This window comes from Streptomyces sp. NPDC028419, from assembly GCF_055565515.1.
In genome coordinates this window covers 1-55,250 of the sequence record NZ_JBVHUE010000021.1, presented here as the reverse complement: position 1 = coordinate 55,250, position 55,250 = coordinate 1, and the positions used below count along the sequence as shown (strand labels likewise).

General features: G+C 72.8%; 55 protein-coding genes (1 of these 55 running past the window's edge). 34 read left to right on the top strand and 21 right to left on the bottom strand.

Annotated elements, in window-relative coordinates; genetic code table 11:
• Positions 1 to 424: the end of a hypothetical protein gene (locus ACZ4UB_RS23970; protein ID WP_468072964.1), read on the top strand. 434 nt of this gene lie to the left of the window's left edge; only the last 424 of its 858 coding nucleotides appear in the window; its start codon lies off the left edge, out of view; its stop codon occupies positions 422 to 424.
• On the top strand, positions 417 to 1,790 hold the full coding sequence (gene glmM, locus ACZ4UB_RS23965; RefSeq protein WP_468072962.1) for a phosphoglucosamine mutase: 1,374 nt from the start codon (positions 417 to 419) through the stop codon (positions 1,788 to 1,790). The genes ACZ4UB_RS23970 and glmM overlap by 8 nt, the downstream gene beginning before the upstream one ends.
• On the opposite strand, the gene ACZ4UB_RS23960 is transcribed toward glmM, so the two are convergent.
• The 3 genes from ACZ4UB_RS23960 to ACZ4UB_RS23950 form a co-directional block, all read right to left on the bottom strand.
• Complete coding sequence (locus ACZ4UB_RS23960) at positions 1,787 to 2,263, bottom strand: hypothetical protein (RefSeq protein WP_468072960.1); 477 nt, start codon at positions 2,261 to 2,263, stop codon at positions 1,787 to 1,789. The genes glmM and ACZ4UB_RS23960 overlap by 4 nt on opposite strands.
• The gene (locus ACZ4UB_RS23955) at positions 2,260 to 2,565 is read right to left on the bottom strand and encodes a hypothetical protein (protein WP_468072958.1); all 306 of its coding nucleotides are present in this window, start codon (positions 2,563 to 2,565) and stop codon (positions 2,260 to 2,262) included. The genes ACZ4UB_RS23960 and ACZ4UB_RS23955 overlap by 4 nt, the downstream gene beginning before the upstream one ends.
• Positions 2,566 to 2,653: 88 nt before the next feature.
• Positions 2,654 to 3,910 carry a helix-turn-helix domain-containing protein gene (locus tag ACZ4UB_RS23950; RefSeq protein ID WP_468072955.1) on the bottom strand — a complete coding sequence of 419 codons (1,257 nt, stop codon included), beginning with the start codon at positions 3,908 to 3,910 and terminating at the stop codon, positions 2,654 to 2,656.
• Positions 3,911 to 4,087: 177 nt separating this feature from the next.
• Between ACZ4UB_RS23950 and ACZ4UB_RS23945 the strand changes: the two genes are divergently transcribed.
• The 3 genes from ACZ4UB_RS23945 to ACZ4UB_RS23935 all read left to right on the top strand — a co-directional run bounded on the left by ACZ4UB_RS23945 (position 4,088) and on the right by ACZ4UB_RS23935 (position 8,834).
• A complete protein-coding gene (locus ACZ4UB_RS23945; protein WP_468072953.1) occupies positions 4,088 to 5,665 on the top strand; it encodes an acyl-CoA carboxylase subunit beta in 1,578 nt (525 codons plus the stop codon).
• Positions 5,666 to 5,981: 316 nt separating this feature from the next.
• Positions 5,982 to 7,340 carry an NADP-specific glutamate dehydrogenase gene (gdhA, locus tag ACZ4UB_RS23940; RefSeq protein WP_468073146.1) on the top strand — a complete coding sequence of 453 codons (1,359 nt, stop codon included), beginning with the start codon at positions 5,982 to 5,984 and terminating at the stop codon, positions 7,338 to 7,340.
• A 144-nt stretch (positions 7,341 to 7,484) separates the two neighbouring features.
• Positions 7,485 to 8,834 carry an AMP-binding protein gene (locus ACZ4UB_RS23935; RefSeq protein WP_468073144.1) on the top strand — a complete coding sequence of 450 codons (1,350 nt, stop codon included), beginning with the start codon at positions 7,485 to 7,487 and terminating at the stop codon, positions 8,832 to 8,834.
• Positions 8,835 to 8,924: 90 nt separating this feature from the next.
• On the opposite strand, the gene ACZ4UB_RS23930 is transcribed toward ACZ4UB_RS23935, so the two are convergent.
• Entirely contained in the window at positions 8,925 to 9,686 is a 762-nt protein-coding gene (locus ACZ4UB_RS23930; protein ID WP_468072951.1) for an SDR family NAD(P)-dependent oxidoreductase, read from the bottom strand.
• Position 9,687: 1 nt separating this feature from the next.
• Positions 9,688 to 10,395: a DUF4386 domain-containing protein gene (locus ACZ4UB_RS23925; protein WP_468072949.1), complete on the bottom strand. Its 708-nt coding sequence runs from the start codon at positions 10,393 to 10,395 to the stop codon at positions 9,688 to 9,690.
• A gap of 97 nt (positions 10,396 to 10,492) precedes the next feature.
• Here ACZ4UB_RS23925 and ACZ4UB_RS23920 point away from each other — a divergent pair, with 97 nt between their 5' ends.
• On the top strand, positions 10,493 to 10,996 hold the full coding sequence (locus ACZ4UB_RS23920; protein ID WP_468072947.1) for a MarR family winged helix-turn-helix transcriptional regulator: 504 nt from the start codon (positions 10,493 to 10,495) through the stop codon (positions 10,994 to 10,996).
• 34 nt (positions 10,997 to 11,030) lie between these two features.
• On the opposite strand, the gene ACZ4UB_RS23915 is transcribed toward ACZ4UB_RS23920, so the two are convergent.
• Complete coding sequence (locus ACZ4UB_RS23915) at positions 11,031 to 12,257, bottom strand: hypothetical protein (RefSeq protein WP_468072945.1); 1,227 nt, start codon at positions 12,255 to 12,257, stop codon at positions 11,031 to 11,033.
• A 170-nt stretch (positions 12,258 to 12,427) separates the two neighbouring features.
• On the opposite strand from ACZ4UB_RS23915, the gene ACZ4UB_RS23910 reads away from it, so the two are divergent.
• Together ACZ4UB_RS23910 and ACZ4UB_RS23905 are read left to right on the top strand one after the other, a co-directional pair.
• The gene (locus ACZ4UB_RS23910) at positions 12,428 to 13,240 is read left to right on the top strand and encodes an SDR family NAD(P)-dependent oxidoreductase (RefSeq protein WP_468072943.1); all 813 of its coding nucleotides are present in this window, start codon (positions 12,428 to 12,430) and stop codon (positions 13,238 to 13,240) included.
• Positions 13,241 to 13,358: 118 nt separating this feature from the next.
• Positions 13,359 to 14,003 carry a GNAT family N-acetyltransferase gene (locus ACZ4UB_RS23905; protein WP_468072941.1) on the top strand — a complete coding sequence of 215 codons (645 nt, stop codon included), beginning with the start codon at positions 13,359 to 13,361 and terminating at the stop codon, positions 14,001 to 14,003.
• Positions 14,004 to 14,015: 12 nt separating this feature from the next.
• Here the strand turns inward: ACZ4UB_RS23905 and ACZ4UB_RS23900 are convergent, their stop codons facing one another.
• Positions 14,016 to 15,017 carry an AMP-binding protein gene (locus ACZ4UB_RS23900; RefSeq protein WP_468072939.1) on the bottom strand — a complete coding sequence of 334 codons (1,002 nt, stop codon included), beginning with the start codon at positions 15,015 to 15,017 and terminating at the stop codon, positions 14,016 to 14,018.
• A gap of 401 nt (positions 15,018 to 15,418) precedes the next feature.
• Here ACZ4UB_RS23900 and ACZ4UB_RS23895 point away from each other — a divergent pair, with 401 nt between their 5' ends.
• From ACZ4UB_RS23895 to ACZ4UB_RS23880, 4 genes are all read left to right on the top strand, one after another.
• Entirely contained in the window at positions 15,419 to 16,255 is an 837-nt protein-coding gene (locus tag ACZ4UB_RS23895) for an NmrA family NAD(P)-binding protein (protein WP_468072937.1), read from the top strand.
• A 94-nt stretch (positions 16,256 to 16,349) separates the two neighbouring features.
• Positions 16,350 to 16,991: a hemerythrin domain-containing protein gene (locus tag ACZ4UB_RS23890; protein WP_468072935.1), complete on the top strand. Its 642-nt coding sequence runs from the start codon at positions 16,350 to 16,352 to the stop codon at positions 16,989 to 16,991.
• Entirely contained in the window at positions 16,988 to 17,482 is a 495-nt protein-coding gene (locus ACZ4UB_RS23885) for an anthrone oxygenase family protein (RefSeq protein ID WP_467962948.1), read from the top strand. The genes ACZ4UB_RS23890 and ACZ4UB_RS23885 overlap by 4 nt, the downstream gene beginning before the upstream one ends.
• Positions 17,483 to 17,590: 108 nt before the next feature.
• The gene (locus ACZ4UB_RS23880) at positions 17,591 to 18,586 is read left to right on the top strand and encodes an AraC family transcriptional regulator (protein ID WP_468072933.1); all 996 of its coding nucleotides are present in this window, start codon (positions 17,591 to 17,593) and stop codon (positions 18,584 to 18,586) included.
• A gap of 22 nt (positions 18,587 to 18,608) precedes the next feature.
• On the opposite strand, the gene ACZ4UB_RS23875 is transcribed toward ACZ4UB_RS23880, so the two are convergent.
• From ACZ4UB_RS23875 to ACZ4UB_RS23845, 7 genes are all read right to left on the bottom strand, one after another.
• On the bottom strand, positions 18,609 to 20,279 hold the full coding sequence (locus tag ACZ4UB_RS23875; protein ID WP_468072931.1) for a hypothetical protein: 1,671 nt from the start codon (positions 20,277 to 20,279) through the stop codon (positions 18,609 to 18,611).
• A 161-nt stretch (positions 20,280 to 20,440) separates the two neighbouring features.
• Entirely contained in the window at positions 20,441 to 21,088 is a 648-nt protein-coding gene (locus ACZ4UB_RS23870) for a 4'-phosphopantetheinyl transferase family protein (RefSeq protein WP_468072929.1), read from the bottom strand.
• On the bottom strand, positions 21,085 to 21,942 hold the full coding sequence (locus ACZ4UB_RS23865) for an alpha/beta fold hydrolase (protein ID WP_468072927.1): 858 nt from the start codon (positions 21,940 to 21,942) through the stop codon (positions 21,085 to 21,087). The genes ACZ4UB_RS23870 and ACZ4UB_RS23865 overlap by 4 nt, the downstream gene beginning before the upstream one ends.
• Entirely contained in the window at positions 21,939 to 22,427 is a 489-nt protein-coding gene (locus ACZ4UB_RS23860) for an SRPBCC family protein (protein ID WP_468072925.1), read from the bottom strand. The genes ACZ4UB_RS23865 and ACZ4UB_RS23860 overlap by 4 nt, the downstream gene beginning before the upstream one ends.
• 161 nt (positions 22,428 to 22,588) lie before the next feature.
• Positions 22,589 to 24,115, bottom strand: a complete 1,527-nt coding sequence (locus tag ACZ4UB_RS23855) for an FAD-binding protein (protein ID WP_468072923.1) — start codon at positions 24,113 to 24,115, stop codon at positions 22,589 to 22,591.
• A 13-nt stretch (positions 24,116 to 24,128) separates the two neighbouring features.
• Complete coding sequence (locus tag ACZ4UB_RS23850; RefSeq protein WP_468072921.1) at positions 24,129 to 25,691, bottom strand: flavin-containing monooxygenase; 1,563 nt, start codon at positions 25,689 to 25,691, stop codon at positions 24,129 to 24,131.
• Positions 25,692 to 25,700: 9 nt separating this feature from the next.
• Complete coding sequence (locus tag ACZ4UB_RS23845) at positions 25,701 to 26,597, bottom strand: class I SAM-dependent methyltransferase (protein WP_385776400.1); 897 nt, start codon at positions 26,595 to 26,597, stop codon at positions 25,701 to 25,703.
• A gap of 259 nt (positions 26,598 to 26,856) precedes the next feature.
• Between ACZ4UB_RS23845 and ACZ4UB_RS23840 the strand changes: the two genes are divergently transcribed.
• The 3 genes from ACZ4UB_RS23840 to ACZ4UB_RS23830 are packed head-to-tail and all read left to right on the top strand — an operon-like array spanning position 26,857 to position 28,867.
• Positions 26,857 to 27,111, top strand: coding sequence for a hypothetical protein (locus tag ACZ4UB_RS23840; RefSeq protein ID WP_330335474.1), 255 nt, complete (start codon positions 26,857 to 26,859; stop codon positions 27,109 to 27,111).
• 20 nt (positions 27,112 to 27,131) lie between these two features.
• Positions 27,132 to 28,118, top strand: coding sequence for a 3-oxoacyl-ACP synthase III family protein (locus ACZ4UB_RS23835; RefSeq protein ID WP_467962963.1), 987 nt, complete (start codon positions 27,132 to 27,134; stop codon positions 28,116 to 28,118).
• Positions 28,115 to 28,867 (top strand): SDR family NAD(P)-dependent oxidoreductase, encoded by a 753-nt coding sequence (locus ACZ4UB_RS23830; protein WP_468072919.1) that lies wholly within the window; start codon positions 28,115 to 28,117, stop codon positions 28,865 to 28,867. Before ACZ4UB_RS23835 ends, ACZ4UB_RS23830 begins: the two co-directional genes overlap by 4 nt.
• Before the next feature lie 154 nt (positions 28,868 to 29,021).
• Here ACZ4UB_RS23830 and ACZ4UB_RS23825 read toward each other — a convergent pair whose 3' ends face one another.
• The gene (locus ACZ4UB_RS23825; RefSeq protein WP_468072917.1) at positions 29,022 to 29,921 is read right to left on the bottom strand and encodes an AfsR/SARP family transcriptional regulator; all 900 of its coding nucleotides are present in this window, start codon (positions 29,919 to 29,921) and stop codon (positions 29,022 to 29,024) included.
• A 371-nt stretch (positions 29,922 to 30,292) separates the two neighbouring features.
• Between ACZ4UB_RS23825 and ACZ4UB_RS23820 the strand changes: the two genes are divergently transcribed.
• From ACZ4UB_RS23820 to ACZ4UB_RS23765, 12 genes are all read left to right on the top strand, one after another.
• Positions 30,293 to 31,504, top strand: coding sequence for an aminotransferase class I/II-fold pyridoxal phosphate-dependent enzyme (locus tag ACZ4UB_RS23820; protein ID WP_468072915.1), 1,212 nt, complete (start codon positions 30,293 to 30,295; stop codon positions 31,502 to 31,504).
• A gap of 56 nt (positions 31,505 to 31,560) precedes the next feature.
• On the top strand, positions 31,561 to 32,814 hold the full coding sequence (locus ACZ4UB_RS23815) for a beta-ketoacyl-[acyl-carrier-protein] synthase family protein (protein ID WP_467962968.1): 1,254 nt from the start codon (positions 31,561 to 31,563) through the stop codon (positions 32,812 to 32,814).
• Entirely contained in the window at positions 32,811 to 33,695 is an 885-nt protein-coding gene (locus tag ACZ4UB_RS23810; RefSeq protein ID WP_468072913.1) for a MaoC/PaaZ C-terminal domain-containing protein, read from the top strand. Before ACZ4UB_RS23815 ends, ACZ4UB_RS23810 begins: the two co-directional genes overlap by 4 nt.
• Positions 33,692 to 35,251, top strand: a complete 1,560-nt coding sequence (locus ACZ4UB_RS23805) for an AMP-binding protein (RefSeq protein ID WP_468072911.1) — start codon at positions 33,692 to 33,694, stop codon at positions 35,249 to 35,251. The genes ACZ4UB_RS23810 and ACZ4UB_RS23805 overlap by 4 nt, the downstream gene beginning before the upstream one ends.
• Entirely contained in the window at positions 35,248 to 35,499 is a 252-nt protein-coding gene (locus tag ACZ4UB_RS23800; protein WP_330335466.1) for a phosphopantetheine-binding protein, read from the top strand. Before ACZ4UB_RS23805 ends, ACZ4UB_RS23800 begins: the two co-directional genes overlap by 4 nt.
• A 37-nt stretch (positions 35,500 to 35,536) precedes the next feature.
• Positions 35,537 to 36,592, top strand: a complete 1,056-nt coding sequence (locus ACZ4UB_RS23795) for a hypothetical protein (protein WP_468072909.1) — start codon at positions 35,537 to 35,539, stop codon at positions 36,590 to 36,592.
• A complete protein-coding gene (gene trpA, locus ACZ4UB_RS23790) occupies positions 36,585 to 37,436 on the top strand; it encodes a tryptophan synthase subunit alpha (RefSeq protein ID WP_468072907.1) in 852 nt (283 codons plus the stop codon). The genes ACZ4UB_RS23795 and trpA overlap by 8 nt, the downstream gene beginning before the upstream one ends.
• A gap of 99 nt (positions 37,437 to 37,535) precedes the next feature.
• On the top strand, positions 37,536 to 37,910 hold the full coding sequence (locus ACZ4UB_RS23785) for an ectoine synthase (RefSeq protein ID WP_330335463.1): 375 nt from the start codon (positions 37,536 to 37,538) through the stop codon (positions 37,908 to 37,910).
• Between the two features lie 91 nt (positions 37,911 to 38,001).
• Positions 38,002 to 39,147: an acyl-CoA dehydrogenase family protein gene (locus ACZ4UB_RS23780; RefSeq protein WP_468072905.1), complete on the top strand. Its 1,146-nt coding sequence runs from the start codon at positions 38,002 to 38,004 to the stop codon at positions 39,145 to 39,147.
• Positions 39,144 to 39,896, top strand: a complete 753-nt coding sequence (gene trpF / locus ACZ4UB_RS23775; protein ID WP_468072904.1) for a phosphoribosylanthranilate isomerase — start codon at positions 39,144 to 39,146, stop codon at positions 39,894 to 39,896. The genes ACZ4UB_RS23780 and trpF overlap by 4 nt, the downstream gene beginning before the upstream one ends.
• 15 nt (positions 39,897 to 39,911) lie before the next feature.
• Positions 39,912 to 40,634 carry a beta/alpha barrel domain-containing protein gene (locus ACZ4UB_RS23770; protein WP_468072903.1) on the top strand — a complete coding sequence of 241 codons (723 nt, stop codon included), beginning with the start codon at positions 39,912 to 39,914 and terminating at the stop codon, positions 40,632 to 40,634.
• Positions 40,631 to 41,515, top strand: coding sequence for an alpha/beta hydrolase (locus ACZ4UB_RS23765; RefSeq protein ID WP_468072902.1), 885 nt, complete (start codon positions 40,631 to 40,633; stop codon positions 41,513 to 41,515). The genes ACZ4UB_RS23770 and ACZ4UB_RS23765 overlap by 4 nt, the downstream gene beginning before the upstream one ends.
• 88 nt (positions 41,516 to 41,603) lie before the next feature.
• Here ACZ4UB_RS23765 and ACZ4UB_RS23760 read toward each other — a convergent pair whose 3' ends face one another.
• Complete coding sequence (locus ACZ4UB_RS23760; RefSeq protein WP_468072901.1) at positions 41,604 to 43,292, bottom strand: serine/threonine-protein kinase; 1,689 nt, start codon at positions 43,290 to 43,292, stop codon at positions 41,604 to 41,606.
• A gap of 127 nt (positions 43,293 to 43,419) precedes the next feature.
• Positions 43,420 to 43,848: a VOC family protein gene (locus ACZ4UB_RS23755; RefSeq protein WP_468072899.1), complete on the bottom strand. Its 429-nt coding sequence runs from the start codon at positions 43,846 to 43,848 to the stop codon at positions 43,420 to 43,422.
• 243 nt (positions 43,849 to 44,091) lie between these two features.
• Here ACZ4UB_RS23755 and ACZ4UB_RS23750 point away from each other — a divergent pair, with 243 nt between their 5' ends.
• The gene (locus tag ACZ4UB_RS23750; RefSeq protein ID WP_468072897.1) at positions 44,092 to 44,502 is read left to right on the top strand and encodes a RidA family protein; all 411 of its coding nucleotides are present in this window, start codon (positions 44,092 to 44,094) and stop codon (positions 44,500 to 44,502) included.
• Positions 44,503 to 44,517: 15 nt separating this feature from the next.
• Here ACZ4UB_RS23750 and ACZ4UB_RS23745 read toward each other — a convergent pair whose 3' ends face one another.
• The 4 genes from ACZ4UB_RS23745 to ACZ4UB_RS23730 all read right to left on the bottom strand — a co-directional run bounded on the left by ACZ4UB_RS23745 (position 44,518) and on the right by ACZ4UB_RS23730 (position 47,958).
• Positions 44,518 to 45,093, bottom strand: coding sequence for a Uma2 family endonuclease (locus ACZ4UB_RS23745; protein ID WP_468072895.1), 576 nt, complete (start codon positions 45,091 to 45,093; stop codon positions 44,518 to 44,520).
• 193 nt (positions 45,094 to 45,286) lie between these two features.
• Positions 45,287 to 45,922 (bottom strand): DUF6875 domain-containing protein, encoded by a 636-nt coding sequence (locus ACZ4UB_RS23740; protein WP_468072893.1) that lies wholly within the window; start codon positions 45,920 to 45,922, stop codon positions 45,287 to 45,289.
• Positions 45,919 to 46,548, bottom strand: coding sequence for a hypothetical protein (locus ACZ4UB_RS23735; protein ID WP_468072891.1), 630 nt, complete (start codon positions 46,546 to 46,548; stop codon positions 45,919 to 45,921). Before ACZ4UB_RS23735 ends, ACZ4UB_RS23740 begins: the two co-directional genes overlap by 4 nt.
• Before the next feature lie 15 nt (positions 46,549 to 46,563).
• Positions 46,564 to 47,958, bottom strand: a complete 1,395-nt coding sequence (locus tag ACZ4UB_RS23730; protein WP_468072889.1) for a pyridoxal phosphate-dependent decarboxylase family protein — start codon at positions 47,956 to 47,958, stop codon at positions 46,564 to 46,566.
• A 251-nt stretch (positions 47,959 to 48,209) separates the two neighbouring features.
• Here ACZ4UB_RS23730 and ACZ4UB_RS23725 point away from each other — a divergent pair, with 251 nt between their 5' ends.
• The 6 genes from ACZ4UB_RS23725 to ACZ4UB_RS23700 all read left to right on the top strand — a co-directional run.
• Positions 48,210 to 49,697 carry a multicopper oxidase family protein gene (locus ACZ4UB_RS23725; RefSeq protein WP_468072887.1) on the top strand — a complete coding sequence of 496 codons (1,488 nt, stop codon included), beginning with the start codon at positions 48,210 to 48,212 and terminating at the stop codon, positions 49,695 to 49,697.
• Between the two features lie 154 nt (positions 49,698 to 49,851).
• Positions 49,852 to 50,157 carry an acyl carrier protein gene (locus ACZ4UB_RS23720; protein WP_468072885.1) on the top strand — a complete coding sequence of 102 codons (306 nt, stop codon included), beginning with the start codon at positions 49,852 to 49,854 and terminating at the stop codon, positions 50,155 to 50,157.
• Positions 50,158 to 50,333: 176 nt separating this feature from the next.
• Positions 50,334 to 51,293, top strand: coding sequence for an aromatase/cyclase (locus ACZ4UB_RS23715; RefSeq protein WP_468072883.1), 960 nt, complete (start codon positions 50,334 to 50,336; stop codon positions 51,291 to 51,293).
• Between the two features lie 221 nt (positions 51,294 to 51,514).
• Positions 51,515 to 52,738: a methionine adenosyltransferase gene (metK, locus tag ACZ4UB_RS23710; protein ID WP_468072881.1), complete on the top strand. Its 1,224-nt coding sequence runs from the start codon at positions 51,515 to 51,517 to the stop codon at positions 52,736 to 52,738.
• Positions 52,739 to 52,825: 87 nt separating this feature from the next.
• The gene (locus ACZ4UB_RS23705; protein WP_468072879.1) at positions 52,826 to 53,806 is read left to right on the top strand and encodes a carbohydrate kinase family protein; all 981 of its coding nucleotides are present in this window, start codon (positions 52,826 to 52,828) and stop codon (positions 53,804 to 53,806) included.
• Positions 53,803 to 55,250, top strand: a 1,448-nt coding sequence (locus ACZ4UB_RS23700) for a homocysteine S-methyltransferase family protein (protein WP_468072877.1), incomplete at its 3' end; no start/stop codon positions are given. The genes ACZ4UB_RS23705 and ACZ4UB_RS23700, both read left to right, overlap by 4 nt.

Genomic DNA, 55,250 nt, shown 5'->3' with positions numbered 1-55,250 from the left:
CCGCCGCTACCTGCGATCGGGGGGTGGCTACGACGCCTTGCACCACCAACTCATCTGCGAACTCCAGCGCGTCGAGCGCCGGCACCGCAACCGTCCGGGCGGCTACTGGATCGCGGAGGCCGATCCCGAAGCGGCGCACCGGGCCGAGCGCCGGCGCTGGCGCCGCCGCGAGACCGCCGCCGTCCTGCTCACGTCGGACGGAGTCTCCTGCGGCCCCGACGCGTACGGGCCACCGCTGACCTGGGAATCGGCCTTCACTCTGGTCAGGGACACCGGTCCGGAGGCGCTCGTACGACTCGTCCACGACATGGAAGCCACCGACGCCCGCGCCCGCACCTGGCCGCGGCACAAACGGCACGACGACAAGGCCGTCGTCCTCGTCGACTACCGAGCACACGTCACGGACGGAGCACGCCATGCCTAGCCTCTTCGGCACGGACGGGGTGCGGGGCCTCGCGAACGCGGTGGTCTCGCCCGACCTCGTCATGCGGCTGGCCCGCACCGCCGCCCGCACGCTGTGCGGGCCCGAGCACGGCCGCGGGCCCGGTCGCGGCGGCACGCGGCCGGTCGTCGTGGTGGGACGCGACACCCGGGCCTCCGGCGAACTGCTGGAGGCGGCGGCGGTGGCGGGACTCGCCGGCGCGGGCTGCGACGTGCTGCGCCTGGGCATCGCCCCCACCGCGGCCGTCGCCCACCTGACGGACGTCCGGGGCGCCGCGCTCGGAGTGATGTTGACGGCCAGTCACAATGCCATGGAGGACAACGGCGTCAAGCTCTTCGCGGCCGGCGGACTCAAGCTCGACGACGGCCAACAGCACGAGATCGAACGCGCTCTGGCGGAACCGGGCACCGCCTTCCCGGAGCCCCCCACGGGGAGGGGCGTGGGCCGCGTCATCGACTTCGCCGAGGGCCCGTCCGCCTACGCCGACCACCTCGCCGACTGCCTCCCCGGCCGGCTCGACGGCCTCACCGTGGTGGTCGACTGCGCGCACGGCGCAGCCTGGCGGACGTCCCCCGACGCCTTCCGGCGCGCGGGCGCGCACGTCGTCGTGATCGGCGGTGCACCGGACGGCTACAACATCAACGAGGGATGCGGCGCACCGGACCCGGCGCGGCTGCAGCAGGCCGTGCTCGCCCACCACGCGGACCTGGGCATCGCCCATGACGGTGACGCCGACCGGTGCATCGCCGTCGACGCGCGCGGCACCGTGGTGGACGGTGACGAGATCCTCGCGATCCTCGCGATCCGCCTGCGTGACGCGGGACGGCTCGCGGGCCGTACGGTCGTCGGTACCGAAGCGTCGAACATGGGACTGGAACTCGCCCTGCGCGGCGAGGGAATCGACTTCGTGCGGACGCCCGTCGGCGACCGGCACGTCCTGCACGAGATGCTGGAGCACGGCTACGCCATCGGCGGAGAACAGTCCGGCCACCTGATCCTGCGGGAGCACGCGACCACCGGCGACGGCATCCTCGCGGCGCTCGTGCTCGCCGCCACCGTGGCCGGCGAGCGCACGGCCCTCCACGACCTCAAGTCCGTGATGGCGAAGGTTCCCCAGCTCATCGTCAGCGTGCCCGGCTTCGACCGCTCCGCGACCTGGCGCACCGACGAGGTCGAGCAGGCCCTGGTGGCGGCCGCGGCCCGGCTCGGCGACACGGGCCGCGTGCGCCTGCGCCCGTCCGGGACGGAGCCGGTGATCCGCCTGCTCGTCGAGTCCCCGGACGCGGCCCTCGCGACAGAGATCTCGCAGCACCTGCGCACGACCATCGCCCGGGCGCTGGTGGGCTAATGCCGTGACCGGCGGCGGGCCTGGTGTTCGTCCTCCTCGCGTTGCAGGTCGCGGATGACCCGGGCCAGGGAGACGGCCTTGCCCCAGTGGCCCGAGGGGGACGCCGCCGGGTCGAGGGCGACGACGGCGTCCCAGTTCGCGAGGGCCTCGTCGGCGCTGGCGGCGCGCCGGCCCTGCGCCTGGAAGTGGAAGCAGCGGACGCCGTGGGCCAGGAGGCCCCCGCGGTCGGTCAGGTGGGCGACCCAGCCGGCCGCGACCGCCTCGGCCGGCGGGTCCACCGTGGCGAGTACCCGGGCGGCGTCCGCGGCGAGGCGCTGCTCCCAGCGCGACCTGGTGGTCGGCCGGCAGGCAGGGTCCCCGAAGGGGTGGGCGTGCTGATCGGGGCGGGCGCCGGAGCCGCCGTCGACCGTGACGGTCTCGGCGGGGCCCTCGATCGTACGGTCGCACCGCGCGCAGAGGGGGCCGTCGGTCACCGGGCCCCCGCGGGCTGGTCCAGGGTGCGCAGCAGGGTCCGCAGCGCGCGGGCCACGGCGCGGCAGTAGCTCCACCGGGTGCTGTCCGTGATCCCGCGCGGCGGGTCGGCGACGAGGTGGGACCACTCCGAGGCCGTGCCGGGGGGTGCGGCCGCGTGCAACGCCCAGCCGTGGCCCGTCAGTTCGTCGAGCAGCCGGGTCACCTCCGCGGCGGGCGGCCGCTCCCCGTACGGCACGAGGGCCCGGGAGACCAGCTCCCGGGCGGCGGCCCGTACGAGGTCCGTCGGCTGCGTCTGTTCCATGGCGGGGGCTCCTGTCGTCGTCACCGGGTGGTGTGACGACCGTAGGGTCACCCCGGGGAAACCAGGGGCCGGGTTCGGGCCCCCGGGATCAGGCCGACACCATCCCGATCGTCACGGCGAGCCGGCTCGCCCGCTGGCGCCGCCCGGGCACCCGTGACTGTGCCTCCTCCAGCACGATCCGCTTGGCGTACCCGTTGTACCGGACGGTCTCCGGCGCGGCCGCGTGGGCCTGTTCGAGGGTCGTGAGCGCCGTCTCGTACTGCCCGTCGAGGTGGTAGGCACGGGCCTGTTCGATCCGGTGGCGGGCCCGGCGCGGGCGGGAGGGGATCGCCGTCGCCTCGGCCCGGACGGCCTGGCGTACGGACTCGCCACCGGACCGCAGTTCCACCGCGACCGTGACCCCGTGGGCCCCCATGACCGCCCGGCCGAAGGAGGTGACCCGGTGGAAGTAGCCGCCGGGCAGCTGCTGGGCGACCCGGTCGGCGCGGTCCCACCAGCCCCACGCCGTGCCCGTTTCCGACCGCTTGGCCGCGGTGAAACCGGCCTCGAAGCGCAATGCCCCGACGATCGCCCGGACATCGGCCGACGCGTCGGGCAACTGCGGCTCCAGCAGGCGCAGGGCGTCCGTCACCACCGCGTCGGCGGCGTCGTAGTGGCCCGGCCCGGAGTCGCGGTGCGCCTGCGCGGCGAGCCAGGCGGCGACGCCGATGGCGTGCGGGTCCTCGGAGTCCTGCGCGGCGACCATCGCGCGTTCCGACACCCGCCACAGGAGCGCCGGGTCCGGCTGGTACGCCACGAAGAACTGGGTGAGGAAGTACGCCTCGGCCAGCAGGGCCTGGGCGGCGCGCCGGTCGACGGCGCCGTCCGCCTGCCGCACGGCCCCTCGCGCGTCACGGATCAGGTCGGGCAGCAGGGCCCCGATGACCTCGCGGTGATGCGGGGCGCCGTGCCGCGCGCGCCAGGCGGTGTCCAACGCGGCCCGGAGGTAGGCCGCGGAGGGAACGGGCCGCTCGGTGGCGGCCGGGAACGCGTCCAGGGCCGCCCGCACCGCGGGGAGCCGGTCGTGTCCCGCGCCCACGAACAGGTCGGTGTGCGGCTCGGCGCCGACCTCGCCCACGAGGTCGTTCAGGCGGCGCACCCGCAGGATCTCGGCGATGCGGAGGATCTCCGGCAGCCGCGGCATCTTCAGGGTGCCGGTCTCGACCTTCTTCACCCACGAAGGGTGGTGGCCCAGGAGCCCGGCCAACTGCTCACGGGTCATGCCGCGACGGTTGCGGTAGATCTGCACTCGTTGCCCGAACGCGACGGGGTTGTCGTACGGGTCCCGGCTGACATCGGATGACACGGTGGCCTCGCCCCTCTCCTTGCAGCTCGACACCGTCAGGGTAGGGGCGGACGCCCACCCCTGTCCGGCGAGCTCCGAGGGGGCCCCGCAGGGATAGGGGTCCAGCAGGTCTCCAAGACCTCTTGAGGGGGTGGGGTGACGGTGGCTGGATCCGGCCTTCAGACCTGGAGGATCCACATGACCATGGCTCCCGAAGCCCCGCCCATACCGGTTCTGGACCGAGCCGCCGAACTGGCCGAGATCAAAGCCCAGGTGCTCGCCGGGCCCGACGAGCGGGCAACCGAGCGCCAGCACGCCAAGGGCAAGCTCACCGCGCGCGAGCGCATCGACCTGCTGCTCGACCCGGGTTCCTTCCAGGAGATCGAGGCCCTGCGCCGGCACCGGGCGACCGGTTTCGGGCTGGAGGACAAGAAGCCCTACAGCGACGGCGTGATCACCGGCTGGGGCACCGTCGACGGACGCAACGTCTTCGTCTACGCGCACGACTTCCGCATCTTCGGCGGCGCCCTGGGCGAGGCCCACGCCGAGAAGATCCACAAGGTGATGGACCTCGCCGAGGCGGCGGGGGCCCCGCTGGTCTCGCTGAACGACGGCGCGGGGGCCCGTATCCAGGAGGGCGTCAGCGCGCTCGCCGGCTACGGCGGCATCTTCCAGCGCAACACCCGCGCCTCGGGCGTGATCCCGCAGATCTCCGTGATGCTCGGCCCGTGCGCCGGCGGCGCCGCCTACAGCCCCGCGCTGACCGACTTCGTCTTCATGGTCCGCGAGACCTCCCAGATGTTCATCACCGGCCCCGACGTCGTCCGCGCCGTCACCGGCGAGGAGATCACCCAGAACGGACTCGGCGGCGCCGACGTGCACGCCTCCGTGTCCGGCGTGGCCGCCTTCGCCTACGACGACGAGCCGAGCTGCCTGGAGGACGTGCGCCACCTGCTCTCGCTGCTGCCCTCCAACAACCGCGAGAGCGCCCCGCGCGAGGTCTGCGACGACCCGGTCGACCGGACCAACGACGCGCTGGAGCAGATCGTCCCGGCCAACCCGCAGCAGGCGTACGACATCCGCAAGGTCATCGAGGAGACCGTCGACCACGGCGAGTACTTCGAGGTCCAGCCGGCCTGGGCGCAGAACATCGTCTGCGCGCTCGCCCGGATGGACGGCCACGTCGTCGGCTTCGTCGCCAACCAACCCGCGGCCCTCGCGGGCGTCCTGGACATCCACGCCTCGGAGAAGGCCGCGCGCTTCGTGCAGTTCTGCGACGCCTTCTCGATCCCGCTGGTCACGCTGGTCGACGTACCCGGCTTCCTGCCCGGCGTCGACCAGGAGCACAACGGCATCATCCGGCACGGCGCGAAGCTGCTCTACGCCTACTGCAACGCGACCGTTCCGCGGATCTCGCTCGTGCTGCGCAAGGCGTACGGCGGCGCCTACATCGTCATGGACTCGCGCTCGATCGGCGCGGACCTGGCGCTCGCCTGGCCCACCAACGAGATCGCGGTGATGGGCGCCGAGGGCGCCGCCAACGTGATCTTCCGGCGGGAGATCGCCGCCGCCGACGACCCCGAGGCGATGCGCGCGCAGAAGATCAAGGAGTACACGACGGAGCTGATGCACCCGTACTACGCGGCCGAGCGCGGCCTCGTCGACGACGTCATCAACCCGCAGGAGACCCGCGCCGTCCTCATCCGGTCCCTGTCGATGCTCCGGTCGAAGTACGCCGACCTGCCGTCGCGCAAGCACGGGAACCCGCCGGTATGACCGAGAGCGGAGAGAGGGACGGGAGAGGTGGGACGGAAGTCGAAACGAAAGGAACAACTCCGGACAGCGAAGTCTGGCGGATCGTCCGGGGTCGTCCCGACAGGGTCGAAACCGCGGTGCTGACCGTAGTACTTTCGGCATTGCTCCGCAGGTCGGACGGCATGTCTGAGCAGTCTCCGAGCGCGGTACCCTCCGGCTGGGACCGCATCCCGAACAGCCGATTCCGGTCCACGGGGACGTGGCGCAGCCACGGCTGAAGGACTGCCGCCGCGACCACCGCACCCGTGCGCACCACACTCCCGAGGAGGACGAGCCCGTGAAGGACCCCAAGGACTCGAAGGCCAGGCTGGACGCGCTGCGCGCGGACATCGAGCGCCGCAACCCGGCCCAGCCGGAGTTCCACCAGGCGGTGCGAGAGGTACTGGAGACCCTCGCCCCCGTCTTCGCCGCGCGCCCCGAGTACGCGGTGCCGGGACTCGTCGAGCGGCTCTGCGAGCCGGAGCGGCAGATCATCTTCCGGGTGCCGTGGACCGACGACCACGGCCACGTCCAGGTGAACCGCGGCTACCGCGTCGAGTTCAACAGCGCGCTCGGCCCGTACAAGGGCGGCCTGCGGTTCCACCCGTCCGTCGACATCGGCGTCGTGAAGTTCCTCGGCTTCGAGCAGATCTTCAAGAACGCCCTGACCGGCCTCGGCATCGGCGGCGGCAAGGGCGGCAGCGACTTCGACCCGCGCGGCCGTTCCGACGCCGAAGTCATGCGCTTCTGTCAGTCCTTCATGACCGAACTCCAGCGCCACATCGGCGAGCACACCGACGTCCCCGCCGGTGACATCGGCGTCGGCGGCCGCGAGATCGGCTACCTCTTCGGCCAGTACCGCCGCATCACCAACCGCTGGGAAGCCGGCGTGCTCACCGGCAAGGGCCGCGGCTGGGGCGGCTCCGCGATCCGCCCGGAGGCCACCGGCTACGGATCGGTGCTCTTCGCCGCCGAGATGCTGAAGCTCAAGGGCCTCGGCCTGGAGGGCCGCAGCGCGGTCGTCTCCGGCTCCGGCAACGTCGCGATCTACACGATCGAGAAGCTTCACAAGCTCGGCGCGCACCCGCTGACCTGCTCCGACTCCCAGGGCTACGTGCTCGACGAGAAGGGCGTCGACGTCGAGCTGCTCAAGCAGATCAAGGAGGTCGAGCGCGGTCGCGTCAGCGACTACGCGGCCCGGCGCGGCGGCTCGGCCCGCTTCGTGCCCGGCGGCCGGGTCTGGGAGGTGCCCGCGGAGGTCGCGTTCCCCTCGGCCACCCAGAACGAGCTCGACGTCCAGGACGCGCGCGCCCTGATCGCGGGCGGGGTCAAGGCCGTCTCCGAGGGCGCCAACATGCCCACCACCCCGGAAGCGGTCCGGATCCTCCAGGAGGCCGGTGTCGCCTTCGGCCCGGGCAAGGCCGCCAACGCGGGCGGCGTCGCCGTCAGCGCCCTGGAGATGAGCCAGAACGCGGCCCGGGTCTCCTGGACGGCGGAGCGCGTCGAGCAGGAGCTGGCCGGGATCATGCGGGACATCCACACGGTCTGCCACGAGACGGCGGAGCGCTACGGCGCCCCCGGGGACTACGTGACGGGCGCCAACATCGCGGGCTTCGAGCGCGTCGCGGACGCGATGCTGGCCCAGGGCGTCATCTAGCCGAACTCCTGACGCGGGGCGGGCGGGCGGGCGGGCGGGAGGTTTCCGTCCGTCCGCATGTCTTCGGCCTGCCCGCATGTCTTCCGCGCTCCGCCGTCTGACACCCTGGGACGCAGTCGACGACGGACAGGGGACCCTTCGGTGCTGCTCACGGCCTTGCACGGCATTCACGGAGACCGCGCGGACGCGGTCACCATCGCCGGCCGCTCCACCTCGTACGAAGACCTGCTGGGCGCGGCCCGCGCGGTGGCCGCCGACGTGGCGGGAGCCCCCGCCTTCGCCGTGACCGCGACCGCTTCCCTGGAGACCGTCGCCGCCGTGGTGGGCGGGCTGCTCGCCGGGGTGCCGGTGGTGCCCCTGCCGCCGGACGCGGGGCCCGCCGAGCGCGACCACATCCTGCGCGACTCCGGCGCCGCGCTCGTCGAGGTCGACTTCGCCCGCCGGGCCGGCGCGAGCGCCGTGACGGGCACCGGCGCCGCCGGGCCCGACGACCCGGCCCTGATCCTCTACACCTCGGGCACCACGGGCGCCCCCAAGGGCGTCGTCCACACCACCACCGCCCTCGCGGCCGGCCTCGACGCCCTCGCCGACGCCTGGCAGTGGAGCGCCGAGGACACCCTGGTCCACGGGCTGCCGCTGTTCCACGTCCACGGCCTGGTCCTCGGCGTCCTGGGCGCCCTGCGCACCGGCAGCCGCCTGGTCCACACGGGCCGCCCCACCCCCGCCGCCTACGCGGAGGCGGGCGGCAGCCTGTACTTCGGCGTGCCCACCGTCTGGTCCCGGATCGCGGCCGACCCGGCCGCCGCCGCGGCGCTCTCCGGGGCCCGGCTGCTGGTCTCCGGCAGCGCGCCGCTGCCCACCCCCGTCTTCCGCTCGCTCGCGCGGCTCACCGGCCACGCTCCGCTGGAGCGCTACGGCATGACCGAGACCCTGATCACGCTCAGCGCCCGGGCGGACGCCGTGCCCCGCCCCGGCACGGTCGGCACCCCGGTCGCGGGGGTCCGTACCCGGATCGCCGCCGAGCCCGGGGCCGACATCGGCGAACTCCAGCTCACCGGGCCCACCCTCTTCGGCGGCTACCTGGGCCGGCCCGAAGCCACGGCCGCCTCCTACACCGAGGACGGGTGGTTCCGTACGGGCGACATCGCGGCCATCGACGCGGACGGCCTCCACCGGATCGTCGGCCGGGCCTCCATCGACATGATCAAGTCGGGCGGTTACCGGATCGGCGCGGGCGAGGTCGAGAACGCGCTCCTCGATCACCCGGCCGTCAGCGAGGCCGCCGTGGTCGGCGTCCCCGACACCGACCTCGGCCAGCGCATCGTGGCCTTCGTCGTCGCCGAGGGCGTCGGCGCGACCGAGCTCACGGACTTCGTCGCGGCCCACCTCTCGGTGCACAAGCGCCCGCGCGAAGTCCGCTTCGTCGCCTCGCTGCCGCGCAACGCGATGGGCAAACCCCAGAAGCGGCTGCTGCTTTCACCGGAGGAGCGGTGAACCACCGCGGGGCCGCGGAGCATTGGAAGCGTTAACGGCGTTAACGCCGTTAACGCTCGGGTGGAGCCGCGAGTGCCCACCCATCGGCTGCTACCCCGTGATCCGGCCGCCCGCCACGTCCAGGGTGACCCCGCTGAGCCAGGACGCCCCGTCCGAGGCGAGGAAGAGCGCGCAGGCGGCCACGTCCGCGGGGACGCCGAGCCTGCGCAGCGGGTGGGCCTGCGCGAGCTGCTCCTGGATCTTCACCGGCATCGCGACCGTGGTCCGCTCGGTCAGGATCACCGAGGGCGCCAGGCAGTTGACGCGGATCCCGCGCGGGCCGAGCTCGGTCGCCAGGTGCTGGGTCAGCATCACCACCCCCGCGTTGGCCACCCCGTAGGCGAGGTTCGCCTGGCTGGGCCGGCGCCCCGCCGCGGAGGACATGGTGATCACACAGCCCCGGCCGCGCTCCAGCATTCCGGGCAGGAAGGTCCGTACGGTCAGGAAGGCGGAGGTGAGGTCCGAGTCCAGGACCTCGCGCCAGCGCTCCTCGGTGAGTTCGGGGGTGGGGACCGGCCGGCCCTGGCCGCCGGCGAAGGCGGCCAGTACGTCCACCGGGCCGAGCCGCCGCTCGGTCTCCTCCCGGACCCGGGCCAGTGCCGTCGCGTCCGTGACGTCGGCGGTCACGGACATCGCCGTACCGCCCTCGCCGCCGATCGCGTCCACCACTCCCGCCAGGGCCTCCGCGTCACGGCCGACGACGCAGACCCGGGCACCCTCGGCGGCGAAGGCGCGGGCGGTGGCGGCTCCGATGCCGCGGCTGCCGCCGGTGATGACGACCGTACGGCCGTCCAGTTCGGGATGGCTCGTCATCTCAGCGCGCCCCCGCCCGGCCGAGGCCGTGGCGGGTCCGCGGGAGCTTGACCGCGGCCCACAGCAGCCAGGCGAGCCCGCCGAAGCGCACTACGGGCAGCAGGTACTGGAACCCGTCCACCACCAGCCCGAGCAGGGCCAGCATCCCCAGGGCGGCCAGAACCAGCCCGGCCCAGGACAGCGGCCTCGGCAGCAGCCCCGCGAGGAGTCCGGGGACGGCGACCCCGGCGAGCAACAGGGCGAACATCGCCGAGTAGGCGGGTCCGCCGGCGAAGAACGCCAGGTCGGCCAGGGCGCGCGCGAGGTCGGGTCCGGCGCCGTCGGTGAGGCGGGCCCCCGCCCAGCCGGACATGGCGCTCAGCATCAGCGCCGCGGCGGCCAGTACCCCGCCGACCAGGGTGATCGCGGATCCGGGTGCGGTGATGCCCAGCGCGCGCAGGCGCCGGTAGAGGACGGCCGCGATCAGGGCCATCGGGACGGCCGCGCCGAGCAGCAGGAGGGAGCCGAACCGGGCGGTGGTGCGGTGCCCGGCGGCGTACCGCAGGACCTCCAGGCCGGTGGCGTCGGGGTGCGGGGTGGCCCGGTTCAGGAGCACGTAGGCGATGGTCAGGCCGGCCAGGGCCAGTACGGGCGCCAGCAGGGGCGGCCCGGTCTGGGGCCCTCGGCCCGTCCGGTCGGCCTGTTCCACGGGGGCGGGTGCGGCGGTCATGGCGTTCTCGTCTCCTCGTCCGTTCCTCGTCCATCATTCCGTTCGTTTTTAGAATGATTACAGATCGAAACGATTGTCAAGCTGTTACGGTTTTCCCATGGGAACGACGGATGAGGGTGGCCGCGGCCCGCGCCCGCACGGCGGCGTGGCCTTCCTGCTGGCCCAGCTCGGCGCGCACGCGGCCGACCGCTTCGCCGAGCGGGTCTCCGCGCTCGGCCTGACCCCGGCCCAGGCGGGGCTGTTGCGCCTACTGGCCCGCAACCCGGGCCGCAGCCAGCGTGAACTGGCCGACGTCCTCGGCATGCCCCCGAGCCGCTTCGTGGCCTTCGCCGACGACCTGGAGGCGCGCGGACTGATCGAGCGCCGCCGCAACCCCGAAGACCGGAGGCTGTACGCACTGTTCCTCGGCGCCGCCGGAACCGCCCTGCTGGCCGATCTGCGCGAGGTGGCGACGGCGCACGAACAGCAGCTCTGCGAGCCCCTGTCGGCGGCGGAACACGAGCAACTGACCTCCCTGCTCGGCCGGCTGGCGGCCGCTCAGGGCCTGACTCCGGGCGTCCACCCGGGCTACCGCTCGGCGCGGTCCGCGCCACAGGGCTAGGGCGTCGACTTCCGCCGCCCGTCGAGCGGGGGCGTCACACCGGCGGGGTCGCCTCCCGGGCGGCCAGTCGGGCCGCGGCGGCGGCCCGCACCTCGGGGGTCTCCATCGGGTCGTCGCGCAGCGCCGTGATCCGTTCCAGGACGTCGGGGCGCGACGGGGCGTGGGTGATGCCCAGCAGCCGTGAGCGCTCCTCGCAGTCCCAGAGGGACTCGGTGTGGGCGCGGTCGAGGCCGCTCGGTTCGATGGCGGCCAGTGCTTCCAAGTAGGCGGCCCGCTCGTACGAATGCGGGGTGCGCAGCCAGAACCGGCGCAGGACCGGCACCGCTTCGACGGCCTCCGGCCCGAAGCGGGCCAGCCGCTTCGCCGTGGTGTCGGGGCCGCACCAGGCGCGGGCCCGCCACTGGTCGGCGAGTTCGGCCACGAGGATCGGTATCACTTCCGGGCCGAGGTGGTCGGCGAGGACCTCCGCGCCGAGTTGGGCCAGCCACTCCCGCTCGTCGTCCACCCAGCGGCGGGCGGCCGGTACGGCGAGGGGGCCGAGGTGGTTGACGGCCCGTCGGAGCAGCGGCAGGGGGCGGCCGCCGCCGGGGACCGTGAGCGAGGGCACGAGCGGGATCAGCCCCTCCACGGGATCCCGGCGGGACAGCTCGCGCAGGGCCGGGGCCCGGCCGTCGGCCGGCGGCCGGGCCCCGGCCAGCAGGTCGAGCAGTTCGCCGTCCGTCAGGCCGCTGAGGTCGTGGGCGACCGGACCCGGGTCCGAGCGCTGGACCTCGATGCCGAAGCGGGTCCACGGCTCGGTGAACCACGGAAGCTCGGGCTCCGCGCCGATCCGGGCCCGCGCGACCGCGCCCAGGTCCTCCCACCACCGCGGAGGCCAGCTCCCGGCGACCGTCTCCAGCACGGTGACCCAGTGCGGGCCCCGCCGGACGTACTGGCGCAGTGCCTCCCGCGCCTCGTCGCAGCCGCCGAGGGCGAGCAGTTCCAGCACCGCGGTGGCCCGCTCGCACTGCCGCTCGTCCCCGCCGAGCACTTCCACGACCGGGCCGCGGTCCAGCCCCAGGTCCTTGACCAACCCGGCCAGGTAGCGGGCGCGTTCGTCCGTGCCGTCCCAACGCCAGTCGCGCCGGATGCCGTCGTGGACGAAGGGCGCGGCCTCGCCGGGCCCCTCCAGCGCACGGACCGCGCCCAGCCCGCGCCCCCGTTGCAGCAGGCCCTCGACGCAGTCGTGGGGGGCGTAGGGCGGCACATCGTCGTCGTTCATCACCCGTCACCCTGCCCGACCTGCGGCGCAGCCGCCAGGCGATATCGGAGCCGGCGGCGCCGGGGGTACCGGCCCCGCCCGCGCAGCCGTTCCTCCATCCCTCTTCCGGTGGGCCCCGAGTCCCCTCGGCGAACGTCGTCTCGTCAACGCGAGCATGGGAGGGCGCCCCGATGAAGGCACAGCCGACGGAGACGAGAAGAGCCCCCGAACGGCCCGTGGCGCTGGTCACCGGAGCGACCAGCGGGATCGGACTGGCCATCGCCAGGGACCTCGGTGCGCGCGGGCACCGGGTGTTCCTCTGCGCGCGCACGGAGGCGGCCGTGAAGCAGACCGTCGAGGACCTGCGGGCCGAAGGGCTGGACGTGGAGGGCACGGCGGCCGACGTGCGCGACCGCGCGTCGGTGGCGGAGCTGGTGGCGGCGGCCACCCTGGCCTTCGACGAGCCGATCTCCGTCCTCGTCAACAACGTGGGCCGCAGCGGTGGCGGTGCGACCGCCGACCTCACCGACGAGCTGTGGCACGAGGTCATCGACACCAACCTCAACAGCGTCTTCCTCGTCACCCGCGAGGTGCTCGCCCGGGGCGGGCTCGCCGCCGCGAGTTGGGGCCGGATCATCAACATCGCCTCCACCGCAGGCAAGCAGGGCGTCCTGCTCGGCGCCCCCTACTCCGCCGCCAAGCACGCCGTCGTCGGCTTCACGAAGGCGCTGGGCAAGGAACTGGCCCCGCTCGGGGTCACCGTGAACGCGGTCTGCCCCGGGTACGTCGAGACGCCCACCGCGGCCCTGGTGCGCAGCGGTTACGCGCAGGTGTGGGACACCACCGAGGAGTACGTGCAGGAGCAGTTCGAGGCGCGGATCCCGCTGGGGCGCTACTCCACCCCCGAGGAGGTGGCCGGCCTGGTCGGGTACCTGACCACGGACCTCGCCGCGTCCATCACGGCGCAGGCGCTGAACGTGTGCGGTGGCCTGGGGAACGTCTGAGGTCCCACCGTGTTTAATGTGCGCGACAAGGCGCCGGGCGCTCTGGAACCCTGCAGGTCCGGGGCGCGCGGCCGCGCTCCGCGGAGCCCGTGGCGCAGCCGCACAGGAGTGGTGATCGATGAGTTCTACGTTGCAAGGACCGGCTCTGGAGGGCGCGCTCGTGCGGCTGGAACCGCTGGAGCGCCGCCACGCGGCGGATCTCGCCTCGGCGGTGACGGGGGAGCGGAGCTCCTACGGCTTCACGTGGGTGCCCACGGCCGCCGAGGTCGAGGGGTACGTCGACACGCAGCTCGGTCGGGCCGCCGACGGCACGGTGGTCCCGTACGTGCAGGTCGACCGGGCGTCGGGCCGGGCGGTCGGGGCCACGGCCTACCTGGACCCGCGGCGCTACCTCCCGGACGGGGGCCTGTCCGCGATCGAGATCGGCTTCACCTGGCTCGCGGCGTCGGCCCAGGGCACGGGGATCAACGCGGAGGCCAAGTACCTGCTGTTCCGGCACGCCTTCGAGCAGTGGGGCGTGGACCGGGTCGACCTCAAGACGGACGCGCGCAACGGACGTTCGCGCGCGGCCATCGAGGGGGTCGGCGCCCGGTTCGAGGGCGTGCTGCGCAACTGGTCCCGGTCCTGGGCGCCGGGCGAGGAGGGGCGGCTCCGTGACTCCGCGATCTTCTCGATCACGGCGGCGGAGTGGCCGGACCGTCGCACCGCGCTCGAAGCACGGATCGCCCGCGCCCTCGACCGCCGCCACGCCCCCGCACCGTAAGGCGTCCTCGGCTCACAGCACGGTGGGTGATCCCGAGACCTCCCACACCACGGCCCACGGCGCGATCCCCGAGGCCCGCCAGGCGGCGGGCACCCGTTCCTCCACCGGTTCGTCCGACAGCAGTACGTGCCGCAGCGCGGGCAGCGTCGTCCCGCGCGCGGCGGCCCCGGTGAGCCGCGCCAAGCCGGAGGGCAGCTGTGTCAGCACCGTCACCTCCTGGTCCTCCAGCAGCTCGGCGAACTCGCGGGCGTCCGCCCCGGTGTCCTGGTCGACGACCACCGCGAGGCCGCCCGAGAGCAGGGGCCCCCACATCTCGCGCATGCCGAGGTCCAGGCTCAGCGAGTGGAAGGACGTCCACACCTCCTGCGGCCCCGCCTCCAACAGCGGAACGATGCTGTCCACCCAGGACAGCACCTCCCCGTGCGTCACCGGGTCCACGGACAGCGCCCGGCCGGGGTTGCCGCCGCCGGAGGGGAGGGCCAGGAAGGCCGAATCCTGGGGGAGTTCGCGCGGTGTGCCGGCGCCCCGCGGGCGGGTCGCGATGACGAAGGGGCCGGCCTTCGCCACGGGGATCTCGTCGCGCAGCAGTCCGCTGTCCGAAACGACGAGCGACGCACCGGCGTCCCGCATCAAGAATTCTTGGAGCCCCGCGTTGTGACCGGGCTCCAGCGGGAGTACGGCCGCCCCCGAGCGCAGCGCGCCCACGACGGCGCCCGCCGACATGCACGAGCGCCGGGCGCGCACCGCGACCGCGAGCCCCGGCCCCGTGCGCCCCGACAGCTTGCGCGCGATCTCGTCGGCGAGCCAGTCCAGTTCGAGGTAGGTCGCCTGCTCCTCGGCATCGCGCGCGGCGATCCGCACCGGGTGGCGGGCGGCCACCGTCGCGAAGCGCGCGTCGATGCGGTCCCGTCGTTCCGGCGGTCGTGCGGCCGGGTCGAGCCCGATCCGGCCGAGCAGACCGCCGAGGTCGGCGGACAACTGGTCGAGCTCCGGATGCTCCGGAGTGGGGTTCATGGGGCCTCCCGGACCTCGCTGCGGTCTTCCACGGCCCGATGGTGTCGGCGCGCGCCGGAGGATCACTCAAGTCCCGGCGTACAGAACGCGTCCAGGCCGGGTGGAAGGTCGCTGGGGGAGCGTCGGGGACCGGGTGGAGGTGCGCGGGGAGGCCGGCGCGGGAGTCGCTCGCACGTCGCCGGGGATCGCTTCGGGAGTCGCTCGGCGACGGCTCAAGGCGGGGTCGAGGGGGGCTGGGGAGGCTGTGGCAGGGCGGGGTAAGGCATGCCTACGATTCGAGGGTTCCCGCCGCCGCCACGTACTCCACGCCCCCTGTCGCGGGCCCAGGCCGTAGACGCACGCGTATGGAGGCGAGCTTCGTGGCTATGGCCCGTCTCGCGAGACTGGACTTGACTGTACTCATGACTCAGAACACGCAGAACACGCAGAACGCGCAGATCACCCTCGTCATCGGAGGCACCGGAAAGAGCGGTCGCCGCGTCGCCGAAAAACTCGCCGCCCAGGGGCTTCCGGTACGGGTCGGATCGCGCCATGGTGAGCCGGCCTTCGACTGGAACCAGCCGGACACCTGGACCGCGGCCCTGGAGGGCGTCGACCGGGTGTACGTGACCTACTACCCGGACTTAGCTTTCCCGGGTGCCGCCGAGCAGGTCGGTGAGTTCTCCAAGCTGGCCGTCGCGAGCGGCGCGCGCCGCCTGGTGCTGCTCTCGGGCCGGGGCGAGGAGGCCGCGGAGGTCAGCGAGGACAACCTCAAGGCCTCCGGCGCCGACTGGACCGTGGTGCGGTCCAGCTGGTTCAACCAGAACTTCAACGAGAGCTTCTTCCTGGAGCCCGTCCTGGCCGGCGAGATCGCCCTGCCGACCGGGGACGCGGTGGAGGCCTTCGTCGACGTCGACGACATCGCCGACGTCGTGGTGGCCGCCCTGACCGACGACAAGCACATCGGCAAGACCTACGAGCTGTCCGGTCCGCGGCTGCTCAGCTACACCGACGTCGCGGCGGAACTGTCCAAGGCCACCGGCCGGGAGATCAAGTACATCTCGGTCACCAACGAGGAGTACCGCGCCGTCCTGCGGGAGAACGACCTCCCGGAGGAGTTCGCCGACCTGTTCACCATGATCCTGGACGGCCGCAACGCGCACCTGGTGCACGGGGTCGAGGAGGCCCTGGGCCGCAAGCCCAAGGACTTCGCCGACTTCGCCCGCGAGGCGGCGGCGACCGGGGTCTGGAACGTCTGACCGGGCCGTACGTACATCCCGGGCCGCGTGCCCGTGAGACCGCCCGGGGTGTACGTACGACCGCACGCCCCGCCCCCACCGACAGGAGGCCCCGATGACCGGCACCCCCCGACCGTCCTTCTCCAGCGAGAACGGACTGGCCGCGCTCCCGCCGCACTTCCACGGGTTCGCGCTCATGCACATCGCGATGCGGCGCGACGCGGCGAGGCTGCGCGCGGCGGCGCCCGCCTGGCGGGGCGGTGGCGCCGAGTGGTGGCAGCGGCTGCGCGAGGTCATCGAGTGGCACCACACCAGCGAGGACGACGTCCTGTGGCCGGGGCTGCGCCGCCGGGACGCCGACTTCGACGCGCAGGCCCGCGAACTGCACGACGACCACGAGGAGTTGGACGCCGCGATGGCGGCGGTGTCCACGGCCGTGGGGCGCGGCGGCGACGGCCTGGCCCCGGCCGCCAAGGCGTTCGAGGAGATCCTGCACGGTCACCTGCGCGACGAGGAGCGCGTGGTCTTCCCGGTCTTCGACCGACTGGGGGAGCGGGCCTACCTGGCGGAGGAGCGCAAGGTCGTCTCCAGCGCTCCGGTGCGCGTGATGACGTACCTCCAGCCGTGGATGTTCGACGGCGCGAGTCGGGAGTCCGTCTCCCACGTGTCCTCCACCATTCCACCGCCGGTCCGGCTGATCGGTGCGACGCTGTTGCGCAAGCGGTACGAGCGCACACTGAAGGGACTCCTGACGTGACGAGCACGACGACCCAATCGGCCACCCTGGTGGCGGCGACGGTGAGCACGGGCCTGATGGCCGGCCTGTACTTCGCCTTTGACATCTCGGTGATGCCGGGCCTGGGACGCGGTGACGACCAGACCTACGTGACCGCGATGCGGAACATCAACGACGCCATCGACAACGGGCTGTTCGGCCTGCTCTTCCTCGGGGCCTTCCTCGCCACGGGCGTCGCGGCCGCGCAGCAGCAGCGCGGCGGCCGACCGGACGCGGCGCGCTGGGGCTGGACGGCCTTCGCGCTCTACGCCCTCTCGCTGGTGGTGACCGCGGCGATCAACATCCCGCTGAACAACCAACTGGCGCGCGCCGGAGCCGATTTCGGGGCTGCCAGGTCCCGCTTCGGAGGCCGCTGGGCCAGCGGCAACCTCGTGCGCACCCTCGCCTGCACCGCGGCCCTCGCCGCGCTGGGCCGGGCACTGACCCTGCACGGCCGCGGCTCGGCGGCGTAGGCCGACAGGGCCTGGCACCACCCCCGTGAACGGCGCCCGCTCTCGATTCCGTCCCCCGCGGGGGAGCGGGCGCTTCGGATCCACCCGAACCAGGAAGGTCCGTGGGCGATGGACACTTTGACCGGTCTGCTGGAAGGCCCCAAGGCCCGCGGCGCCTTCCTCCTGAAGTCCGTCTTCAACCCGCCCTGGTCGCTGCGCGTCGAGGACCGGGCCCCGCTGTCCGTCGTCACGATGGTGCGCGGCGAGGCGTGGCTGGTACCGGACCGGGGCGAGCCCGTGCTGATCCGCCCCGGCGACCTGACCGTCGTACGCGGCCCCGATCCGTACACGGTCTCCGACAGCCCGGACACCCCGGTCCAGATCACCGTGGGCCCGGAGCAGCGCTGCAACACGCAGGAGGGCGAGGACGTCACCGACACCATGGCGCTGGGCGTGCGCTCCTGGGGCGAGGCCTTCGAGGACGACGGCTCGGCCATCATGCTGAGCGGCACCTACCAGGCGCCCAGCGAGATCGGCCGCCGGCTGCTGAACGCCCTGCCCACGATCCTGGTCCGGCCGGCCGCGTCCGGCGACGACACCCTGGTCCGGCTGCTCGCGATGGAGATCGGCAAGGACGAACCGGGCCAGGAGATCGTCCTGGACCGCCTCCTGGACCTGCTCCTGATCGGCATCCTGCGCACCTGGCTCGCCGACCCGGGCAGCGGCGCGCCCGCCTGGTACCGCGCCCAGAGCGACCCGGTGGTCGGGCCGGCGCTGCGGCTGCTGCACGAGAACCCGGCCCACGGCTGGACCGTCGAGGAACTCGCCCTCAAGGTCGGCGTCTCCCGCGCCTCGCTGGCCCGCCGCTTCGCGGAGGTCGTCGGCGAACCCCCGGTCGCCTACCTCACCGGCTGGCGCCTGGCCCTGGCCGCCGACCTCCTGCGCGAACCGGACGCCACCGTCGCCACGGTCGCCCGCCGCGTCGGCTACAGCAACGCCTTCGCCCTCTCGACGGCCTTCAAACGCGTCCGCGGCGTAAGCCCCCAAGAATTCCGCACGGGCACCACCCCCAACACCCCCCAGGAAGCCCCGGCGCCTCCGCGCACGGTGATCCTGGGGGCGTGAGGGGGGCTGCCGGGGGCCCGCGTCAGGAGGCCGGGGCGAAGCCCGTCACCGTGGGGTACTGGCCGACCGTGCCCGCGCCGGGGAAGACCGTGATCCGGCCGGCGGCGTCGGCGGACCACAGATCGGGCAGGTGGTCGCCGGTGAGGTCGCCGTCGGCGCCGATCCGCGGGTGGGCGCCGGTCGGCAGCGTGGCCAGGACGCGGCCCTCGGACGGGTCGACGAAGGCGGAGAAGTCCGGCGCCTCGGCCGTCCCCTTCACGGAGAAGGCACGGACCTCGCCGTTCGCCCGGGAGCGCGCCCACAGGGTCGGGAACGCGGTGCCCTGCGCGGGGCCGGGAGTGAGCAGGTCATAGTCGGCCCACAGCTGGTGCCCGCCCGAGAGCAGGGTGGCCGAGGGGGCGAGCGAGTTGATGAAGTCCCGCTGCGACAACCACAGCCGGCCGTTCTCGACGAAGAGCACGGAGGTGTTCGGCAGGATCCCGTTGACGGCCGTGTCCCCGCTGGGCGAACCGAAGGCCGCGACCTGGGTGACCTGCGCCCAGTCGGCGCCGTAGCCGTGCTCCGCGCAGTCGATGGCCTCGCCCGCCGGGTTCAGGCACTGGGTGGGCTTGCGGACCTCGATCGGGGACTGATCGGTGAACAGGCCCGTCTGGTCGTTGCGGAACAAGTACAGCGACGTGTCGCCCGGTGCGTGCCCCAGCAGGTCGTCGACCTGCTGGAAGCCCAGGCTCCCGCGGTGGGTGTACTGGACGCCCGCCCAACTGCCGCCGCGGCCGGGAGCGGCCAGCCGGTTGGCGTTCGCACGAGCCCGGGGATCGGAGCCCGCCGTACGGAGGTTGCCCGCGGCGTCGGGGACCAGGACGTCCGGGGTGCCGTCGGCGTCGATGTCGCCGAAGGCAGCGGGGTTGGTGGACGGCTGGGCGTAGTACGTCAGCGCCGCGGGCTGCGAGACGTTGCCCGCCTCGTCCATCGTCTGGAGCAGAAGGCTCTGGCTGCCCCACCCCGCGGGCTTGACCTTGATCTCGGCCGCGCCGTCGACGAGGCGCACGACGCGGTTGTCGGTCGCCTCGTCCGAGCACTTCCACCCGACGCTCATGACCGTGTCCGTGGTCCAGCGGGCGCAGGCGATCCCGGAGCCGGTGTCGGAGCCGTGCAGCGTGAAGCCGGCCAGCTGGCCGACCTTCTTGGGCGTAGCGTCCGTGGTGATCTCGGCGGTCGGCGGCGTGTGGTCCACGCGGAAGTAGCACCAGGCCGTGTAGGGGCCGGTCAGCGTGCCGTCGGTGCTGCGGGCGCGCCAGGCGTACTGGCCCCCGTCCGCCAGGCGGTCACCGGGCACGTTCGTGCGCGCCTCGCCCAGCGGCGCCCAGGACGTCGGGTAGTCGGTGCGCGGGCCGCCGTACGCTGTGTCCCACAGCTGGAAGTCCGTCCGCAGCTGAGTGGCGGCCGGGGAGCTGGTGTTCACACGGAGCGCGAGGTCGCCGAGGCCGACCCAGCCCGCGCCGCTCCCGGTGTACGGGTCGGTGTCGCAGTCGGAGTAGCGGCCCTCGCCGGCGAAGCCGGGCGTCGGAGCGGTGCGCGGCGCGGTGGTCCGGGGCGCGGCCGGGTCCTGGGCGGCCGCGGAGGCGGGCGCCGCGGCCGGCAGGCCGAGCCCCAGGGCCAGCGCGGCCGTCAGGAGTAAGCGGGCACGGTGCATGGTGATGGATCCCCCCTGGGAAGTTCGTGAGGGGAGCAGAACTATCAGATCGCACCGACGTTCCCACCGGCTTTACGGCCCCGGGCCGGCCCCCGCGCCCGTCCCGGACCGTCCCGGGCATCGCATTCCGGTCAGATCGCCGAGGCGCCCCCGCGGGCCCCTCACCCCGCCCGGTGGACCGCCGTCAGCACCAGCTCCGCGGTCGACAGCCAGCGGCCCGTGTAGTGGGGGTCCAGCGCCGGGGCCGTCGGTGGGGGGTGGAGGACGCAGGTGAAAGTGCCGGTGGGGGAGAGGGTCAGGGTGGCCTGGCGGAAGCCCAGCCAGGTGTGCGTGGCCGGGTACCAGGCCTTGTACACCGCCTCCTTCGCCGAGAAGAAGAGGCGCTCCCACGGGGTGGTGGGGTCCGCCGCGGTCAGGTCGGTGAGGTGGGCGCGCTCCGCCGGGGACGTGATCAGGCCGAGTACGCCCGGCGGGAGCGGGCCCGCCGGTTCGGCGTCGATGCCCAGGGCCGCGGTGCGGCCGCGGTGGTCCGCCACCGCCGCGCGGTAGCCGTCGCAGTGGGTGATGCTGCCGACCACCCCGGTCGGCCAGGCCGGGGCGCCGCCCGGGCCCGGGAGCAGCGCCACGGGGGCGTGCCCGAGGTCGGCCAGGCAGCGCCGGGCGCAGGCCCGGGCCGTCGCGAACTGGCGGTGGCGGCGCGCCCGCCGGCCCGTCATCAGCGCGGCCTCGGCCGGGAACAGGGGGGCGGGCGCCGCGTCGTCGAAGGCTTCCGACGACGCGACGCCCGGGGGGAGCAGGGACTCGATCATCGGCGCGAGGCGAGCTCCGCGACCGCCGAGACCACCAGCAGCGGGCGCTCCAGGGGCAGCATGTGCCCCGCGCCGGAGACCGGTTCGAAGCGGGCGCCCGGCAGGGTCTGCGCGAGGATCTCGGCGAGCGCGGGGGCGATCACCTTGTCGCCCTCCCCGTGCAGCACCACCGCGGGCACCCGTACGGACTTCAGCGCCGCGCGCGCGTCCCAGCCCCGCGTGCTGCGGAAGAACTCCGCCCGCACGTGCGGGGCGGTCGCCGCGAACAACTGCCGGTTCACGTCCAGCGCGACCGGGTCCACGCCCTTGCCCATCGTCGAGCCGAGCAGCTTGCCGCCCAGCCAGGACCGGTGCAGCGCCCAGGAGAAGAGCGCGTTGCCCATCATCTTGACCTCGCTGTCCGGGGTGTCCTGGCCGTGCGCGGCCGTCCCCAGCAGCACCAGGCCGTGCAGCCGCGCGGCCCCGGGGTCCTGGGCGGCGTACGCCAGCGCCGCGAACCCGCCGCCCGAGTGGCCGACCACCACCGCCCCGCGCGCGCCGGTCTCCTCCAGTACGGACGCCAGGTCCGCGCCGAGCCGCTCCATCGAGACCGGGGTCCGGCCGAGCGTGGAGGCCCCGTGCCCGCGCTGGTCGTACAGGACCACCCGGTGCCCGGCCCGGATCAGCCGGTCCGTGACCGTGCCCCAGACCCGCCGGGTGTGCGCCCAGCCGTGCACCAGGACCACGTCCACCGCCGGCGCCGTGCCCGCCAGCGGGGTCAGCACGGTCACCGCCAGCTCCGCGCCGTCGTCCGTCCGTACGGTCAGCTCCCGGCTCAGCTCGCGGGCGAGGGACGCCTCCATGGCCGCGCTCATCCCCGCGCCCCCGAACCCACCGGGGCCGCCAGCTTGCGGTCGAGCGACTCGAAGGCCGACAGGGCCCCCTTGGAGTGCTCCGCGCCCAGGTCGGCGACCTTGGACAGGACCTTCAGGAAGCCGTTCGGGGTGCCCACGAAGTGCATCGAGATCCGGGTGCGGCCGTCCACCAGCGGCTCCAGCCGGAAGGAGGCGGTCCCCCGGAAGACCCCGTCGACGTACGCGACGTCCAGCCGTCGGCCCGGGTCCACCGCGACGGTGCGCTGGGTGAAGCGGAGCTTGAGGCCGCCGTTGTCGGAGCCCTTGGTGTGGACGGTCACCGCGACCCGGCCGCCGACGCGGTCGGCCGCGCCGGAGAGCAGCTCGAAGGTGTTGTGCGGCACCCACCATTCCTTGGCGCCCTGCAGCTCCGCGACGAGCGCCTCCCAGACGGCGGGCGCCGGGGCGTCGATCACCGCCTCGTCGATCCGGTCGTAGGTCGTCATGGCGAAACCCTCCAGTGGGTACGGGGAAAGGGAACGGCGGGGCGGGGAGCCTCCCCGGCGACGGGCGGCCTCCCCGGGACGGGCGCAAAGGCAACGGCGGGGGCGGGGAGCCCGCCCCCGCCCCCGCCGCCGGTGCTCCCCTACCGGTAGGACTCCCGCCGTCAGGCGAAGAAGCCCTGACCGGGGGTGAGGATGTTCTTCGGGTCGTACTTCTTCTTGGCGTTGACGAAGCCGGTCCAGCGGTTGCCGAAGTGCTTCTTCCAGTCCGCGTTCGTCATCGGTATCGAGCCCACCAGGTAGCGCTTGGCGCCCAGGCCCACCGCGATGTCGTACAGCCGGCGGTTCTGGTCGATCATGCCCTGGATGTTGGGCTCGCCCGGGTTGGGGAAGCGCAGCAGGTCGAAGAGGTAGACCACGGACTCGTTGGGCATCATCGCCAGCGGCCGCTTCAGCTTCGAGGTGAAGAACGGGTAGAAGAGCAGGAACCCGCCACCGAGGGAGTTCGCGTCCAGCTCCTGCTCCACCAGCTTCATGAACTGCTTGGTCTTCGACGCGGGGAGGAACATGCTCAGCCACGGCTTGGGCGTGTACCAGTGGCCGCCCTCCTTCAGCACCGCCTCGTAGGCGTCGAGCCGGAACATGTAGTCCCGGAACGACACGTCCTCGATGATCGCGTCCGCCCGTACGTCGTGCAGGTCGCACAGGAGCTTCGCGCGGTCCGGCGGGGTCGTGTTGTAGGTGGCGCCGACCTCCAGCTTGTAGCGCCAGCCCGAGCCGTCCGGCTTCTGCAGCATCTCGCCCGCGTGGACCTGGAAGCGGCCGTCGCCCAGGACCTTCTCCGAGTCCGCGAGGTACGTCGCCACGTCCGCGTAGAACAGGCTGAAGATGACCGAGCGCTTCGGCGCCGGGATCAGCTTGACGGTGGCCCGGACGATGATGCCGACCTGACCGCCGCCCGACAGCGCCGCGTTGAACAGCTCCGGCCGCAACTGCGCCGTCGCGGTGACCAGCTTGCCGTCACCGGTGACGATGTCGATGGACTGGACGGTGTCGCACAGCAGGCCGTACCGCTGCACGGTGCCGCCGATCCCGCCGATGCTGATGGTCCCGCCGACCGAGATGTACAGGTAGTCGGGGAGCGCCGGCGGGGTCTTGCCCACCTTGAGGGTCGCGTCGGTCAGCTGCCCCCAGGTCACACCGGCCTCGACCACCGCGTGGTCGGAGCCGATCGACAGGATCCGCGAGATGCCCTTGGCGTCGATGGAGATGCCGCCCGGGACGCGGGCCTGGCCGTACACCGAGTGCGACTCGATGTCGCTGCCGGTGCCGCCCTGGCCGTTGACGGCGAGCTGGATGCCGTTGGCCCGGGCGTAGTTGACGATCGTGACGATGTCGTCCGTGCCGCCCGGCCGCAGGACGGCCCACGGCTTGCTCGCCGCACCGTCGAAGAGGTGCCCGAAGTCGTGCCCGAAGCCCTCGACCGTCGCGGGCGCCGTCTCCAGGGTCCCGATCAGCCCCGGCACCGGGACGACGTCGGTGTTCCCCGCCGCCTCGGCGGCCGTGGCCCAGGTCTGGGACACGGCGTTCCAGCCGACGACCGCGACCGCCGTGGTGGCGATCCCGCCGAGGATCCGGCGGCGGGACGGCTGGGCGGCGCTGCCCGCGGCGTCTGTGTGGGTGCTGCTCATCTGCCTACGTCTCCTACTGGTGAGGTACCGGCTTGGTGCTGCGTACCTGGGAAGCGAGCTCGTACTCGCTCAGGTCGAGGCGCTTGGTGCCCCGGCGGAAGCGCCAGGTGTAGGTCGGGAAGATGGACGTGTTGCGGCCGCTCTCGTCGAGGTACCAGCTCTTGCAGCCGCCCGACATCCACACGGTGCCGTCGAGGTGCTTGTCGAGCTTCAGGTTGTAGGCGTCCTGCGCCTCCCGGCGGACCTCGATGCTCGACAGGCCGTGCTTCTGCGCCTGCTGGAGCGAGTCCACGACGTACTGGACCTGCGCCTCGATCATCACGGTCTGCGAGGAGTGGCCGAGCGCCGTGTTCGGGCCCAGCATCATGAAGAGGTTCGGGAAGCCCGCGATGGTGGTGCCGCGGTGCGCGGACATCCCGTCCTTCCACGCCTCGCGCAGCTGGACGCCGTCGCGGCCCCAGATCTGTCGCGCGACCGGCCGGTCGGTGGCCCGGAAGCCGGTGCCGAGGATGATGGTGTCGACCTCGCGCTCGACGCCGTCCGTACCGACGATGGAGTTCGCCCGGACCTCCGCGATGCCCTCGGTGACGATCTCCACGTTGGGCTGCTGGATCGCCGGGTACCAGGTGTTGGAGAACAGCAGCCGCTTGCAGGCCACCAGGTAGTCCGGGGTCAGGCGCTTGCGCAGCGCCTCGTCCTTGACCGACTTCTCCAGGTGGTCGCTCGCCATCTTCTGGACCTTCTCGGCGAGCTTGGGGCGCTTGAAGAAGAAGGCCAGGACCTCCCGGCCCCACATGTTGAAGCCCCGCCGGAACTGCTGGTAGCCGGGCAACGAGCGGAGCATCCTGGTCTGCAGCTCGCTGTTGGCCTTGTCGGGCTTGGGGCCGATCCAGGCGGGCGTGCGCTGGTAGAGGTCCAGGTGCCCGACCTCGGGCTGGATCGCCGGCACGAACTGGATCGCCGAGGCGCCCGTACCGATGACGGCCACGCGCCGGCCCGTCAGGTCGTGCTCGTGGTCCCAGCGCGAGGAGTGGAAGACCTTGCCCTGGAAGTCGGACAGCCCCTTGATGTTCGGCACGGCCGGCTCGCTGAGGTAGCCCGTGCCCGTCACCAGGAACTGCGCGGTGTAGTCGCCCTGCGAGGTCTCGATCTTCCAGTGCCGCTCGCCCTCGTCCCAGCGGGCGGCCAGCAGCTCGTGCTGGAACCGGATGTGCGGACGGACGCCGAACCGGTCGGCGGTGTCGCGCAGGTAGGCGTACAGCTCGTCCCGGGACGCGAACGTCGACTTCCAGTTCGGGTTCCGGGCGAACGAGAACGAGTACAGGTGGGACATGACGTCGCACGCACAACCCGGATAGCTGTTGTCGCGCCAGGTGCCACCGACCTCATCGGCCCGTTCGAACACCAGGAAGTCGTCGATGCCCGACTGCAGCAGCCGGACGGCGGTACCCAGGCCCGAGAACCCGGTACCGATGACGGCGACCCGCAGGTGGCGGGTCGGCCCGCGGCCCTTGGCGGCCGCCTCGGTCGTCGGGCGGGCTCCGCCGTCCTTGGCCGGTTCGAGAATGCTCGTCACGTCGGCCTCCTAGCGGCGCGTGATGGTCACGCGGAAGTTGTTGAAGAACTTGTCCTCGAGGGTGTACGCGAAGATGTCGAGGTAGCGCTCGAAGCGGGCCACGACCTCCTCGCCCTCCAGGGCGACGGCCTCGTCCCGGCGCTCGGCGAGCAGCACCAGCCAGGCGCGGCAGGCCATCGCGAAGGACTCGCGCTCATTGACGATCTCGTCGATCTCGAAGAGGCCCTCGGCGCCCGCGGCCAGCTCGTGCAGGTGCGGGATGTGGCAGTCCTTGAACTCGGACCGCTGCAGGAACTTCAGGTCGTCCAGCAGCGCGCGGTTCATCGGCAGCGCCTCGGCCGTCATGGTGTGCAGCACGAACTTCGCACCCGGCTTCAGGGTGTTCGCGACCTGCTGGAAGAAGTACCGGTAGCGCTTGGTGCGCTCCTTCGGCGGCAGCGCCGAGGAGACGAAGTGCTCCAGCGCGTTGATGCAGAACGCCGCGTCGTACTTCTCGCTGTCGTCGGCGACCTTGTAGTCGGCCCAGCTCTCGACCAGCGTGGTGATCCGCGGGTTCTTCAGCCCGTCGATGAAGGCTTCCTGGGTGCGCGACAGGGTCAGGCCGACGGCCTGCTCCGCGCCGTGGACGGTGGTGAGGCGGTTGAGCATCGTGCCCCAGCCGCAGCCGATGTCCAGCACGCGCTGGGCGGCGCCGGCGCGGACACCCGCCAGTTCCGCGAACTTGTCGAGCTTGCGCTCCTGCGCCTCGTCGAGGGTGGCGACGAGGTCCTCGCCGTCCTCCCAGTAGCCGCCGGAGTACATCATCGTGGGGCCCAGCAGCAGCCGGTAGAAATCGTTGCTGACCTCGTAGTGGTGCCTGATCGCATCGACCTCGGGGTCCACCGACTTGGGGGCGACCGTTGTCATCTGATCCTCATTCCTGGCTGTCCGGGGCTGTCCGGCTGGGCCCTGGCTGTCCGGCGGGGCCGTCCGATCTGAATTCGCGTCCGAGGAAACCCGATGACGCGCAAGGCATGCGCAACACGGTTCGAATCCGCTGGAAAACGGGGGTGCGAAGGACGGGGTGGCGGCCCGTGTTGCGCCTTCCTTGCGGGCCCGGGGTTTTCATCGCTGTCGAAAACACAGACGCACTGCCGAGTTGCACTGCCGAGAGAGGACCGACCCCATGTCGCTGCCCACCATCGAAGAACTGGCGAGCCAGCTCGAGGCCGTTTCGGGTGCCGCAGAGGTCAGCCCCGACGCCCCGCTCCAGCACATCGCGGACGTCGACTCGCTGGACCTGATGGAGTGGCTGTACGGATTCCAGACCAACTACCCGCACATCCCGGCCGACGAGTCGCTCTTCGCGGACCTCGACGACACGACGACGCTGCGCGATGTCTACGCGAAGATCGTCGAGCTCGTCCCGGCGCAGGCGTAACAAGGGACGAGGGGAACCACGTGACCGGCTTCGACATCACCGGGTGGGGAATCTCCGTACCCGAGCGCGTCGTCACCAGTGCGGAACTCGCGGAACGCTTCGGCGTGGACGAGCACTGGGTCGTCAGCCGCTGCGGGATCCGTGAGCGGCGGGCGGTCGACCCGGGGCAGACGACCGTCTCCCTGGCCGTCGAGGCCGGCCGGCGCGCCCTGGACAAGGCGGGCCTCACCGGCGCCGACATCGCCCACCTCATCGTCGCCACGGCGACGCCCGAACAGCCGTCCCCGGCGACCTCCGCGTTCGTCCACCACGAACTCGGGATCGCCGGGAGCGCGCACGACGTCAACTCGGAGTGCGCGGGATTCGTCTACGGACTCGTCTCCGCGATGGCCCTCATCGCGATCGACCCGCGGCCGATCCTGCTGATCGGCTCCGACACCCACACCCTGACGGCCAATCCGGCCGACCGGGACCTGTCCATCCTCGTCGGCGACGGCGCGGGCGCGGTCGTCATCGTGCCCGGCCCGGAGAACCGGGTGAAGGCCTGGAACCTGGGCGCCGACGGCTCCTGCACCGGATCCCTCAAGGTGCTCGCGGGCGGCAGCCGGATGCCGACCACGGCGGAGACCGTCGCGGCGGGCCTGCACTACGCGCAGATCAACGGCAACGAGATCTACCTCAACGCCGTCCGCTACACCGTCCGCACGGTGCGCGAGACGCTGGAGAGCGCCAAGGTGGACGCGGCCGACGTGGACCACGTGGTGCCGCACCAGGCCAACATCCGGATCATCAACTCGATCATGTCCCACACCGGGCTGCGCCAGGAGGCGCTGATCACCAACCTCCAGAAGTACGGGAACACGGCCTCCGGCTCGATTCCGATCGCGCTGGCGGAGGCCCTCGACGAGGGCCGGATCAAGGCCGGTGACAAGGTCCTGCTGGCCGGCTTCGGCGCCGGTATGACATGGGGTTCGATCCTGATGGAATGGGGCGGTGCGGCAGCATGAGCAACAAGAGTGCGGGCCAGCGGCCCGAGTCCCCGGTCGCCCTCGTCACCGGTGCCTCGGGCGGCCTCGGGCAGGCGCTGGCGCTGGAGCTGGACGCCCTGGGCTGTCGGGTCGCCGTGCACTACAACAGCTCGCGCGACGCGGCGCTGGCGGTGCAGGAGAAGCTGACCAATCCGTCCGTCCTGGTCACCGGTGACGTCGGCTCGTGGGAAACGGTCCAGGGGATCTACGCGGAGATCTCCGCGGGGCTCGGGCCCGTCGACGTACTCGTCAACAACGGGGCCATCCGCAAGGACGGCCTCATGGCGATGCAGAGCCCGACGGACTGGGCGCAGGTCATCCAGACCAACCTGATCGGGTCCTTCCACACGGCCCGGGCCTCGGTCCCGGCCATGCTGCGCCAGCGCTGGGGCCGGGTGATCAACATCGTCTCCCCGTCGGGCATCATCGCGACCGCCGGACAGACGGCGTACTCGGCCTCCAAGGCGGGCCTGATCGGCTTCACCCGCACGCTCGCGTCGGAGTGCGGCCGGCGCGGCGTCACGGTGAACGCGCTGTCCCCGGGATTCATGATCACGGGGATGACGAAGGACCTCCCGGACCGGGTGATCGAGGGCATGGAGGACAAGGCCCCCATCCCGCGGTTCGTGACGGTCGAGGAGGTCGCGCGCAGCGCCGGTCTGTTCCTGGACCAGGACTGCATGACGGGCCAGGTCATCAGCATCGACAGCGGTGTGTCCATCACCTGAGCCACCGTCCCGCCCGCTCCACCCCGAACGGCTCCGGCCCCCGCCCCCCCTCAGGGAGGCCGGGGCCGTTCGGCGTGCCCCGCGCACGCCGGAAGGGGCCGCCCCCGACGAGGGTGACGGCCCCTTACGGTCGGTCCGCGCCGGTTCCCCGGCCCTACGCCGCCGAGCTCGGCGCCGTCGGGTGCGTCACGCAGCCGTGGTCCGAGAGGGAGCACGGCTGCGGTGCCGTCGCCCGGTCCACCTCGAACATGCCCATCAGGAAGGGGTCCAGGACCGCGAACGGCCGCGCCGCGGGCCGCGGCTCCGGCGTGCGCAGCAGGTCCAGGTACGCCGCCTCCGTCTCCGGCGCCGGGTCGATCCCCAGCTCCTCCGCCAGCACCTCGCGCAGCTGCTGGTAGCTGCGCAGCGCCTCCGCGCGGTTGCCCGCCCGGGTGTGCGCCGCCATCCGGCAGCGGTACGCGCTCTCGCGGAACGGAGCCCGCCGCACCGCCTCCTCGGCGTACCGCAGGGCGTGGTGCTGGTCGCCCAGCGCCGACGAGGACAGGCTCGCCGTCTCCAGCGCCTTGAGCCGCAGCTCCTCCAGCTGTTCGCGCACCGCGTTGACCCAGTCCCCCTCGTGCGAGGGCAGGAACGAGCCGCGCAGGTTCGATACGGCGCCCGCGGCCAGCTGTTGGGCCACCGCGTAGGCCCCCTCCGCGTACGCCTCGGCCGCCTCCGCCACCGCCGTCTCCGCGCACTCCACGTCCACGGCGGCGTCCTGCGGTATGCGCAGGACGTACCGGCCGCCCTGCGCGATCAGGGGCGTCACACCGGGCTGGTCCTGCGGGGTGGTGACGAAGGTCCGTACGCGGCTCACGACGCTGCGCAGCGCCGAGGCCCAGGTGTCGGGCAGTCCCTCGGGCCATACGGTCTCGGCCAGTTGGTCACGCTCGGTGCCTCCCGTCCGTTCGAGGAGGAGCCGGGCGAACGCCACCTGCGCCTGGGCGCTGGAGAGGTGCTGCGGTGGGGCTCCGTCCGGCTCGATCGTGACGAGACCTACGAGTCTGATCAGCACAATGCACTCTCCGAAACGGTCGACTTCCGGCCGTGTCCCCCTGGTTCGCGTGCGGTTCGAAGATACCTGCGGGCCTTCTCCGTGTGTCAACAGAGCCCGGCAAACATTCCTTCGCGAATGAAATGCCAGGTCGAATGGGGGTAGAGGGTTCGGCCCCGGGAATTCGAGCCCCACTGGCGGAGCACTGGAATCCCGCCCGCGAAACGACTGGAGCGCCGCTCGCGCGAGGCTAACGCCCCGCTCGCGTCCCGCTGTTGCGTCGCCATTGCGCCGCCGCGGGTTAATGGAATTCCACTAGAGCCCAGCCGGAAGAACGGCGGGGCACCGATGGAGTTCCGGGTCCGCCGGACGATCACGACGAGGAGAAGCACGTGAACGCATCCGCCGCCTGGGACCGCCTGGAGCCGAAGCTGGCCTACTTCAGGGACCGCGTAGCGTCGCTGGAGTACGAGCCCAACCGCAAGAACAGCTTCGTCGCCTACACGGTGGAGCGGGACTCGGCGTACGCGGACCAGGACGGCCAGCGGCTGCTGATGATGTCGGGCTACAGCTACCTCGGCCTCGCCGGGGACGAGCGGGTGGTTTCGGCCGCCAAGGCCGCCGTGGACCGCTACGGCACCGGCAACCACGGGGTCCGCGCCCTGGCCGGCTCCACCCCGCTGCACGAGGAACTGGAGGCGGAGGTCGCCCGCTTCGCCGGCCGCGAGAAGGCCCTGGTCTTCGGCTCCGGCTACGCGGCGAACGTGGGCACCGTCGGCGCCATCGTCGGCCCCGGCGACACCGTCTTCATCGACAAGTACGACCACGCCAGCATCGTCGACGGCTGCAAGCTCTCCGGAGCCACCGTCACCCGCTTCCGCCACAACGACGTGGCGCACCTGGAGCGCCGCCTGGCCGCCGCCCCCGACACCGGGGTCCGCCTGGTCATCGTCGACAGCGTCTACTCCATGGACGGCGACATCGCCCCCCTCGTGGAGCTGCGCAAGGTCTGCGACGCCCACAACGCGCTGCTGATGGTCGACGAGGCCCACGCGCTCGGTGTCATCGGCGCCACCGGCAAGGGCATCGAGGAGCACTTCGACTACGAGGTGAAGGTCGACATCAAGCTCGGCACCCTCTCCAAGGCCATCCCCTCCATGGGCGGTTGGGTCGCGGGCTCCGCCGAGCTCGTCCACCACCTGAAGTACGCCGCCCGCCCCTTCCTCTTCTCCGCCGCCCTCGGACCGGCCCAGGCCGCGGCCGCCCTGGAGTCCCTGCGGGTGCTCCAGCGCGAGCCGGAGCGGGTCGAGTTCATCCAGCGGGAGTCGGAGCGCTTCCGCGGCATGCTCCACGACGCCGGGATGAGCACCGTCGACAGCGAGACCGCCGTCGTCCCGATCATCGCCGGGTCCGACGAGGCCGCCTACGACTACGCGACCACCTGCCGCAAGAACGGGGTCATCGGCCTCCCCGTGGTCACCCCGGCGGTCCCCAACGACCTGGCCCGGCTGCGGATCGCCATCACCGCCGCCCACACCAAGGCGGACATCGACTTCGCCGCCGAGGCCTTCATCAAGTCCGCCCGCGAGTGCCGGATCATCTGACGCCGCTCGGCCGACCCCGCTTCCCCCCTTCCGCCCGCACGCCACCGAGGAGAGACATGCCTGGATCGTCCAGGGGCAGTTCGGCGCAGCCGCCCGTCGCCATCACCGGCATGGGCGTGGTCACCCCCGGCGGGTGCACCCCGGACGAGTTGTGGAGCACGCTGCGGACCGGCCGGTCCACCGCGGCCGAGCTGACCCACTTCGACCTCAGCCGCCACCGGGTCCGCATCGGCTGCCGCGTCCGCGGCCTGGAGGAGCTGGCGGGGCTGGTCCCCGCCAAGGAAGCCCGCCGGATGGACCCCTTCGCCCACTACGGCACGGTCGCCGCCCTCGCCGCCCACCGCGACGCCGGCTCACCCACCGCCGAGGCCGGCCGCACCGCCATCGTCGTCGGCAACGCCGTCGGCGGCCGCGCCACCAGCGACCTGGAATCCGCCCACTACACCGAGGTCGGCCCGGCCCGGGTCAACCCGCTCATGCCCCTGATGACCATGCCCAACGCGGCGGCCGCCCAGATCGCCATCCGGCTCGGCTGGACCGGCCCCGCCCTCACCGTCGCCAACACCTGCGCCAGCGGCGCCGACGCCATCGGCCACGCCCTGATGCTGCTCCAGACCGGCCGCGCCGACCTCGTCATCGCCGGGGGCTGTGAGCACACGCTCACCCCGGTCACCCTGGCCGGCTTCGGCAACCTCAACGCCGTCTCGCTGCGCAACGACGACCCCGAGCACGCCTCGCGCCCCTTCGACGTGGACCGCGACGGGTTCGTGATGGGCGAGGGCGCCGGCTTCGTCGTCCTGGAACGCCTCGACGACGCCCGGGCCCGCGGGGCGAGGACCTACGGGCTGGTGGCCGGGTACGCCGCCACCGCCGACGCCCACCACCTGGCGATGCCGCTGCCCGACGGCGCCGGAGCCGCCGCCGCCATGGCCGGGGCCATCGCCGACGCGGGACTCGACCCCACCGACATCGTGCACGTCAACGCGCACGGCACCTCCACCCCCTACAACGACCGCTCCGAGGCCGCCGCCCTGACCAAGGTCTTCGGCACCGCGCAACCCCCCGTCACCGCCCCCAAGTCCGTCATCGGCCACCTCATCGGCGCCGCGGGCGCCGTCGAACTCATCGCCACCGTGCAGGCCATGCGGCACCGCGAGGTGCCGCCCACCGCCAACCTCGAACAGCTGGAGCCAGGAATGGACATCGACGTCGTCCACGGCGCGCCGCGCGCCGTCCCGTCGGGGCCCGCGATCACGAACTCCTTCGGGTTCGGCGGCCACAACTCCTCCGTGGTGGTGACGCCGGTATGACGCTCCTCGCCCTGCCCGCCCCCGTGCGGACCCTGACCGTCACCGAGGCCGACGTCACCGGCTACCGGGCCGCCGCCCGCCCGGGCCTGGCCCCCGCGGCCCCCGGACAGTCCTCGCCCGTCCACCCCTTCGTCCTCGCCCACACCGTCGCCGAACAGACCGTGGCGGAGCTGACCGCCGCCGAACCGGGCCCGGTCTCCGTGGTCCACCTCGGCCAGGACATCCGCGTCCTGCGCCCGGTCCGCCCCGGCGAGGAGGTCACCGTACGGCTGGAGGTCCTCGGGATCCGCAAGGAGCCGCGCGGCGCCCGGATCGCCCTGCGGGTCCGGCTGACCGGACAGGGCGAGGGCCGGACCGGCCCGGAGCCCTTCGCGGAACTGGTCATCTCCGCCCTGCTGGTGGGCGCCACCCTGCTGGAGCCCTTCGGCGACATCGCCGGCGGCTCCCCGGCCCCCACCCCGCTCGGCGCGGGACCGCCGCAGACCGTGACGCACGAGCTGACCACCGACCGGATCCGTACCTACGCCCACGCCTCCGGCGACCTCAACCCCATCCACCTCGACCCGGAAGCCGCCCGCGCGGCCGGCTTCGACACGGTCATCGCCCACGGCATGAGCGTGGTCGCCCTCGCCGTCGAGGAGGCCGTCGACCGCTTCGCCGACGGCGACGCGAGCCGGGTGCGCGGCCTCGGCTGCCGCTTCTCGGCCCCCGTGCCCCCCGGCGTACCGCTGGACATCGTCCTGCAGCCCGACGCCGAGGCCCGGGTGGTCCGCTTCACCTGCAAGACCCCCAAGGGCGCGGCCGTCAAGAGCGGCTGGGTCGAGATCGCGGGGCCGGCCCCGGCCGCGCCGCCGGCACCCGAAGGAGGTGACCTGCCGTGAGCGCTCAGCACAACCCCGCCCCCGGCCTCGTCGCCGGATTCCTGACCCAGGTCCACGACCGGCCGCACGCCACCGCCCTCGTCTTCAACGGGGCCGAGACCACCTACCGCGAGCTGTACGACCTCGCCGGCCGCGAACGCGACCGCCTCGCGCGCCTGGCCCTCGCCCCCGGCGAGCCGGTCGGCGTCCTCGCCGACAAGTCCCCGGCCACCGTCGCCCTCGTCCTGGCCGCCCTGCTCGCCCGTCGCCCGGTGATGCTGCCGTCCCCGGCCCTCGCGGACACCCTGCTCGCCGACCTCTTCGCCCAGGCCGGGTGCCGCCACGTCCTCGCCCCCGGCGGGGAGGGCGCCCGGGTGGTCCCGAGCCCCGACGTCACGGCCCAGCCGCTGCCCGCCGAGGAGGCCGCCGAGGTGGCCTTCATGCTCACCACCTCGGGCTCCACCAGCCTGCCGAAGATCGTCCCGCTGGGCCGGGACGAGGTGGACCGGTTCGTCGCCTGGGCCGGCGCCGCCTTCGAGATCGGCCCCGACCGGACCGTCCTCAACTACGCCCCCCTCAACTTCGACCTGTGCCTGCTGGACGTGTGGACCACACTGGCCCGCGGCGGCAAGGCCGTCCTGGTCGACCCCGCCCTCGCCGCCCACGGCCGCCACCTGCTCGACCTGGTCGACCGGCACGAGGTGCACGTCGTACAGGCCGTGCCCATGGCCTTCGGACTGCTCCAGGACGCGGCCGCCAAGACGGGCGCCACCTTCGAGACCGTCGAGCACGTGATGTTCACCGGCGACGCCATCGCCGACCGGACCTTCGCCGCCCTGCCGACGCTCTTCCCCAAGGCCCGCATCCACAACATCTACGGGTGCACCGAGACCAACGACAGCTTCATCCACGAGGTGGACACGTCCGCGACCTCCTTCCCGCCCGTCCCCATCGGCCGCCCGCTCCCCGGGGTGCACGCCCTGGTCCTGGACCCGGCCACCGGCGCGGTCGTCGAAGGCGCCGGAAGCGGGGAGCTGTACGTCTCCACCCCCTTCCAGACCCGCGGCTACCTCGACCGCACCCGGCACGCCGACAAGTTCACCGGCCACCCGCTCGGCCTGGACGACCGCCGCTGGTTCCGCAGCGGCGACCTCGTACGGCGCGACGCCGAGGGCACCCTGCACCTGACCGGACGCACCGACTTCCAGGTCAAGGTGCGCGGGGTCGCCGTCAACACCGCCGAGATCGAGCGGGTCCTCCAGGAACACCCCGAGGTCCAGGAAGTGGGCGTGAGCGCCCTGCCCGACCCGATCGCGGGCAAGAAGCTCGTCGCCGCGGTCCAGCGGGTCCCCGGATCCACCCTCAGCGTCCTCGCCCTGCGCGCGCACTGCGCCCGGCACCTGCCCAGGAACGCCGTCCCGACGCAGCTCACGCTCACCGACGAGCCGCTGCCGAAGACGGCCACCGGAAAGGTCGACCGCAAGGCGCTCGACCGCCTCGCTCCGGTCACCGCGTCGGCCCACGCCACCGCGTCAGCTCCCGCCACCGCCCCTCTCGCCGAAGGAATCCCGTCATGAGCAACGTCGACACCATCAAGAACTTCGTCATCACCGAGTTCCTCCCGGGCACCGCCCCCACCGAGCTGGCCGTCGACCACGACCTCCTCAACGACGGGGTCATCGACAGCCTCGGCGTCCTCAAGCTGATCGCCTGGGTCGAGGACCGCTTCGAGCTGGCCGTCGGCGACGCCGACCTCGACCCGAACAACTTCCGCAGCGTGGAGGCGATCGACCACTTCATCGCCGACGCCCGCGCGGCGGCCTGAGCCAACCACCGAGAAGGATGAGGGAGGGGGAGCGACCGTGCACGAGGCACTCACCGGTCTGCTGGAACAGCGGGCCCCGATCGGGCGCGAGACCTGGGGTTCCTGGTGGGACCTGCTGGGCGAAGGCGGCCTCGACACCGCGCAGGTCGTCGGCCTGCTGGCCTCGCTGACCAGCCGGCTCCCCGACCACGACACCCTGCGCCACCTGCTCGACTCGCTCGCCGAGCGCCGTCCGCCGACGACGGTGACGGGCCCCTGGGAGGGCACCGTCAACGTCGTCGGGACCGGCGGCGGCCCCCGCACCTTCAACATCTCCACCGCCTCGGCCTTCGTCGCCGCGGCGGCCGGGGTGAAGGTGGTCAAGACCGGCTCCCGCGCCTACACCAGCTCCCTCGGCTCCGTCGACCTGCTGGAACGGCTCGGGGTCCGCCTCACCTCCTCCTACGCCCAGACCGAGGACACCCTCGCCGCGTACGGGATCGCCTTCGCCGGGCCCTTCGTCTACCCGGCGCAACTGACCCGGCTGGCGCGGATCGTGGCCCCGCTGAGCATGAAGCCCTTCGGGCGCTTCCTGAACGCGCTCGGGCCCTTCCTCGCCGACCTCCCGGTGGCCGCCCAGATCACCGGCGTCTCGGCCGCCGCACCGCTGGACACCCTGCGCCGACTGGCCGCGTCCACCCTCACCCGGCGGATCTGGCTCACCGCGAACGACACCGGGGCGGACGAGCTGCTGCCCTTCGCCACCAACACCGTCTACGGGGAGCGTGCCATGACCCGGATCATCAGGCCCGGCGAACTCACCCCGGGCGACGGCTCCTTCGGGGACCTGCGGCCGGTGGCCGACCCGGCCGACGCCGTCTCGCACTTCCTCTCCGTGCTCTCCGGCACGGCGGGCGCGGTGGCCAGCCGTACGGTCGCCCTCGGGGCCGCGGCCCTGCTGGTGGCCGAGGGCACCCGCCGCGACTGGCCCTCCGCGGTCGCCCTGGCCCAGGGCGCGATCGTCTCGGGCGCCGCCCGGGACCTGGCCGAGCGCATGGCCGCGGCCCCCAAGCCGGCTCCGGCAGCGCGCACCCGGGCGGTGTCCCGTGCCTGAGACCACGAGGACCACGACCCCCGCGCGGCTCCCCGCGCCCTTCTTCCCCGGGCGCCGGACCTCCGACGGCGCCCCCGGACTCGCCCTCTTCCTCAACGCGGGCGACCCGCCCCTCCCGGTCCTGCGCGACCTCGTCCTGATGCTGGACGAGGAGGGCGTGGACTGCCTCGAACTGGCCGTGCCCTTCCCGGACTCGGTCACCGACGGCCCCGTCATCCGGCGCTCCGCGCGCCGGGCGCTGGAGCGGGGCGGGGCCGCGCTGGACGACGTACTCGCCTTCGTGGCGGACGTACGGCCGCACCTGAACCACACCCGGATCGCCCTGCTCACCGACTGGAGGTACTCCCTCGGGGACCGCGACCTCGGCGCCGTCACCCGCGAGATCGCCGCGTCGGGCGCGGACGGACTCCTCGTCCACGCCCTGCCGCCCCGGCTGCGCACGGAGCACCTGGAGTCGGCCGCCGCGGCCGGACTCCCGGTGGTGACCACCTGCTACACGCAGAGCCCCGCCGACACCCGGGCGCAGGCGGCCGCCGCCGCCTCGGCCTACCTCTACCTCGTCGCCCACTACGGGCGCAGCGGCACGGCCCCCGCCACCGGGCACGCCGCCCTCGCCCACACCGTGACCGCACTGCGGGCGCACACCGAGGCCCCGATCGCCGTCGGCTTCGGGGTCAACACCCGCCAGGACGTGGCGGCCGTCGGGGCCAGTGGCGCCGACGCCGCGATCATCGGCTCGGCCGCCGTGGCCGCCGTGGAACGGGCCCAGCAGGACGGGCACGACGTGCCCACGGCCTTCCGCGCCTTCGTCCGCTCGGTCCTGCCGACCACCGTGACTGCCTGACCTGCCTGACCTGCCTGACCTGCCTGACCTGCTTGAACGTACCGCTCGTACCGCTCGTACCGTCCCCCTCCGCTCGCCCTCACACCTCAGGAGTTCGCCATGATCGTTCGTGACATCGAGTCCGTGAAGACCGTCGAGTGGGGCAACGGCCTGAGCCGCCGCTTCCTCCTGGCCGAGGACGGCCTCGGCTACACGCTGACCGACACGGTCGTGCTGGCCGGCACCAAGTCCCGCCTGGAGTACGTCAACCACCTGGAGGCGTGCTACTGCATCGCCGGCTCCGGCGAGGTCATCGAGCTCGACGGCACCTCGCACGAGATCGTCCCGGGCCGGATGTACGCGCTCGACCAGCACGACGCCCACTTCCTGGTCGCCAGCCCCGACGAGGACCTGCGCCTGGTCTGCGTCTTCTCGCCCGCCCTGCGCGGCAACGAGGTGCACAACCTCGACGCCCACAGCTCCTCGGCCTACTGAACCACCCGCGGGCCGCCCGGGACCACCTGCCCCACGGCAGACCCGGGCGGCCCGGCACCCGCAGACACACCACTAGTCAAAGGGGTCCGTCGTGATCCGTTGGAATTCCGACCAGGCAGACCTGCGCGAGGGCCTGGAACGATGGGGAGACGCCCTCAGCGCGGACCACATCGAGCTCGACGAGAAGTCCGCCTTCTCGGACGACAAGTGGAAGCTCGTCCAGAAGACCGGGATCCTCTCCCTGCCCTTCGACGAGGAGTACGGCGGCCTCGGCCAGTCGGTCCTCACCACCATGTACGTGCTGGAAGGACTCGGCGAGTACAACCGGGACTCCGGCCTCAGCTTCTCCGTCACCACCTCGATCTGCTCGACCGGAATCCCCGTCCAGCAGTTCGGCACCCCCGAGCAGAAGGAGCGGTACCTGCCCCTGATCGCCTCGGGCGAGGCGATCGGCGCCCACGCCATCACCGAGGCCGAGGGCGGATCGGACGCCATGGCGATGACCACGCGGGCGGTCCGGGACGGCGACGACTTCGTCATCAACGGCAGCAAGGTCTTCGTCAGCAACGGCCCCGTCGCGGACGTGATCGTGGTCTACGCCCGCACCCATCCGGACGGCGGACCGCTGGGCACCACCGCGTTCCTGGTGGACCGGAACACCCCCGGGATCACCGCCGGTCAGCCGCTCAAGAAGATGGGGCTGCGCACCTCGCCGCTCTGCGAGCTCTTCTTCGACGACGTACGGGTCCCCAGGACGGCGGTCCTCGGCCGGGTCGGCGGCGGGTTCATGGTCCTGGACCACGTCATGAAGCGGGAGATCCTCTACTCCTTCATCGTCAATGTCGGCGAGATGCAGCACCGCCTCGACCGGTGCGTCGAATACGCCAAGACGCGCAGGTCCTTCGGCAAGTCGATCGGCTCCTACCAGTCGATCGCCAACAAGATCGTCGACACGAAGATCCAGCTGGAGACCGCCCGCAAGTGGCTCTACGACACGGGCGAGAAGCTGGAGGCGGGCGAGAACATCACCGTCGACCTCGCCATCTCCAAGCTCGTCACCAGCGAGAGCAACCTCGCCACCAGCCTCACCGCCGTGCAGGTCTTCGGCGGCCACGGCTACATGGCGGAGTACGGGCTGGAGATCGACGTGCGCAACGCCGTGGGCGGCACGATCTACTCCGGCACCAACGAGATCCAGTACAACCGCATCGCCTCCATGCTGGGACTCGGCAAATGACCACGGCTTCCCCGGCCCCCCCGGCCGCCCCCTCCGCGGCCGCCCTGGCCCGGACCCTGCTCAAGGTCTGCGGAGCCACGGCGGCGGGGGACGTCGAGGCCGCGGCGGCGGCCGGCGCGGACTGCGTCGGGCTCTGGCACGGCGTACCCGGCGGCCCCCGCGAGCTGGACCGGGACGCCTTCGCCGCCCTCGCGGCGGCGACCCGCTCGGCCGGCCTCCTGCCGGTCCTGGTCACCTTCCTGGCCGACACCGGGGAACTGACCGAGCTGACCCGCCGCACGGGGGTCGGCTGGATCCAGCTCCACGCCTACCAACCGCCCGCGGTGGTACGGGCGCTGCGCGACGCGCTCCCGGCGGAGGTCGGCATCGTCAAGGTGCTCCACGTGACCCCGGGCGGGGGCGGCTGCGTCGAGCGCCCGCTCATCGGGGCCTACGAACGCGCCGGGACGGACCTCTTCCTCCTCGACACCGCCACCGAGGACGGCCGCATCGGCTCCACCGGCCGCACCCTCGACCCGGCCGACGTACTGGCCCTGTTGCCCCGCCTCACCCGCCCGTTCCTGCTGGCCGGCGGCCTCGACCCGGCCAACCGGGCCGCCTACGACGAGGTCGTGCGCCACCCCGGCTTCCGCGGGATCGACGTGGACACCGCGGCCCGCGACCGGACCACCGGGTCCTTCGGGATCCCCGAGATCGCAGCCCTGGCCCGCGCCTGGCGCACCCCTCCCGGCCTCACTCCCTCCCCTTGACCTGGAGCTGTCGCGATGACGAAGCAGAACCGGACCGGCTTCCCCTTCCTCGAGGCCCTCCTCGACTCCCCGACCCCCGTGGTGATGGAGGTCAAGCGGCGCGACGCGCACGGCTACGACCTCCTCGGCGGCCGCACCCCGGCCGCGATCGTCGGCGCGTACGAGAGCGCGGGCGCCCCCTGCATCTCGGTGGTCACCGGCCGCTGGTTCGGCGGCTCGCCCGCCCTGCTGCGCGACGTCGCCGCGATGACCGACCTCCCGCTGCTCCAGAAGGACTTCATCACCCGCAAGGACCAGATCCGCGCGGCCAAGGAACTCGGCGCCTCCGCCGTCCTGTTGACGGCCGCGCTGCTGCCCGAGTCCAGCATGCGCACCCTGGTCACCGAGTGCCTGCTGGCCGGGCTCACCCCCTTCGTCGAGATCACCACCGAGGCCGAGCTGGAGGGGATCCACCACCCCGAGGAATGCGTGATCGCGGTCAACAACAAGGACATCAAGACGCGCGAACGCGACGCCGGCGACCTGCACCGCAGCCTCGACCTGCTGCCCGCGGTCCGCGCGACGGGCACCCCGGCCCCGGTCAGCGCCAGCGGCATCAACGGCCCCGCGACCGCCGCCGACCTGCTGGACGCGGGCTTCGCCGGCCTCCTGGTCGGCACCTCCCTGCTGCGCACCCGCTCCCCGATCGCGTGGGTGGACGCGGTGGTCGGCGCCCGCAAAGACCTGGCCGTCCGATGAGCACGGCGGCGACGGACACGAGCACGGCGCACACGAGCACGCCCACGCCGACGGACCACGCGCTCACCGAGTACGCCCTCACGGGGGCCGGGATCCGGCTCTCGGCACGGCTCGCGCTCCCCGCGCGGGGCGCGCCCCGCGCCACCGTCCTGGCCATCCACGGCCGCGGCATGCGGGCCGGGTACTGGGACGCCTTCGCCCCGCTCGCCACCCGCCTCGGCCACGCCGTCCTGGCCGTGGACCGCCCCGGCTACGGCGACTCGGCCCGTGACCTCCCCGAGGGGCAGAACCTGGCCGACCAGGCGGAGACCCTCCGGGCCGCCCTGAAGGAACACGCCCGCACGCACGACCTGGGCGCGGGGGTCTTCCTGCTCGGCCACTCCGACGGCGGCAAGGTCGCCCTGCACACGGCCGCCGGGGGCGCGGACGCACCGCCCCTGCTCGGCCTGGACGCCTCCGGCGTGGGCTACCACTACGACCCCGCGGCCCTGCACTTCCCGTCCACCCTGGGCGGTGGCGCCACCAAGCTCAACTGGGGTCCCCTCGGGCTCTACCCGCGCGGCACCTTCCAGGCCAGCCGCGCCCTGCTCGCGCCGACCCCGCCGCGCGAGTCGGCGGAAACGATGTGGTGGCCGCGCCAGTTCGAGGCCCTGGCCCCCGAGGTCCGGGTCCGGGTCCGCCTCACCTTCGCGCAGCACGAGGCCTGGTGGGACCTGTCCGAAGCCGCCCTGACGGCCATGACCGCCCGCCTGACCGCCGCCCCGCGCGTCACCGTCGACCACCTGGCCGCCGCGGGCCACAACATCAGCCTGGGCCACACGGCCACCGCCTACCACCTGCGCGTCCTGGCCTTCCTGGAGGAATGCCTGCTGGGCCGCTGAGGACCTGCGGGCGGCCAGGTCCACGGCCCCGGGGAACGGACCGCGCCCGCGGCTACGAACGCCGATGGGCCGAGAGGGCGGGACGAGGTCAGTCGGCCGACGAGGGGGCGACCGCCCGGCGCCAGACGGTGGCGTCGAGGGTGACGTGGAAGGCGGGGTCGGTGTGGGCCGTCTGCCCCCGGAAGGTGATCAGGCCGATGTGACCCGCCTTGGTGAGGACGCAGAACTGGGCGCCCGGGGACAGCTTGTCCAGGGGGATGTAGTCGGCGAAGCGCGTCTCGGCGCGGCAGGTCTCCAGGGATCCGGCCTGCCCCGGGTCGAGCAGCGCGAGGTGGTTGCCCGCCTGGGTGCGCACGCGGTAGGGGAGCGAGTGCCCGGCGAACTGCAGGTCGCCGGCGGAGCCGCCCGAGTCCTGCGGCCGCAGCTCGGCGTCGGCGAACCTCAGGGTGTGGTTCTCCGGCAGGTTGATGTCCGTGCGCGTGACCGGCTCCGGAGCCTTGGCCGCGCCGGCCGGCGACCGCGCGGCCTTCGGGGTGGACGAGGTCTCCTTCCCGTTCCCCTTCCCCTTCCCGGTGGCCTGTGCCTGCGTGCCGGAGTTGCGGCTCACGACGTACAGGCCACCGCCGGCGAGCAGCGCCAGGGCGAGCCCGACCGCCACGGCCGCGCCCGGCCGACGGGTCGTGCGGCCCGCCGCGGACGGTCGGCTCGGGGCGCCCGGTGGCATCGACGGCCGGGCGTAGGGGCCCGGCGGGGGCGGCGTCGGCGGTCCGTACGCGCCCTGGACGGCGGGCGGCGCGGCGGGCGAGGCGGGCGCGGCGGTCACCGTCGGCGCGCGGCCGGGCGGCGCCGGTGCCGCCGGGACCCGGGTCACCTCGGGCGGTGCGGGCGCCGCCGCGCGCCGCGTGATGTCGGCGGCGACCGCGCCGGGCAGCCAGGCTTCGGGACGGCGCAGCGGCGCGCCGTCGTTGGCGGCCCGGCACAGCGCGAGGACCTCGTCGACCGAGGGCCTGGTCGCCGGGTCCTTGGCGAGGCAGCGAGCCGCCAACTCCCGCAGCTGGGGAGGGAGTCGGTCGAGGTCGGGCTGCTCGTGGACGATGCGGTAGAGCACCCCGTGCGAGGTGCCCTCGCCGAAGGCGGGCAGGCCGGTCGCCGCGTACACCGCGACCTGGCCGAGCGCGAAGATGTCGGTGGCGGGGGCGATCGCACCGCCCGCGGCCTGTTCGGGCGCCATGAAGGTCGGGGTGCCGATGGTGACGCCGCTACCGGTCAGGGCGGTCGCGTCGGCGGCCCGAGCGATGCCGAAGTCGATGACGCGGGGCCCGTCGCCCGCGAGCAGGACGTTGGACGGCTTGAGGTCGCGGTGGACGATGCCGGCCCCGTGGATGACCTGCAGGGCCTCGGCGACGCCCGCGACCAGGAGCAACACGGTGGGCACGGGCAGCCCGCCGTGCCGCTGCACGGCGTCGGCCAGGGAGGGCCCGGGGACGTAGGCCGTGGCGAGCCAGGGGCGGCGGCCCTCGGTGTCGGAGTCGATCACCGGCGCGGTGTAGAGCCCCTGCACGCGCTCGGCGGCCCGCACCTCCTGCTGGAAGCGGCGGCGGAACTCGGCGTCCTCGCCGAACTCCGGCCGGATCACCTTGATCGCGACGGGCCGTCCGCCCGGCGTGTACGAGAGGTACACCTTGCCCATGCCGCCGGCGCCGAGCCTGGCCGCGATGCGGTATCCGGCCACGGACCGCGGGTCGTCGCCCTCCAGCGGCTGAAAGACGGTGTCCAACTCGGTTCCTCCCCGGTCGTTTTCGAAACACGCCCTAAGGCGCCCACCCGGCCCAGGCGGAACTGTATCGAACACAAGATCCTCCACGGCCCGCTCGCCCGTGGGGGTGGGCGGGCGCCCGCCGGGCCTACCGCCCCGGGCGGGCGTAGGGCCGGGTCATGACCTCCAGGTTGTGGCCGTCGGGGTCGGCGAAGTACGCGCCCCGACCGCCGAACAGCCGGTTGATCCGGCCGGGTTCGCGGTGGTGCGGATCGGCGTAGTGGGCGACGTCGATCGCGTCGAGGCGGGCGATCACGTCGTCGAACCGCTCCTCGGGCACGAGGAAGGCGTAGTGCTGGGGCTGGATCGGCTCGTCCCGCATCTCGTAGTAGTCCAGCGTGACGCCGTTGCCGAGGTCGACGGGGAGGAACGGCCCGAAGGGCGCTCCCACCGCCAGCCCCAGGACCACGGCGAGGAACTCGGCCGACAACCGCCGGTCCCGGGCGTGGACGACGGTGTGGTCGAGCCGGACGACGTTCGTGCTCGGCGCGTGCGGGTGCTGCGGTGCGTTCTGCATGGGCGGGGGTTTTCTCCGGGTCCGGGAATGACTGGGAAGGGCACAGGAAGACGCGGAGGGAACGGCGGCGCCCTGCCCCGCCCCGGGATCACTCCGAGGCCGGGAACCCCACTCGTGCGTGGCCCAAGGCCGACCCGGCAGTCACCCGCCCGACCCTAGCGATCACCACCGCCGTGGGCAACGGCGTTCCGGTCGGACGAAAACCGGGTGCGCGGTGTCGGCCGGACGGCCAGACTCGCCCGCATGGCATCCGAGATCACGCGCGTCAATCCCGATGAGCTCCACCCGACCCCGGGGTACCACCACATCACGGTGGTGGAGGCGGGCCGCACGGCGCACCTGGCCGGGCAGGTCCCGCTCGACCGCTCCGGTGCGCTGGTGGGTCCGGGTGACCTCGACGCGCAGATCGACCAGGTGGCGGCCAACGCCCTGGCCGCGCTGAGCGCGGTCGGCGCCCGGCCGGACCACGTCGTCCGCTCGGTGATCTACGTGGTCAGCGACGAGGTGACGGCCCTGGGCGCCGCCTGGCGACGGCTCAACGCCTCTCCGATCGGCCCCGCCTTCACCACCGCGAGCACCCTGCTCGGCGTGGCCCAACTCGGCTTCACCGGCCAGCTGATCGAGGTCGACCTCACGGCGGCGCTGCCCGAGTGACGAGGGCGCCTAGAGCTAGAGCCCGGACGTGTCGAGCACGATCCCGAAGGGCTCGGGCAGCCGCACCGGGACCCCGAAGGGGTGCGGCCCGTCCGCGCGGGTGTAGCCGAGCGGGCCGGGCTCGGAGAACACGCTGACGCTCCGCTCGACCCGGTCGACGAGCAGGTACAGCGGAGCCCCGTACTCGGCGTACCGCCTGCGCTTGACCACACGGTCGGTCTCGGCGTTCGACTCCGAGGTCACCTCCACGACGAGCAGGGTCTGATCGGGCACCAACGCCCCGCCGCCCTTGGCCAGCTCGACCGGCACCACGGCGATGTCGGGCACGTACCAGTTCTGGGACTTGGGTAGATCGAGGTTTCCGGAGCCCGTGACGCATCCCAAGTCACGTACGCGCGGCTTGATCTGGTCACGGATGATCTCTGCCGCGGCTTCCTGGTCCCAAGACGGCGACATGGTGTCGATGACCCCCTCGATGATCTCCGCGCGATCACCCTTGATGTGCTGAACGGCGAACTTCAGCGCCTGCTCCGGGTCCACCCCGCTGTAGTCGGCGGCCCCCCGGCCGTCGCCCACCGGTGCTGTACTCATGGCGCGGTACTCCTCTCCTCCGTCCCGGCGAAGCTACAGGCCCCGCCGAACCGGGTTCCCTCCACGGCCCGCACCATCACCCGAACGGTGCCGTCCACACCCGCGGGAGGACCGACCCCGGTAGCCGGCTCACGCCGATGCCCCCCACCGTCCGGCGGAGGTGGGGGGCATCGGCGCGGGGTAGGGCCTCGGGTCAGGCCGCCACCACGCGGCTGACCAGTTGGTCGCGGACGCGGGAGGGGATGGCCGGGGCGAAGCGCTGGAGGTAGTGGTCCATGTGGAGGTCGTCGCCGACCAGGAACGGCAGGTCGAAGACCAGGAGCTTGCGCACGGCCAGGAGGGGGAGCGGGGAGCGCAGGGGGCGGAAGGACTCGTTGTAGAGGCCGGGCTCCTCGCAGACCGGGTGGAACTGGCCGATCATCAGGCCCTCCGCGACGAACTCGTCCTTCGCCTTGCGCTGGAGCTCGTCCAACTCCACCGAGTCCGTCGGGTCGAAGCCCGGCAGGACGAGGAGGATCGTGAGCAGCTCGCGGTCCTCGGGGGAGAGCCCCTCGGAGAGGGCCGCGTGCCGGGTGCGCAGGGAGTCCACCGCCGAGGCGAGGTCGTCGCATTCCGCCGACGGCATCGCCAGGTGGAAGAGGTCCTTGCGCAGCGCCGGCGCGGTGTACGGACACACCGGGCCGGAGCGGCCCAGTTCGGGATGGCTGGAGACCAGGAACTCCCGGCTCCACATCAGCACTTGCAGCAGCGGGCCGACGTGTTCCGCCGGCACCTCGCCCCGGGCGACCTCGCCCGAGGTCCACGACATGATCAGGTCGTCGCCCCTCATCGCGCGTCCCTCCACATCGGCCGCAGGACGGGTCCGTCCCCGGGCAGGGCGATCTCCGGGCCCACCCGCTCGAAGCCGCCGCGCCGGCTCGCCGCCTCGCCGCCGGGCGAGCTGGCCTCCGTGTACACGCCGGCGCCGTCGGCGTCCGCCCGGGCGGTCACCCTGCTCACCAGCGCGGAGACCAGGCCGTCCCGCTGGCGGTCCGCGCGGACCCCGGCGAAGGAGATGTAGTAGTGCGGCGGGCCGTGCGGGTGGCGTTCGTCCTGGAGCGCCGCGATGGTGTGCAGGGCCGGGGCGTACGGCCCCAGGGCCGCGGCGGCCTCCGCCAGCCGCGCCTCGTCCGGTACGGCGCCCGGCGGCAGGAAGAGCAGGACGGCGTCGCCGTCCGGGCTGGTGAACACCCCGCCGTGGGCGGCGGACAGCTCGACGAACGCCCGGAAGAACCCGGGGAGCCGCTCCGCGCGCTCCTGCTCGTCGGGGACCATCCACCGGGCCAGGGCGTCCTGGTGGAAGGCGGCGGCGAGGAGGGCCGAGAGGTGCGTGACCGCCGCGCGCCCCATGGGCAGGGGTGCGACGGGGGCTGAGGAAGGATCGGGCGACAGGGTCGTGGACGTGGACGTGGTCATGGTCGGGTCCTCCGGTCAGAGGGTGGCGCGTCCGTGCGCGGCCAGGGCCGCCACGCGGGCGTGCAGGGTCGGGAGGTAGAGCTCGGACTCGGGTTTGATCAGGACGCTGCGCACGATGCGCGCCGCGTCCGCGTCGCGGATCGCGCCCGGGTGGCGCCGTACGAACGCGTCGGCGTCGGCGCGCAGCACGCTCAGGAAGACCGGGTCGGCCTCCGCCGTCATGCCGTCGCGCAGCAGCCGGTCCGAGGCGGCGTCGATCGCGGACAGCGATCCGTCCGCCGTCGCCGGGAAGTAGGTGACGATGTCGAGGTCGGGGCGCTGGTACAGCTCCAGGTCCGCCGAGTCGGCGATCAGGTCGGCCCAGCGCAGCGCGGCCCGCCGGTTCGCGGCGAGGATCGCACCGAAGCCGTCGGGGGTGAGCGGGAGCAGCTCCAGGGTCAGCCACAGCGCGGACGCCGCGGCGCCCGCCCGGGAGCACTCCAGGCTGATCTCGCCGAGGTGCAGATCGGCGTCGGTGAAGTAGGTGTACGGGGAGTCGTGGGCGAAGTGCCGTCCGGCGCGCGGGTCCGGGAAGAGCACCGCCCCACAGCCGTAGGGCTGGAGACCGTGCTTGTGCGGGTCCACGACCACCGAGTCGCACTCCGCGACGGCCCGCCAGGGCCGCGGGTCGAAGCCCTCGGCCCCCGCCCGGCCCAGGATCGCGTAGAAGCCGCCGTAGGCCGCGTCCACGTGGACGCGCACCCCGTACCGGCGGGCGATCGCGACCACCTCGTGGACCGGGTCCACCGTGCCGAGCCCGGTGGTCCCGGTGGTGACGACGACCGTGCCGATCCGCCCGGTGCGCAGGGCGTCCTCCAGCGCGTCCAGGTCGATCCGCCCGTGCCCGTCGACCGGGATCCGGTGGCCCTCGACGCCCAGGACGTGGCACATCCGCTCGTGGGTGTAGTGGCATTCGCTGCTGTACGCGATCCCCTTGTCCGGGTGCAACTGCCGCGCCACGTACAGCGCTTCGAGGTTGGCCATGGTGCCGCTGGTGGTCAGGTGCCCGACGTGCGCGTCGAAGCCGAACATGGCGGCGAGGGAGGCGACTGCCTCGCGTTCCATCTCGGTCGTCGCGGGCCCGCCCTCGGCGGCGTGGTTGTTGGGGTTGAACAGCATCGCGGTCAGGTAGCCGACGACGGCCGCCGGGTGCGGGGGCTTGACCATCTGTCCGGCGTAACGCGGGTGGAAGAAGGGATAGTTGTGGTCCATCCGCTTGGCGAGCCGCTCGAAGGCCCCGTCGAAGGCGTCGGGGTCGACGCGGTGCGCGCCGTGCGTCTCGTACGGTCCGAACTGGCCGCCCCACCGCTCGGCGACCCCGAGGGCGCGCGGCAGCCAGTCGCGCAGATCGTGCAGGTCGTTCAGGTCCACGGTGAGCCTCCCCCGGTGGCCGCGCTCTGCGGCACGAGTGGTGCGTACGCGGTCCGACGTACGCACGAGCAGATATACGGAGCCCACGCAAGCCCCGCGCAACGCCGGACGGCCGCACACCACCTGGGCTCCAGCGATGTGCGAGAGGCGTCTGGTGCACTCGCCGCGCGACACCCGTGCCGAAGCCGTGTGCGACCCCCGTACGCGGCAGCGGGCGCCGTTCCCGCCCACCCCTTCCAGGAGGACATCGCATGGTCACCAGACGCAGCGTGCTCGGCGGCGCCCTGGCCGCGGCCGGTGCCGGACTGATCACCGGCGGCGCGCTGACGCCGATGCTCGACGCCCGTACCGCCCAGGCCGCCGACGCGGCGCCGGGCGTGGCGCCCCGACCGGTCGCGGTGCCGGTGCCGCCGCCCTTCTCGGTGCGGATGCCGATCCTGCCGGTGCTGACCCCGGTCTCCACCGCGGGCGGGCAGGACACCTACGCCGTCACGATCAAGGAGGTGTCACGGGAGATCCTGCCCGGCGGCATGGCCAAGGTCCTGACCTACGACGGCTGCTTCCCCGGACCGGTGCTGCGCGCGCGCAGCGGCCGCAAGGTGGTGGTCCGCCACCGCAACACGCTCGGCATGCCGGTCGCCGTCCACCTGCACGGCGGGTCGGTCACCCAGGACAACGACGGCTCCCCGATGGACACCTTCGCGCCCGGCACCTCGCGCACGTACACCTACCCGAACCAGCAGCCGGCCGCCCCGCTCTGGTTCCACGACCACGCCCACCACATGGAGTCGGAGCACGTCTACCGCGGCCTGTCCGGCTCCTACCTGCTCTCGGACGAGACGGAACGCGCGCTGCCGCTGCCGTCGGGGCAGTACGAGATACCCATCGCGCTGCGGGACGCGCACTTCGACGAGTACGGCCAGCTCGTCTACGTCATGGACGACGCCTTCGGCCGCACCACCATCCTCGCCAACGGCCGCCCCAGCCCGTACGTCGAGGTCGCGGCCCGCAAGTACCGCTTCCGGCTGCTGAACTCCTCCAACATGCGCTTCTTCCAGCTCAAGCTGTCGGACGGCGGCCAGATGATCCAGATCGGCTCGGACGGCGGGCTGCTGGAACACCCCTTCCCGACCGACACCATCGGGCTCTCCCCGGCGGAGCGCGCGGACGTGGTCATCGACTTCTCCCGCTACCCGGTCGGCACGAAGATCGTCCTGGAGAACACCCTGGGCCCGGGCACCCCCGACCAGGTCGGCAAGGTGCTGCGCTTCGACGTCGTGCGCACGGCCGCCGACCAGAGCCGGGTGCCGGACACCCTGCGCACCCTGCCCGCGGTGGCGGCGCTGCCGAAGCCCGCGGTGCAGCGCACCATCGTGCTCAGCATGGACGAGGACGGGCGCCAGGAACCGCGGGGGTTCATGGACGGCCAGGCCTACGACCCGAACCGCATCGACCAGACGGTCACCTACGGCTCCTCGGAGGTCTGGACGGTCACCAACGCCAACAAGCTGATCCCGCACAACTTCCACATGCACCTGGTCCAGTTCCGGGTGCTGGAGCGGGGCGGCGCCCCGGCCGGACCGGCGGAGGCGGGGCTGAAGGACACCGTCCGACTGTTCCCGGGGGAGACGGTCAAGCTGCACGCGACCTTCGCCTCGTACCGGGGGACGTACGTCTACCACTGCCACCTGCTGGACCACTCGGCGATGGGCATGATGGCCAACTTCCGCGTGCGCTAGGCCATTTACTCCGGGCCGCCGCCACCGCAGTCCGACTCGACGCCCTCTCAAGGGCCGGACGAGCGCGGGCCGCGAGAGTGACGAGCACAGACCATGTCCAGCCGTGTCCCCCATGACTACGCATGCGTCCGTACGTTCTCGCAAGGAGATCACCATGACCACCTCGCTCACGTTCCTCACACCCCACGACGGCGTACGCACCGTCCTGGACGAGGTGCGCGCAGTCTGGGCGACCCTCCTCAAGATCACCGACCCTCCGTTGGAAGCCAACTTCTTCGAGCTGGGCGGCGATTCACTCGCCGCCCACCACATGCTCCGCCAGCTCTCCCGCACCTACGGCGTCGAGCTCCGGCTGCGCCAGATCTACGAGACCCCCACGATCGCGACCCTGGCCGCGGCCGTGACCACCCGGATCGAGCAGCGGGGCCAAGGGTCGGGGGACGGGTCGGGTCACGAGTGAGCGCCGGGGCGGGGGCTGGGGTCGTGGGCGGGGGCGCCGGCACGGGCACCCGCGGGATCCGGCCACCCGACCCCCGCGCCGCCCCGCGCCGCCCGGACCCGTCCTCGAGCGCACTTCCGGTGGCTCTCCGGCGCCGGGGAGGAGGGTCGGGGCCACAGGTCAGGGAGGCTGAGCCGATGTCGGGTGAGCGAGTGCACCGCGCGTCGTACGAGATCGACGTGTCCGCGCCGGCCGGGGTGGTCTACGGGCTGATCGCGGACACCACGCAGTGGCCGTTGATCGCGGCGTCGAGCATCCATGTCGAGCGGCTCGATTTCGACGGGGTGCTCGACCGGTTCAGGATGTGGTTCACCGCCAACGGGAGCATCAGGTCCGCGCTCTCGCACCGCACCCTGGACAGCGCGCGCACCCGCATCGACTTCCTCCAGGAACTCCCCGCCACACCCTCGGTCACCTTGACCGGGACCTGGACGGTCGAACCCCGCGGCACCGGGCGCAGCCGGCTGCGCCTGGAGCACGAGTTCACCGTGGCCGCCGGCCCGCCCGGGGATGTCGCGTGGCTGCTGCTCGCGACCGACAGCAACAGCCGGGCCGAGCTGGAACAGCTCAAGGAGAACGCCGAGCGGTGGCGCGAAATCGACGCACTGACGCTCGGCTTCGAGGACTCCGTCCGGGTGCACGGCCCGGCCGAGCTGGTCTACGACTACCTCTACGGGGTGGCCGACTGGCCCGGCCGGGTCCCGCATGTCACCCGCGCGGAGGTCCGCGAGGACGTCCCGGGGGTGCAGCGCGTGCGGATGGAGACCCTGGCCGAGGGCGGCGGTCCGCCGCGGGACACCGAGTCCGTACGGATCTGCTTCCCGCACGCCGCCCGCATCGTCCACAAGCAGACGAGGACACCGCCGCTGATCGAGGCGCACACCGGGGAGTGGTCCGTGCTGCCCGACGAAAGGGGCGTGACGGCGATCTCCCACCACAGCGTGCTGCTGCGCGCGGCCGACGTCGAGCAGGTGCTCGGGCCGGGGGCCGATCTGGCCCGGGCGCGCGCGCACGTACGCGCGACGCTGGGCCGCGAGAGCACGGCCGTCCTCGAACTGGCCAAGCGGCACGCCGAGTCCGCGATCCGCACCCTCTGAGCCCGGATCGGCCGACACCTTCCTGACGGACCGTCAGATTCTGATGTCACGAACGTGTCGGGGGTATCCGGGCGCGGCTCGCTCCCCCTTCGCCCATGGCACAAGATCGATCGGGGACATCTCTCAGCCGACCCGCCGACCCGCCGACCCGCCACCGCCCCCCGACCGACCGCCTCCCGCACCCGACGATCGTCCGTACCCGACCATCCACCAGGAGTGACATGTCCCGCCGTCTGTTCACCTCGGAGTCCGTCACCGAGGGCCACCCCGACAAGATCGCCGACCAGATCAGCGACGCGATCCTCGACGCCCTGCTCACGGAGGACCCCACCTCCCGCGTGGCCGTCGAGACGCTGATCACCACGGGCCTGGTCCACATAGCCGGTGAGGTGACGACCCAGGCGTACGCGCCGATCGCGGCCATCGTCCGCGCGAAGATCCTGGAGATCGGCTACGACTCCTCCGGCAAGGGCTTCGACGGCGCCTCCTGCGGTGTCTCGGTCTCCATCGGCGCGCAGTCCCCGGACATCGCGCAGGGCGTGGACACGGCGTACGAGAGCCGGGTCGAGGGCGCCGGAACGGGCGACGGGGGCGACGAGCTGGACAAGCAGGGCGCGGGCGACCAGGGCCTGATGTTCGGCTACGCCTGCGACGAGACCCCCGAGCTGATGCCGCTGCCGATCCACCTCGCGCACAAGCTCTCGCGTCGCCTGTCCGAGGTCCGCAAGAACGGCGCGATCCCCTACCTGCGTCCCGACGGCAAGACCCAGGTCACCATCGAGTACGACGGCGACAAGGCCGTCCGCCTCGACACCGTCGTCGTCTCCACCCAGCACGCCGCCGACATCGACCTCGACGCGCTGCTCACCCCGGACATCCGCGAGATCGTCGTCGAGCACGTCCTGAGGCAGCTCGCCGAGGACGGCATCAAGCTGGACACCGAGGGCTACCGCCTGCTGGTCAACCCGACCGGGCGCTTCGAGATCGGCGGCCCGATGGGCGACGCCGGCCTCACCGGCCGCAAGATCATCATCGACACCTACGGCGGCATGGCCCGTCACGGTGGCGGCGCCTTCTCCGGCAAGGACCCGTCCAAGGTCGACCGCAGCGCCGCCTACGCGATGCGCTGGGTCGCGAAGAACGTCGTCGCCGCCGGTCTCGCGACCCGCTGCGAGGTCCAGGTCGCGTACGCGATCGGCAAGGCGGAGCCCGTCGGCCTCTTCGTCGAGACCTTCGGCACCCACACCGTGCCCACCGACCGCATCGAAGAGGCCATCTCCCAGGTCTTCGACCTGCGCCCGGCCGCGATCATCCGCGACCTCGACCTGCTGCGCCCGATCTACGCGCAGACCGCCGCCTACGGCCACTTCGGCCGCGAACTCCCCGACTTCACCTGGGAGCGCACCGACCGCGCCGACGCCCTGAAGGCCGCCGCCGGCGTCTGAGCGGGCGTCCGCCCCCGCCCCTAGCCCCGGTTCCTCCCCCTCCCCCTCCCGCCCCGCCGACATCGAGATCAGCTCACAGGAGTCCACGTGCGTATCGCGGTGACCGGATCCATCGCCACAGATCACCTCATGGCCTTCCCGGGCCGGTTCGTCGACCAGCTGCTCCCCGACCAGCTGGAACACGTCTCGTTGTCCTTCCTCGTCGACACGCTGGAAGTCCGGCGGGGCGGAGTGGCGGCCAACATCTCCTACGGGCTCGGCGGGCTGGGCCTCGGCCCGCTCCTCGCGGGCGCCGTCGGCGCCGACTTCGCCGAGTACGAGGTCTGGCTCAAGGAACACGGAGTCGACACCGGCGCGGTGTACGTCTCCGACGACCGCCAGACCGCCCGCTTCATGTGCATGACCGACCAGGACTCGAACCAGATCGCCTCGTTCTACGCGGGCGCCATGGCCGAGGCCGACCGGATCGACCTGCGCCCCCTGCACGCCCAGGCCCCCCTCGACCTGGTCCTCGTCTCCCCGAACGACCCGGCGGCGATGGTCCACCACACCGACCAGGCCCGAGCCCTGGGCATCCCCTTCGCCGCCGACCCCTCCCAGCAGCTCGCCCGGCTCTCCGGCGCGCAGGTGCGCACCCTGGTGGACGGCGCGGCCTGGCTGTTCACCAACGAGTACGAGTCCGCCCTGCTGCGCGAACGCGCCGAGTGGAGCCACACCGACGTCCTCGACCGGGTCGGCACCTGGGTCACCACCCTGGGCGCCCAGGGCGTGCGCATCGACCGCAAGGGCGACCCGACGATCACGGTGCGCGCCGTCCCCGGCATCACCCCCGAGGACCCCACCGGCGTCGGCGACGCCTTCCGCTCCGGCTTCCTGGCCGCGGTCAGCTGGCAGCTGCCGCTGGAGACCGCGGCGCAGCTGGGCTGTGCGATGTCCGCCCTCGTCCTCGCCGCCGTGGGCTCGCAGTCGTACGAGATCCAGCCCGAGGCCCTCCTCGCCACCGTCCGCGCGGTGTACGGGGACCGCTCGGCCGAGCTGCTCGCACCCCGACTGGGACGGCTGACATGACGACCGACGCGCAGGAGCGGGCGAACGCCCTCCGACAGGCACTGGCCACCCGCGTGGTGGTCGCCGACGGAGCCATGGGGACGATGCTCCAGGCCCAGGACCCGACGATGGAGGACTTCGAGCAGCTGGAGGGCTGCAACGAGGTCCTGAACGTGACGCGCCCCGACATCGTGCGCACGGTCCACGAGGCCTACTTCGCGGTGGGCGTGGACTGCGTGGAGACGAACACCTTCGGTGCGAATCACGCCGCGCTGGTGGAGTACGACATCCCGGAGCGCAACTTCGAGCTCTCGGAGGCGGGTGCGCGGATCGCGCGCGAGGTCGCGGACGAGTTCACGGCCTCGACCGGTCAGCAGCGCTGGGTGCTGGGCTCGATGGGCCCCGGCACCAAGCTGCCCACCCTCGGGCACATCCGCTACTCCACCATCCGGGACGCCTACCAGGTCAACGCGGAGGGCCTGCTGAGTGGCGGCGCGGACGCGTTGTTGGTGGAGACGACGCAGGACCTGCTCCAGACGAAGTCCTCGATCATCGGTGCGCGGCGGGCGATGGAGGCGTTGGGCGTCTCGGTTCCGTTGATCTGTTCGGTGACGGTGGAGACGACCGGGACGATGCTGCTGGGCTCGGAGATCGGCGCGGCGCTGACCTCGTTGGAGCCGTTGGGCATCGACATGATCGGTTTGAACTGCGCGACGGGTCCGGCGGAGATGAGCGAGCACCTGCGCTACCTCGCCCGGAACTCGCGCATCCCGATCTCCTGCATGCCCAATGCCGGCCTGCCCGTCCTGACCAAGGACGGCGCCCACTACCCGCTGTCGGCCGTGGAGCTGGCCGACGCCCAGGAATCGTTCATCCGCGAGTACGGACTTTCGCTCGTCGGCGGCTGCTGCGGCACGACGCCCGAGCACCTGCGCCAGGTCGTCGAGCGGGTCCGCGGCGCGGCGGTCATCGGGCGGGAACCCGCCCCCGAGCCGGGCGCCTCGTCCCTCTACCAGACGGTTCCGTTCCGTCAGGATCTGGCGTTCATGGCGATCGGTGAGCGGACGAACGCGAACGGGTCGAAGAAGTTCCGGGACGCGATGTTGGAGGCGCGTTGGGACGACTGTGTGGAGATGGTCCGGGACCAGATCCGTGAGGGTGCGCACATGTTGGACCTGTGTGTGGACTACGTGGGTCGTGATGGTGTCGCGGACATGGACGAGTTGGCGGGGCGTTTCGCGACGGCTTCGACGTTGCCGATCGTGTTGGACTCGACCGAGGTCGCGGTGATCAAGGCGGGGTTGGAGCGTCTGGGTGGGCGCGCGGTGATCAACTCGGTGAACTACGAGGATGGTGACGGGCCCGAGTCTCGGTTCGCGCAGGTGACGCGGTTGGCGCAGGAGCACGGTGCGGCGTTGATCGCGTTGACGATCGATGAGAAGGGTCAGGCGCGGACGGTCGAGGA

Excerpts from the sequence above, each read along its gene's own strand:
- ACZ4UB_RS23745 (WP_468072895.1), bottom strand. The coding sequence starts at position 45,093 with ATGAGTACAGCACCGGTGGGCGACGGCCGGGGGGCCGCCGACTACAGC.
- ACZ4UB_RS23860 (WP_468072925.1), bottom strand. The coding sequence starts at position 22,427 with ATGACGACCTACGACCGGATCGACGAGGCGGTGATCGACGCCCCGGCG.
- ACZ4UB_RS23715 (WP_468072883.1), top strand. The coding sequence starts at position 50,334 with ATGTCGGGTGAGCGAGTGCACCGCGCGTCGTACGAGATCGACGTGTCC.
- ACZ4UB_RS23830 (WP_468072919.1), top strand. The coding sequence starts at position 28,115 with ATGAGCAACAAGAGTGCGGGCCAGCGGCCCGAGTCCCCGGTCGCCCTC.
- metK (WP_468072881.1), top strand. The coding sequence starts at position 51,515 with ATGTCCCGCCGTCTGTTCACCTCGGAGTCCGTCACCGAGGGCCACCCC.
- ACZ4UB_RS23840 (WP_330335474.1), top strand. The coding sequence starts at position 26,857 with ATGTCGCTGCCCACCATCGAAGAACTGGCGAGCCAGCTCGAGGCCGTT.
- ACZ4UB_RS23870 (WP_468072929.1), bottom strand. The coding sequence starts at position 21,088 with ATGATCGAGTCCCTGCTCCCCCCGGGCGTCGCGTCGTCGGAAGCCTTC.
- ACZ4UB_RS23815 (WP_467962968.1), top strand. The coding sequence starts at position 31,561 with ATGCCTGGATCGTCCAGGGGCAGTTCGGCGCAGCCGCCCGTCGCCATC.
- ACZ4UB_RS23915 (WP_468072945.1), bottom strand. The coding sequence starts at position 12,257 with ATGAACGACGACGATGTGCCGCCCTACGCCCCCCACGACTGCGTCGAG.
- ACZ4UB_RS23765 (WP_468072902.1), top strand. The coding sequence starts at position 40,631 with ATGAGCACGGCGGCGACGGACACGAGCACGGCGCACACGAGCACGCCC.
- ACZ4UB_RS23770 (WP_468072903.1), top strand. The coding sequence starts at position 39,912 with ATGACGAAGCAGAACCGGACCGGCTTCCCCTTCCTCGAGGCCCTCCTC.
- ACZ4UB_RS23720 (WP_468072885.1), top strand. The coding sequence starts at position 49,852 with ATGACCACCTCGCTCACGTTCCTCACACCCCACGACGGCGTACGCACC.
- ACZ4UB_RS23880 (WP_468072933.1), top strand. The coding sequence starts at position 17,591 with ATGGACACTTTGACCGGTCTGCTGGAAGGCCCCAAGGCCCGCGGCGCC.
- ACZ4UB_RS23855 (WP_468072923.1), bottom strand. The coding sequence starts at position 24,115 with ATGAGCAGCACCCACACAGACGCCGCGGGCAGCGCCGCCCAGCCGTCC.
- ACZ4UB_RS23810 (WP_468072913.1), top strand. The coding sequence starts at position 32,811 with ATGACGCTCCTCGCCCTGCCCGCCCCCGTGCGGACCCTGACCGTCACC.
- ACZ4UB_RS23945 (WP_468072953.1), top strand. The coding sequence starts at position 4,088 with ATGACCATGGCTCCCGAAGCCCCGCCCATACCGGTTCTGGACCGAGCC.
- glmM (WP_468072962.1), top strand. The coding sequence starts at position 417 with ATGCCTAGCCTCTTCGGCACGGACGGGGTGCGGGGCCTCGCGAACGCG.
- ACZ4UB_RS23725 (WP_468072887.1), top strand. The coding sequence starts at position 48,210 with ATGGTCACCAGACGCAGCGTGCTCGGCGGCGCCCTGGCCGCGGCCGGT.
- ACZ4UB_RS23895 (WP_468072937.1), top strand. The coding sequence starts at position 15,419 with ATGACTCAGAACACGCAGAACACGCAGAACGCGCAGATCACCCTCGTC.
- ACZ4UB_RS23930 (WP_468072951.1), bottom strand. The coding sequence starts at position 9,686 with ATGACGAGCCATCCCGAACTGGACGGCCGTACGGTCGTCATCACCGGC.
- ACZ4UB_RS23755 (WP_468072899.1), bottom strand. The coding sequence starts at position 43,848 with ATGCAGAACGCACCGCAGCACCCGCACGCGCCGAGCACGAACGTCGTC.
- trpF (WP_468072904.1), top strand. The coding sequence starts at position 39,144 with ATGACCACGGCTTCCCCGGCCCCCCCGGCCGCCCCCTCCGCGGCCGCC.
- ACZ4UB_RS23800 (WP_330335466.1), top strand. The coding sequence starts at position 35,248 with ATGAGCAACGTCGACACCATCAAGAACTTCGTCATCACCGAGTTCCTC.
- ACZ4UB_RS23920 (WP_468072947.1), top strand. The coding sequence starts at position 10,493 with ATGGGAACGACGGATGAGGGTGGCCGCGGCCCGCGCCCGCACGGCGGC.
- ACZ4UB_RS23925 (WP_468072949.1), bottom strand. The coding sequence starts at position 10,395 with ATGACCGCCGCACCCGCCCCCGTGGAACAGGCCGACCGGACGGGCCGA.
- ACZ4UB_RS23900 (WP_468072939.1), bottom strand. The coding sequence starts at position 15,017 with ATGAACCCCACTCCGGAGCATCCGGAGCTCGACCAGTTGTCCGCCGAC.
- ACZ4UB_RS23750 (WP_468072897.1), top strand. The coding sequence starts at position 44,092 with ATGGCATCCGAGATCACGCGCGTCAATCCCGATGAGCTCCACCCGACC.
- ACZ4UB_RS23865 (WP_468072927.1), bottom strand. The coding sequence starts at position 21,942 with ATGAGCGCGGCCATGGAGGCGTCCCTCGCCCGCGAGCTGAGCCGGGAG.
- ACZ4UB_RS23875 (WP_468072931.1), bottom strand. The coding sequence starts at position 20,279 with ATGCACCGTGCCCGCTTACTCCTGACGGCCGCGCTGGCCCTGGGGCTC.
- ACZ4UB_RS23845 (WP_385776400.1), bottom strand. The coding sequence starts at position 26,597 with ATGACAACGGTCGCCCCCAAGTCGGTGGACCCCGAGGTCGATGCGATC.
- ACZ4UB_RS23740 (WP_468072893.1), bottom strand. The coding sequence starts at position 45,922 with ATGAGGGGCGACGACCTGATCATGTCGTGGACCTCGGGCGAGGTCGCC.
- ACZ4UB_RS23905 (WP_468072941.1), top strand. The coding sequence starts at position 13,359 with ATGAGTTCTACGTTGCAAGGACCGGCTCTGGAGGGCGCGCTCGTGCGG.
- ACZ4UB_RS23910 (WP_468072943.1), top strand. The coding sequence starts at position 12,428 with ATGAAGGCACAGCCGACGGAGACGAGAAGAGCCCCCGAACGGCCCGTG.
- ACZ4UB_RS23735 (WP_468072891.1), bottom strand. The coding sequence starts at position 46,548 with ATGACCACGTCCACGTCCACGACCCTGTCGCCCGATCCTTCCTCAGCC.
- ACZ4UB_RS23890 (WP_468072935.1), top strand. The coding sequence starts at position 16,350 with ATGACCGGCACCCCCCGACCGTCCTTCTCCAGCGAGAACGGACTGGCC.
- ACZ4UB_RS23785 (WP_330335463.1), top strand. The coding sequence starts at position 37,536 with ATGATCGTTCGTGACATCGAGTCCGTGAAGACCGTCGAGTGGGGCAAC.
- ACZ4UB_RS23955 (WP_468072958.1), bottom strand. The coding sequence starts at position 2,565 with ATGGAACAGACGCAGCCGACGGACCTCGTACGGGCCGCCGCCCGGGAG.